Source organism: Gemmobacter aquaticus (genome assembly GCF_007859075.1).
Lineage (GTDB): Bacteria > Pseudomonadota > Alphaproteobacteria > Rhodobacterales > Rhodobacteraceae > Gemmobacter > Gemmobacter aquaticus.
The window spans coordinates 57,672-114,974 of the sequence record NZ_VOAK01000026.1; the positions used below are offsets into that span (position 1 = coordinate 57,672).

The window sequence follows — 57,303 nt, forward strand, 5'->3', positions numbered from 1 at the left end:
TATCAGCCGATCTCAAGCGGGACGGCCGCAATCGGCATTGGCTGGAATGCGCGCGCGCAAGTCTATGCTGACAAGTCTGACGGCAAGCTGGGGGTAGTCCTGCCTGCAGAGGGCAGCGGGTTCCAGATCAATGTCATCGGCCTTGTTCAGGATGCACCTGCCGGTGACGCCGCCAAGACATTCATCGATTATGCCCTGAGCCCCGAAGTGCAAGCACGCTTCACTGAAACCATGTTCTATGCGCCGACGAACCAGAAGGCAGCCCCGCTGATTTCGGATGCAGCAATTTCCCGCACGGCCGCAGGGGCGATGGACAAGATGGTCCCGATTAACTGGCTGGAAGTCGCAACGATCCGCGATGGCATCACCGAGCAATGGCGTCGTCGCATCATTCCGCTGAGCCGTTGATATGATGCTGGAGCGCAACATGACTGCCTCGCCGAGCCGCACTGCCAAGGTTGCTGAGGATCATCTGGTCCTCAGCGAGGTGGGCATGACTTTTGGAACGGCGGATGTTATCCCCTCGCTGTCGCTTGCAGTGCGCCGGGGTGAGATGGTCGCCTTCCTTGGGCCGTCCGGCTGCGGAAAAACGACGACACTCCGCATGATCGCGGGGCTGATTGCGCCGTCGCGCGGTCGGATATCGGTTGGATGGCGCGACATTACGCGTCTTCCAGTTCATGAGCGGGACATGGGGCTGGTGTTCCAGAGCTACGCGCTGTTTCCACACATGACCGTGTCGCAAAATGTTGCCTTCGGGCTTGAGATGCGTGGGATCGCCAAGCGAGAAATCCGGGTGCGGGTCGAAACTGCGCTGGAGATGGTGCAGCTCGGGCACCTGTCAGACCGCAAGCCCCGTGCCCTATCGGGCGGCCAGCAGCAAAGGGTCGCGTTGGCGCGGGCGCTGGTCGTCGAGCCTTCGATCCTCTTGCTCGACGAACCGTTGTCGAACCTCGATGCCAAGCTGCGTGACGAAATGCGGGTCCAGATCCGCAGCCTGCAGCAGCAAAGTGGCATCACCGCCGTATTCGTAACGCATGACCAGGTCGAGGCGCTGAGCATGTGCGACCGGATCGTGGTGATGCGCGGTGGGCACATCGAACAGTTCGGCACCCCCGGCGAGATCTATGAACATCCGGCAACGCCCTTTGTGGCGTCATTCGTTGGGCGCACCAATCGTCTGTCAGGCGTTGTCGAACCTTCGGGTCGGTTGGCCGCTGCGGGGCAGGGGCTTCTGGCAGAGGGCGCTTTGCCGGTCGGGCAGGTGCAGATCATGATGCGACCGCATCGTGTGGCGCTGCTCGCCGCGCATGAGCATGTACCACCCGGGCACAACGCACTTCGCGGTCGGCTAACGGGGATCACCTTCGTCGGCGATCTCATCCAGGCCAACGTTCGCGTTGGCGAAGACGAAATTACCGTAGAGCAGCCGACCCGTCGCAGTACGGCCTTGCCATTGATGGGTGCCGAGGTGACGGTCAGCTGGGAAGCAGGTGACACGATGGTCTTCGCCGGAGGAGCAACATGACCACCGCGATCGCCCTAACCCGATCTCGGCGGAGGTTCAGTGACCATCAGGTTGCTATTGCACTGCTTCTGCCAATCGCACTGATCAATGTGGTGGGCTTCATGTTGCCCATCTTCAACCTCGCTCGTTTCTCGTTCAACCGTGCCACGACAGGCGGTGGTATCGAAAACGTACTGACGCTGGAGAACTGGACGGGACTTCTGCGTGACCCCTTCTATCTGGAGTTGATCCTGAATTCGATCTGGATCAGTCTTGGGGTTACACTCTGCGCGCTGGTGCTTTCTTACCCGATTGCACTTTACCTGCATCGGTCGTCTGGGACATGGCGGACGTTCCTGACCGTTCTCGTGATTTCACCTTTGCTGACATCGGCAGTCGTGCGGACTTACGGCTGGATCGCCATTTTGTCTGACGAGGGCCCGGTTGTCGGAGCGATCAAGTCGGTCGGGCTCACCCCGCCGCCACTAATGTTCAACATCAATGGAGTATTCATCGGCCTGACAGAAATCCTGATGCCCTACATGATCCTCGCGCTGATGGCTGGGTTTGGTCGGCTGGATCCGAAAGTCGAAGAAGCTGCGCGGACGCTTGGTGCAACACCGTGGCAGTGCTTTCGCCGGGTTATCCTGCCGTTGACGGCGCCCGGAATAGCACTTGGGTGTCTGCTCTGCTTTGTGCTGGCGGTGTCATCGTTCATCACGCCCAAGCTGATGGGTGGCGGGCGCGTGTTCCTGCTTGCCACGGAAATCTATGATCAGGCGATTGTCACGTTGAACTGGCCGCTGGCCTCGACGCTGTCGATCCTTGTTCTGATTATCTTCGGCGCTGCCCTCGTGGCGTACTCGGCCGTGCTGAAGCGGCTGGACTAAGGAGAGTTTGATGGAAATCCACAAGACTTCCTGGCTGATGGGCCTTCTGGTGACGGTGCTGTTTATTTATCTCCTCGCCCCAGTCATCCTTGTATTCCCGATCTCCTTTTCAGGTGATGAGGTTTTGCGCTTCCCGCCGACGTCATGGTCCTTGCGATGGTATGAGGCCCTATTTGACAATCGAGACATGTTGCGGGCCTTCTGGACGAGCCTGACCCTGGCCTTCGTCGTCACCATACTTTCGCTGGTGATCGGCATCCCCGCCGCCTGGGTTATCGTGCGGATGGAGTTCAAAGGCCGGGATCTGCTGTTCAACGTCTTCACCGCTCCGCTGTTGCTGCCAACCATCGTGCTCGGCCTCGCAATCCTGATTGTGTTTGCCTCATTCGGGTTGTTGGCCACGATGCGCGGTCTGGTTCTGGCCCATCTGGTAGTAAGTTTGCCCTATGCGCTGCGGATCCTTGCAGTATCGCTGGCAACACAGGACCGTTCTTGCGAGGAAGCCGCACTGACCCTTGGGGCAAAGCCGCTAAGTGTGTTTTTCCGGGTGACACTTCCAATGCTTTCCTCCGGCATCGTGGCTGCTGCGGCGTTGTGTTTCCTCGTGTCATTTGATGAGGTGGTGATCACGCTTTTCTTGACCGGCCCGCGGATCAGCACGTTGCCGGTGGAGTTGTACGACTATGTCTACAACACAGCCGATCCGATGGTAGCGGCGGCCTCGGTCCTGTTGATCCTGCTGACCCTTGGTGTGATCCTCGTCGTGGAGCGTGCCATGGGGCTAGGCCGTGCTTTCGTGAAGTGAGTTACAGTGATCCTCGGCGCTGAGCGGACCATCACGCGATTCCGCTCGGCTCGCGCTGATCAGGTTTGCGGGGCCGCGAAGTGACGCTGATCGATGCCTGGCGTTGCCCAATTGCCATCAAGTCTGATGCCGCGGGCTGCCCTGCCGAGTGGATTGATCAGCAGGCCAAGGAAAGGGCGGGTTCTATCAGAAGAACTTTGCTTGAGGCGAGGAATGCTGCCCGGTAGCGTCCGGCCATGACGCGTCGCAGCCTCTTTCGTTACTTCAAGACTAGCCCCGAGGTCATCCGCCTGGCCGTGATGCTCTACGTCCGTTACCCGTTGCCGCTTCGGAACGTCGAGGATCTCTTGCACGAGCGTGGTATCGAGGTCAGCCACGAAACGGTGCGGTTCTGGTGGAACCGGTTTGGCCCGATGTTTGCCACCGCGATCCGGCACAAGCGCGTCGATGGGATGCGCGCCATGCCGCATTGGCGCTGGCACCTGGACGAAGTTTTCGTGAAGATCAACGGCGTTACGCACTATCTCTGGCGCGCCATCGACCACGTAGGTGAGGTGCTGGCGGTGGAGTGTCCCCACTGAAGTGGTCCACCAACCGGGTTATGATGATCCCATTTTTTGGAGGCCCAGAGGATGGCTGGAAAGCGAGAGCAGCCTGGGGACATCGTCTTGAAGCTGCGGCAGGTAGAGGTGTTGCAGGGGCAGGGCAAGTCGGTGAAGGAGGCGGTTCGTCAGATTGGCGTGACGGTGCAGTCCGATTATCGATCGCGCAAGGAGTATGGCGCAATGAGCCGCGATCAGCTGAAGCGGCTGAAGGAGCTTGAGGCCGAGAACCAGCGACTGCGGCGCGCCGTGTCCGATCCGACCTTGGACAAGCTGATCCTGACTTAAGCGGTTCGGGGAAACTTCTGAGCCCTTCGCGTCGCAGGCATTGCATCGGCCATGTGCGGCAGCACCGATGGATCCTGCGCAAGGTGCCGAGCGGCTCGACCGACAAAGCGCGCCCGACCGAGGACATCATCGCCTTGGCCCGAGAGTTCGGGCGCTATGGCTAACGGATGATCACCGGGCTGCTGAACAACGCCGGCTGGCACGTGAATCACATGCGGGTCGAGCGGATCTGGCGACGCGAGGGGCTCAAAGTTCCACAACAGCAGGCGAAGAAGAGCCGGCTCTGGCTGAACGACGGATCCTGCGTCCCGAACATCCCAACCTTGTCTGATCCTGCGTCTTCGTTCAGGACCGGACTTACGACGGCAAGGTGTTCCGCACCCTCAACATCATTGATGAGTTCACGAAGGAGGCGCTCGTAATCCGCGTCAAACGCAGACTTAATTCCACCGACGTCGTCGATGCCCTGACCGACCTCTTCATTCTGCGCGGCCCGCCCAAGTTCGTAATGTCTGACAATGGCGCAGAATTCATCGCCGAGAAGGTTCGCGTCTGGATCGCAGCAGTCGGCGCAAAGACCGCCTACATCGAGCCTGGCTCACGCTGCGAGAGCTTCAACGCCCGTTTCCGCGATGACCTGCTCAACAGAGAGGTCTTCGATCCCATGCGCGAAGCCCAAATCCTGATCGAGAAATCGCGACGCCACTACAACACCGTCAGGCCACACAGCGCCTTAAGCTGCCGTTCCCCAGCGCCGGAAACCATCCCCCGATGGACCCAAGGCCACCCATGCACTAACATTCAACCCGGACCACTTGATGGGTGCAGGACAAGTCCTGCGCATTATCCACTTCGCCGTGTCGCACCAAAGTTGAATCTTGTTCCGCAAACTAGGTCGAGCCCGACGTCTTCAGCAACCTGGTGGAGATTGCGCGAGTTCGCCCCATTTCCGCCAAGCTATGCAGCAATGCTGCCGCCGATGATTGGAGCGGGGGCGGCGATGCGATTCTTCCTGATGATTCTGGCAGTGGTTGCGGCCTTATCCTCCGTCGTGCGGGCAGATGATGCGGAGTTCAGCGCCGATACGATCCGTTCTCTGCTGGATGCGGGCGATCACGCCGCGCTTGAGGCGCAATTCGTCGCCGCGCATCAGGCAGCGTTGAAGGCGCGCGATTTCACGCCCATGCGCACAGTCTACAGCACGTTGTTCGCCACCGCAAACCACGCGCGACTTCAACAGGTGGAGGGCTGGCAGAAGGCCGCCCCGGATTCGGCCTATGCCGCCACAGCGCGGGCATGGTCGCACATCCACCGGGCCTTTCTGCTGCGCGGCACCAATCTTGTGCGGGAGACCTCGGGCGAGGCACTTGCAGCATTCCAGGGAGAGATGATGCTCGCCGCCGCTGCGGTGGACACTGCCCTCGGCTCCGCGCCCGACTTCGCGCCGGCGCTGGATGCCTCGCTAAAGCTCAAACGCGCGAAAGTCGACCAGCGTGACCCAATCCCGCAGATCGAGTCGCTGTTGCAGATCGCGCCAGATCAACATGCCCTGGAGCTCGCACTGGATACCGCAGATCCCCGCTGGGGCGGCAGCGTGGAGCAGGTGATGCAGGTCTGCGAGCGCTACGCCCCACAGGTCCCGGGCTATACCCCCGAGCTGTGCAAGGTTCAGGCCGTTCTTGGCCTCGAGATCCAAGGCCCGTTGTACGTCGAGGCTTTGGCGCAACTGGAAAAGCTGACGGAACCGCAGCTCGATCACCTGCGCTTGCGGGCCTATCTGAGGGAATGGAGCGACCGCCCAAATGCCGCAACCGAGGCGATGCGCCTGCATCGGCAAAGCCTGACAACATCAAGGCAGTCCAAATATACCACCGCGATGATTGGCTTCCTGTTCGATCAGCCGGACTTCGTGCGTGAAATGAACCTCGCACAGGACAAGCTAGCCGAAAAGCGTCTACAGGACAGCCCCGACGATTCCGATTTGCTGCGCGACCGTGTACGCTATGGGGTGGATCAGTGGATCGCGACGTGGGCGGCGATGCCGTCAGATGCGCCAGCACCCGAACTCAACGATTCCGCGTTGGAGGCGATGTGGCGGCGGTCGCTGCTGCTTGGGCAGTTCCAGGCCGATACCTGGGATCTGGGTCAGGTGCTGACAGACGCCCGCGCGGGTGACCCGGATACGGCACATATCGAGAAATTCTGGCAGAACCGTGTGCATTACAGCAATTACGCGCTTGGGGTGATGTCCGAACATACCCGCAACCTGCTGGAACGCTTTTACAAGGCCAGCGATCTGCGCGCCCGCCCAGACAAGCCCGACCAGCAGCGGGGGGCCATTGCCGAAAGCGCGCTGCGTTGCCCCCTGGTGCGGGCAGCGCGGCTGCTGGAACTTGTCTGCCAGGGGGCGCCCGAACAGCCGGAGTGCCGCGCCTCTGATCTTGCGCCACTGCGGGGGGTGCGGATGGGGATTGCCGATTGCCCATGGGAAAGCAGCGCCCCGCTCGAGGAGCTGGCTTATACACCGACGCCGATCGACTACTTTCTCACCGACTGACATTGTCGTGGCGACGAAATCGCTTACCCACCGTCTCGGCATCGCGGGCCAGAATGGATTCGATGATTTCGGCGGGGCTGCGCAGCGCCTCGGCTTCGGGAGCGTGGTCTCGATCAGCTTGCGGCGCGCGTGCGCCCAGCAATGCGCGAGCTGGATGTCCGGACCGATCCGGTCTGGTGCGATCAGGCGGTTGTATTCGGCATAGCCGGTCGTCGGGCAAACAGTCCCCCGGACTGTTTGCTGGCCCTCCTCACCCTGCAGGATCCCGCAAAAGCCCTGCAGGATCCGTTCGGCATGCTGCCCGCCCCGACCAGGGGGCATAGGTGAAGGCCACGCCCGGTGGAGATGTGCCGCCCCACGGCCGGTCATCACGCGCCAAGGCCCAGAAGTGTGTTTCTGCATGCAACTTTGCCCCCCGTTGTCGGGGGTGTCGGCGCCCAATTTTGACCCCCCTGATGTTTCGTCAGACCGTTCGCTGCGGGTCAGCGGACGGAGGGGGAGTTGAAGCGGGTGGATACGATTGTACGAGTCCGGCGGGCCTTCTATGTGCAGCGCTTCTCGTTGAAGAAGATCGTGCGCGAGTTGCACGTCTCTCGGAATACAGTCCGGAAGATTCTGCGGTCCGATGTGACGGATTTCAGCTATGAGCGGACGCATCAGCCGATGCCGCGGATCGGACCATGGCAGGATCATCTGGATCGGTTTCTGTCGGCGAACGCGGGCAATCCGTCCCGAGAGCGGCTGACCCTGATACGGATATTCGAAGAACTGCGCGCCCTCGGCTACGAGGGGGGGCTACGATGCTGTCCGGCGTTTCGCCCGGAGCTGGTCGCAGAGCCGGGGCGCGGCGACGGCCGAAGCCTATGTCCCGCTTTCCTACGAGCCGGGCGAGGCCTACCATTTCGATTGGAGCCAGGAGGTTGTGCTGATCTCGGGCGTCACGGTGACCGTGAAGGTGGCGCATGTCCGGCTTTGCCACAGCCGGATGATGTTCGCCCGTGCCTACATGCGTGAGAGCCAAGAGATGGTCTTCGACGCCCATGACCGCGCCTTCGCCTTCTTTCGCGGCACCTGCACGCGCGGCATCTACGATAATATGAAGACGGCGGTCGAAGCGGTCTTCATCGGCAAGGAACGCCCCTCCAACCGCCGCTTTCTGCAGATGTGCAGCCATTACCTGGTCCAACCGCCGTCCATTGGGCTTGAACCAATGGCGCCACAATGAACGGCCCTGCACCCCGGCGTCCGGTTGGGAGAAGGGGCAGGTCGAAAACCAGGCGGGAACGGTTCTTCACGCCGCGCCTGCGAGTGAAGAGCTTGGACGAGCTGAACGCCTGGCTGCTCGACAAATGTGTGGCCCACGCCAAGGCGCATCGCCATCCAGAGCAAGCAGACCGGACCATCTGGGCAGTATTCGAGGAAGAATGTCAGCACCTCGTGCCGTATGCCGGGCGTTTCGACGGCTTCCACAGCGTGCCCGCCTCCGTCTCAAAGACCTGCACCGTGCGGTTTGACAGCAACAAATACTCTGTTCTGGCGACTGCAGTCGGTCGTCCGGTCGAAGTGCATGCCCATGCTGATCGGATCGTCATTCTCCAGAACGGCGCCATCGTCTGCGAAAATGCGCGCGCCTTTGGACGTGGCCAGACAGTCTACAATCCATGGCACTATGTGCCTGTTCTAGAACGCAAACCCGGGGCATTGCGTAACGGAGCCCCGTTCAAGGACTGGGTGCTGCCTCCGGCGATGGCCGCGATCCGGCGCAAGCTGAAGGGCAGCGACGATGGCGATCGACAGATGGTTCAGATCTTGAGCTGCGTGCCCGATGATGGTTTGCAGGCAGTCGAGGCCGCCTGTCGCGAAGCGCTCGATCAGGGCGTCCACTCGGCGCCGATTGTGATCAATATTCTTGCCGCAGCCGCGATCCCACTCCAGCCGCCCTTCTTCTCACCCCCGCAACCCTGTGCCTGACCCACGAACCCGTGGCCGACTGCGCGCGCTACGACAGCCTCAGGAGGACAAGCCGACATGGAACGCACCCAAATCCTCGACCTGATGGGGACGCTGAAGCTCTACGGAATGCGCAGTGCCTATGACGAGGTCATGGCCAGTGGCATCAAGCGCCGGCATGAACCGCCCCGCATCGTCGGCGACCTGCTGCAGTCCGAGATCGCCGAGAAACAGGCCAGATCCATCCGCTATCAGATGACCATCGCCAAACTCCCACTGGCCAAAGATATCAAGCAATTTGGCTTCACCGGCACGCCGATCAATGAAGGTCTGGTCAAGGACCTGGCCACCGGCAACGTCGTCGCCGACCAGCGCAATGTCGTCCTCATCGGCGGCACAGGAACCGGCAAGACCCACCTCGCCATCGCGATCGCCCGCGCCCTCATCCGGGGCGGCACCCGCGGCCGCTTCTTCAACGTCGTCGACTTGTTGAACCGGCTCGAGACCGAAACCCGCGCCGGCAAGCAAGGCCGGATGGCCGACTACCTCACCCGGCTCGACTTCGTCATCCTCGACGAGCTTGGCTATCTGCCCTTCGCGCAATCCGGCGGCCAGCTCCTGTTCCACCTGATCAGCCGCCTCTACGAGCGCACCTCCGTCATCGACACAACCAACCTCGCTTTCGGCGAATGGCCCACCGTCTTCGGCGATCCCAAGATGACCACCGCGCTTCTCGATCGCCTGACCCATCACCGCGAGATCATCGAAACCGGCAACGAGTCATGGCGCTTCAAGAGCCGCGCCTGACGATCTGGGCCTGACCCGCCTACACTCTGTGATCAGTTCCGACGGCTCAGGCCCAGATATCAACGCCATAAGGGGCGGGCAACTTTGCGGGCCGATAGGGGGCCAATTTTCCGTGCCGATTGACAGGGCAATCCGCCCCAACCCACGCCAGATCGACTTGAAAGGGCGATCAGCCTGCTTACCGAATGCCATACGTTTCGGGAGGCATGAGAGCTAAGGCCTATAGGGCTCGCTCCAGAGAAGGTTCAACCGCAGTCGCGTTATCTCCGCAAATCTATCCATGTAATATATTGGTTTTATTTTGTAATTTGTAGATCTGCAAAATCACTTCCCCCAAACTTTTCCCCTCAAAGCGCTAGATGCCCCCTGAGTATGTCGGAAGTGCAAGGATGGTACCGTGGCGGCCATTGCCTTCGCGAAGGTCTTGGACGGCCTTCACGGCAGGGGCGGTGCAATCTCTCTTGCCTTCATTTCCGGACCGGGGGCCTGCACGCCGTAGTATTGCAAAGGCGTTGTTGCACAACTCTGTCTGCCGAGGAATTACATCGTGAATCCATGCGTTTAGACGGGGCGCATGAGCAAACCGACACCCGCCCGCTACCGCACGACCAACTGGCCCAACTACACTGCTTCGCTTCGCGAGCGCGGGTCTCTGTTGATTTGGCTTAACAAGGAGATGCTCTGGCTCGCGCCGCATGACGGCGGCCCGGGTCGTCCTCCGGCGTTCCCTGACGCGGCGATCCAGTTCTGCCTGTCCATCAAGGTCCTGTTCAAGCTGCCGCTCAGGCAAACGACCGGAGTGGCGGCCAGCTTGCTTAAGATGGTGGGTCTGGACTGGACCGTGCCGGATTACACGACGCTGTACCGAAGGCAACTCTCCGCCCTCGAGCGACACTCATCCCCAACCTTGACAGGTTTATGGAAGGTCATCCCCTCTACCGCGATGGTGGCCGAACGGCCCCGCGCCACCCTCGCGGCAAGATTGCCCGCCGCAAGGCCCATCTGTGCCATCAGCCAGCCATCAAATATATCGCCCGATGGGTTGGTGTCGGCGGGCATGGCGATGGTACGGATGACGGGCTATTCCGCTTGCTGATCAGAGGACATGGCCACAAGCGGATGCGGGCGTTCGGGTATCCATGTTGCGTCCCCTGTTCAGATGATCGTCGATTTCGGCGGCTGCCCCGATCATGCGACCGAAAAGGAACACAGTAAAAGCCGCGGTTTCCAGATCGCGCGAGGTCAGCGCCCCGGACTGATAATCCTTCCACAGAACAGACAGAAGCAAGGCCGCGATGATCGCATCGACATTCACGCAGAAGACATAGGGAGAGGCGCCCACCTCGAACATCTCGCGCACCAGATGACGGTAGAAATCGTGGAAGACGTTGTATTCGCCCCGTTCCTCCATGAACCGCGCGATAAAGCGTTCGCGCGGGTCAAAGTTCTCGGGCTTGCCCTTGAAGACCGGATGGTGGACGCCGGGAAGGGCGCGCACCTCTTGCCCAAGTTCTTTGGCGTGGCGCTTTTCGGCCTTATAGGCAACAGCAAAGCGTCGGGCCATCGCCCTCAGATCAAGCCCGTGGTTCGGGTTGGCTGGATCTGTCAGCCCGCTGTCGCGGAACTGGTCCAGAAGGAAAGCCATGCCCTCAAACCCGTTTCCGCCGTGGCTGTAGCCCGAATGAGTCAGAAAGCCCATCATCGCCTTGTTGATCTGCACCCGCTCGGGTGTCTGGGGGCCGTCGGCGGCCACCGCGCCCTTGGCGCCCTGTGCCGAGATTGCACCGGGGCCGTTAGAGATCAGAAGCCCGATAAGGATCTGGATGTAGAGCGCTTCGTTCGGGGCTGGCCGCTTGCCGGTCATTGCCAGACAGCAGAGATCGGCCATTGTCCAATCCTGAAACCGCTCGGCGCGGGGAATACCCCAGAGGCTGCCGGATTGGTGATGCTGGCCGGGTATCGTCGCCCCCACCATCACGCCGTAAAGCCGCAGATACCAGGGCAGCGTCTCGGCCGTCAGTCTGCTGATCCGCTTGCGCACCAGTGGGCCCCAGGCAATCGTCGTGGTAATTGCGGCAAGGATCGCGTCGCGGGAGACGCGGGCGCCCAGACCCTGCAGGAAGTTCAGAAAGACTGACCGGCCGCCACGGGCGGCAATCGCATCTAGCATAGCCTCGGGTCGTGGATCGTCAGCCTCATCAGCGGTGGCAAGGAACAACCGGCGCGTCTCGTCATCCACCTGGATCTTGGACAGGTCGAAGCCTTCGTCGCGGCCATCCCGCAAGCCGGACCTGGCGAAAGGCTCGATCAGCGCCTGCGCGCAGGCCAATGCCCGCTCCAGCCGGCGCGGACCGGTGATGCCTGCGGCGACCGCCATGATCGCATTGGGGGCATTGCCCGCCGCGCGCGCGGCATCAGTCGCGACAAGGATCGGATCCCCCACCAGATTGACTTCGGCCGCTACAGCCACGTCAAGCAGCGCTCGATCATTGGCATCGGCAATTTCGTGGACGAGCGGCAGGGCAAACATCGCCTCAAGCGGTTGCAGTGCCAGATCGAGCACGGTGTGGCCATGCACGCTGGTGACCTGAGTCTGGGCATCCATGACGCTGGCGCCTGATTTGTCCTTCATCCCCTGCCGAGCAATGACAGCGCCGATCTGTTGAGAGAGTCCGGCGATCTGCTGGTCGTACGGGGAAGGCGCGGTCACCACCGGCAGTGCGATTTCGGAGGGAAGCTGCAGCCCCTGATCGTTCGCGATCCATGGCTTCAGCTTAAGCGACCCACGCGGCGAAAAATCGGGCGAGTCCCCGTTCAGCGCCATCACAGCCGTCAGTGCCGCCGGAATGTCGGCGATGTTCGTCACCAGAGCACCCTTGACCGAAACATGCGGAGTTGCGGGGGTGAATATGCCGCTTACTCCGAACGCCTCCATGAACCAGCGCTCCTTGTCCTCGGCACTGTCCCCCGAGCCTGCCATCGCCCCGGCATGGCCTACGGCGCGTGTCAGCCGCGATTTCCAGCGGCCCACCACACAGGCAACCACGGGCTTGGACCATTCGATGCCCCGTTCGTAATATCCGCCCGGCTCGACATAGAGCACCGCCGCACGCGATCGGGGATCATTGCCGAAGGCGTGGGCAAAGTCGCGCGCGCCATACTGGATGTACACATCCTTGCCTGACGAGATCAGCGTCGTCGTGCCCCATCCAGCCGTCGCCATATATTGCGCGATGGTGGTCGTGAACCCGCCCGAGTTCGAGAACACGGCGACCGAGCCCTTGATGAGCGACTCCTCAGGATGATCTCCGCCAAGCGCGCCGCCAATGCGCACACGTGACCAGCTGTCGGCAACACCAAGGCAGTTGCCGCCGACGATATCGATGCCCGAGGTCTGCGCCATCGCCCGGATCTCGCGCGCGTCATGCACTGCGATCTTTTCGGTGATGATGACGATCTTGCGCAGATCCGGGTTCACACGGATCAACTCGGCCACGCCATCACGCACGCCCGAAGGCGGCAGATAGACGACCCCGGTGTTGAAACGGTACCCGGCCTTCAGCCCTTCAAGCACGGTGTTGAACACCGGAATGTCGCCCGTCGGTGTCTTCAGAACCTGACCTGACCGGCCGGGCGAAGTGCCGAAAACCACATTGCCACCCGAGAATGCGTGGCTGACCGGCGTGACCGTGCGGCTTTCGCCACCCAGAATGTTCAGCACGCAAACCCGGTCATCGGGCGTTGCGATCTGGTCCAGACGATCAATGCCCAGAAAATACGGAAAATCCGCGACCCCTTGACGATACATGGCAAGTCCCCCTGTCAGACGCTGATGTTCATCGCGCGGGCAATCTCGGCCCGCCCACCGCCGCGCATCCATTGGTCGACCTGCTTGGCATGGTTGACCACTTCGGAAATTGCGCTGTCAAAGCCGAAAAAGCGGTAGGGCACGCCAAGGCTGTCCAGCGTATCGGCAAGGTTACCCATGCCGCGCACCAAGTTCGGCCCGCCACGCCCAACCACGACATAGAGCGGCACGGGTCCGTGCCGGGCAAAGTGCTCTCGCAGCGCATCCCCCATGCCCCGGAAGGTTTCCAGAATGTCGGTGTTGTTCGACTTGCCACCAATGATGAAAAGGACATTGGTCTGCTTCAGGAAATGCCGGTAGCAGATCGAGGCGACGGCCTTCATCTTTTCATAGGGCGGGTTGCCCCCGAAGTCCGAGGAGATGATGGCGACATCGCCCAGAACCTCGGTCACCAGACTGTTGGCCCCGCCGCCAAAGGTTGGCGCAAGGATAGTGCCTTTTTCGTTGATGACGAAGACATCCGACTGCCCCTGATGGGTGCGCAGCTGGTTCACCTCTTGCTCGAACTCGGAAATGTCGGCAGCAAACAGATAATCCGGCAGGCCCAGCCGGCCCACACGCGGGTCGTCTCTGTCAAACCCGCATTTGAGGTCGCAGGCGATGGGCGTCAGGCGGCCATCACGCCCCGGCATCATGCGGATCGGGTTCAGCTCCAGCGTCGTCATCCCATAGTGGTGCATCAGCTCCCACAGTTTCGGCAGATGCTGCGTCAGGGGCGAGATGATCTCTCGCGGGGCACCGATCTCGGTCAGGGCATTGGCGACGACAAAGGCCTTCATCCCCGTCAATGCGTCAAACGGAACGCTCGCGATCTCGGACTTGTCGAGCTCCTCGATATCCACCCCACCGCGATGTGTCAGTGTCATCGTCGGGGCACGAAAGCGCGTATCGTCGGTGATCGCGAAATAGACCTCGTGTTCTGCTGGGACACCCGCCTCGAAGGTTACGCCATTGGCTTTGGCGACCGCATTGCCGTGGCGGTGCTCGGCAAAGTAGAGACGCTCCTTTTCGGCCAGTGCGGTGCCGAGATCGCGGGCGCGGCCAATCAGCCCGGCCTTGCCCTTTTTCCCCACGCCACCCCGAAACAGAGGCTTGATGAAGATCAGGCCGTGTCGATCAATCAGTCCCTGGATCTGATCCTCTGTCGCGTCGGGGCCAAGGATCTCCGATGTGGGAAATCCGACATGGGCCAGCAGACGCGCACCCGTGAGCATTCCGGTCACCTGCATCAGGTTCCTCCGTTGGCTATGAGATTTTTGGGGGAGAGGGGGGCGACCCGGCCGCGGGTCAGTACGCGGCCAGGTCGGAGGGACGGATCAGGCGTCCTTGAACACGTCGTCGCGCGATTTGCGGATCGACGGCAGCACCGCGACGAGCAGGGCGACGGCCCCGATGGCCAGCAGGAAGGCCGACAGCGGCGAGGTGACAAAGGTGGTCATGCTGCCGTCCGAGATGATCAACGCCTGACGCAGCTTTTCTTCCAGAAGCCGGCCCAGCACAAAGCCAAGAGCCAGCGGCGCGGCCTCGAACTGCAGCTTCCACAGCGCAAAACCCACCAAACCCATCGCACCAGCCATCATCACCTGCGCCGGCTCGTTCGAGATCGAGAAGAGACCAATGCAGCAGAAGGCGACAATCGCCGGGAAGAGCAGCCGGTAAGGCACCTGCAGCAGCTTCACCCAGAGGCCGATAAGGGGCAGGTTTATGATAACCAGCATCAGGTTACCGATCCACATGCTGGCGATAAGCCCCCAGAACAGTTCAGGATTGCGCTCGATCACCTGCGGGCCGGGAACAATACCCTGGATCATCATGGCACCCACCATCAGCGCCATCACCGCATTGGGTGGCAGGCCCAGCGTCATCAAGGGAATGAACGAGGTCTGCGCGCCGGCATTGTTCGCCGATTCCGGCCCTGCAACCGCCTGCGAAACGCCAGTGCCAAAGTCCTGCGGGCGCTTCGATAGCCGCTTTTCCATCGCATAGCTGGCGAATGGACCGAGGATCGCGCCATTGCCTGGAAGCACACCCAGCACCGCACCGATACCCGTACCGCGCAGGATAGCGCCCATGTTTTCGCGCAGGTCGCGCAGGCTGGGCCAGAGCCGCCCGATCGAACCCTTCACCAGATCACGCTTTTCTGGGTCGGCCAAATTCTTGAAGATCTCGCCAAAGCCGAAGACGCCCATCGCCAGCACCACGAACTCAATCCCGTCGGTCAGCATATGCAGGCCAAAGGTCATCCGTTCGCGCCCGGTTTCCATGTCCGCCCCGACGCAGGACAGAAGCACGCCCACGAGGATCATCGCCACTGCCTTGGTCAGCGACCCATGCGCCAGCACCACTGCGAACACGAGGCCCATGACCATCAGCGAGAAATACTCTGCCGGACCAAAGAGCAGGCCAAGCTTGGTCATCGGAACCCCAAGCGCCGCAATGACGATGGTGGCAAAAGTCCCGGCGATGAACGATCCGATGGCGGCAAGCCCGAGTGCCAGTCCGGCCTGCCCGCGCTTGGCCATCTCGTGCCCGTCAATCGCGGTCACAACGGCCGTAGCCTCGCCGGGGATGTTCACCAGAATGGCCGTGGTCGAGCCGCCATATTGCGCCCCGTAGTAAATCCCGGCCAGCATGATCAAGGCACCGGTCGGGTCCAGCGCCAGCGTGACAGGCAGCAAGATCGAGATGGTCGCCACCGGGCCAACACCGGGAAGCACACCCACAAGCGTACCGATCAGGCAGCCGACAAAGCAGAAAAACACGTTCTTGAGGGTGAGCGCGACGGCAAAGCCCAGCCCCAGATTGTACAGCATGTCCATCATGTCAGTATCCGATCAGCCAGGGCGCAACAGGCAGCGAAAGCCCGAGCGCGAAACGGAACAAGGCAATGCAGAGCGCAGACAGCACGACCGTGAAGATCAGAAGCTCCACCAGACGCGCATCCTTTGCCGCCATGCCCGAGCAGAAGATCGCCAGCGGCGTCGCAACCGCCATTCCCAGCACCGGGATCTTGAACGACCCAAAGTCAAAGCCGCGGATCGTCAGGGCAAAGAGGAAGATCCCGACCAGCACCGGAACCATGTCGCGGATCGGCCAGCTGCCCGTTGATTCCGGAGGCTCGCGCCAGCAGATCGCCAACTGCACAATTCCCAGAAGAATGATCAGTACCGACAGGGCGCGCGGCAGCAGGCCTGACCCGACCCCCCCTTCGGTGAAGAAGGGAAGATCGGCGCTGGCATAGAGGGCAAAGAGCCCGAAAGCCACGAGGCAGAGCCCGGCCAGCCGTTCGCGGCCGATCAAAGGTCGTGGCGGAGGCGGGTTGGTGACCTCGTGGCTCATCTACGTCACTCCACCTTGATGTCGGCGGCCTTGACGACCTCACCCCAGCGGGCACGTTCCGAGGCCATGAAGTCCGCGAAGGCCTGCCCCGAGAGGGTCGAGGGCACGCCACCATCGTTCTTCAGCTTGGCGATGAATTCGGGATCCGCGAGCGTCTCGGCCGTGGCGCTGGCCAGCTTGTCGCGTACGCCCTGCGGCAGGCCCTTGGGTCCCAGCAGGCCATACCATGCCGAGGCGGTATAGGTCGGCAGGCCGGACTCGGCGACGGTCGGAACGTCGGGCAGTTCGGCGAAGCGCTCGGAGCCGGTCACCGCCAGCGCGGTCAGCGTGCCGTCACCGACGAGGCCGATGACCGACGGAATGGTCGTGACCATGAAGTCGATATGGCCACCGACCAGATCATTCACCGCCGGACCCGCGCCCTTGTAGGGAACGTGCTTCAGCTCGATCCCCGCCGTCTGGCCCAGAAGCAGCGTGGCAACGTGGCTGGCCGAGGCGTTGCCGGCCGAACCATAAACCAACTCGCCCGCCTTGGCCTTTTCAAGAAGCTCGGCCAAGGACTTGACTGGCAGGCGCGGACCGACCACCACCACGAGTGAGGCATCGGCGATCATGGCGATCGGGTCCAGCGCTTCGGCTGGGTCGTGTTTCAGGTTGAAGATATGCGGGTTCACCGCCATCGGCCCCTGATTGCCCACCAGCAAGGTGTAGCCATCGGGTTCGGCGCTTGCGACCACCTCGGTCCCGATGTTCGCGGCCGCACCAGGACGGTTTTCCACGATTACGCGGCCGTTCAGCGCCTTTTCGAGCCGCGAAGCAAAGACGCGTGCAATCGCATCGGTACCACCCCCGGCCGCATAGGACACGACCAGCGTTACCGGCTTGGACGGATAGTCCTGCGCCAGCGCGGGCAGGCCCGCCGTCGACAACAGCGCCACCCCAAGCGCCAGCGCGGCACGACGATTGAATCTCAGCATGTCAGTTCCTCCCTTGAACAAAGATCTCCGGTTCCGCCGGCAGGTCCAGCCCCTCCGGCGGCTTGCCGTCAGTTTCTGCGTCGCACCAGAGCCGCGCCCTCGAAGAGACGACGGCAGGTGCGGGTGACGAAAACGACGGGTTGGCCAGTCGCTGCGTCGGTCTCCACGCGCACGGCCATGCGGCCGGACGGGTGTTCGAATGTGAGGTCGGTGGGCAGACGCAGGTCCGGCATGGCGGTACCCACGATGCTGTCCGGCAGCGTCGCGGCAACGGCGACCGAAACGGCCCCGGTCGTTGCGAGTGATGAATGGCAGCTCCAGGGTGTGAAATACCGCACGGCCAGATCGCCCCCGCGTTGCGGGGCGCCGATCAGCACCGGTTTAGGAAGCACCGATTGCGCGACGTCGCCAAAGCCCATCCGCTGCCCGGCCTTCAGGCGAACGGCCTCAAGCCGTGCCATGAACGTGGGGTTCTGGTCGAGTTCCTGTGCGCTCTCCGAACCTGTTAGTCCGAAGGTCTCGGCACGGGCGATCATGACCGGCGTCGCCCCATCGATCAAAGAGACTGGAACCCCATCAATCACTTCTTGCGGCGCGCCCGAAGGCAGCATGCGCCCGGTCTTGGCCCCGATTGCCTCTAGAAATGCCAGATAGACCGGCGCCGCCGTGCCCGGCACGCCGTCGATGCCGGTGTCGCCCTGATATCGAAGCTCGCCCCCCGGCGTGAGGATGCGTGCCTCGATGATCTTGCCGGTGTTCACGTTGTGCACGCGCACCCGCGTCTCGGACGGCCCCGCTGGCACCAGCCCCCGCTCAACCGAAAAAGCCGCGACCGCCGACAGCATGTTGCCGCAGTTGGGTGCGGTGTCGACGATCTGCTCCTCGACCTTCACCTGCGCAAAAAGGTAGTCGACATCCGCACCATCGCGACTGGCCGGACCAACGATGGCGACTTTTGAACTCAAGGGGTTGCCACCCCCAATGCCGTCGATTTCTAGCGGATGGCCAGAGCCCATGATCTCTATCAGCAGCGCATCGCGCTGCACGGGGTCTGCGGGCAGATCACTGCGCAGAAAAAAAGGCCCCTTCGACGTGCCGCCCCTCATCAGGACGCACGGTATGCGCATCAGATCATCCATTTGGGTCTTCCTCCCAGGCGGAACTTGCCGCCGCTTGGGTATGAAATGCCGGGAATCGTCTGTGTTGTGAATTGCAAAGAATTGATCTATTATTTCGATATGCGGAATAATTTTGAATTCCTCGATCTCAAGGCCTTTCTCGCGGTGCTGGAGCTTTCATCGTTCCACGCGGCGGCCAAACTGCTGAACCTGTCACCCCCAGCTCTTTCGCGCCGCATTCGCGCGCTGGAAGAGGCCGTAGGCGCCCAACTGATCGAGCGCACGACGCGGCGCGTCGGCCCTACGCAGGTCGGGCGCGAGTTGATGCCGCTGATGCGCCGGCTCGTCGATGAATTCGAGGAATCAATCCTGTCAATTTCCGATCTGGGTGGGCGCCATCGAACTCAGGTTAGGCTCGCCTCGGTGCCCACCGCCGCCTTCTACTTCCTGCCCGGCGTCGTGCGCGAATTCAACGCGCGCTACCCAGGAATACGCTTCCGTATCATGGACTTGTCAGCGAACGAGGGTCTTGATGCCGTGGCCAATGGCGAGGTCGAATTCGGCATCAACATCACCGGTGCCACGCGCGATGACCTGTTGTTCACACCATTGATGGAAGACCCGTTTGTCCTTGCCTGTCGCCGCGATCATGCATTCTCGGGGCGCAAGTCTCTGCCATGGGGCGAACTTGTTGGCCATCCGCTGATCGGGGTGTCAAAGTCATCCGGGAACCGCGCTGTTCTCGACCGGGCATTGGCAGCAACAGGTTTGCAGTTGGAACTGAACTGGTTTTATGAGGTCAACCATCTATCGACCTCTCTGGGGCTGGTCGAAGCAGGGCTCGGAATCTCCGTGCTGCCGAAACTGGCCACGCCGCAACATGAACACCCGCTGATTGCCACGGTCCAGTTGGAGAATCCCGTCGTGTCACGCACGATCGGCATCGTCGAGCGCCGCGGCGCCCCACTCTCACCTGCGGCCATGCGGTTTCGGGACCTGCTGGTCAATGAATGGCAGCATACGGCACCCCGGACAATCGATGATGCATCCCAGCCACCAGCCTCCGTGTCTCGCAAGCACTGAAGCAGAGGGGTTCGCTCCTTTGGTAATCTCCATCTTTAACGGGGTGCGTTCGTAGGGCTTACGCGGCCATTTTCAACTTCATGGCGGGTGTTATGCCGCCGATGCCCATGTTCGGGCGGTCGTTGTTTTAAGCCCATAGCCAGTGCGTGGCGGAGCCCTGGGCCTCCTCGATGATGTATTGGTCGAGCCATTCATGCCTGACGGTGCGGTTATAGCGCTTGATATAGGCGTTCTGCTGGAGCTTTCCGGGTTGGATGTTCTGGATGGCGATGCCCCGTTTTTCGTCCCAGATCAGCAGCTTGCCACTGATATATTCCGGGCCATTGTCCACCCGTATGGTGCCAAGCTTGCCGCGCCAAGCGATGAGCCGATCAAGGCTCCGGATCACACGGTTGGCGGGCAAGGAAAAGTCGACATCGATCCCCAATTCTTCATGGTTAAAGTCGTCCAGCACATTTAACAACCGAGATGCATGGCAATCCCCGCGAGGCGATTTGCCATGAAGTCCATCGACCAAGTGATGTTAGGCGGGCCCGGCACAGCGAGCACGTCAGGCTTGTCCCGCTTCAAGCGATTGCGGGGCTTGATCCGCAGGTTCAGTTGCAGCGCGCAATGGATGCGGTAGGCCCGCTTGTGGTTCCACGGATGTCCTTTCACGTTGTGAAGCTATAGAAAACACAGGGCAAAACCCCATGTCTTGCGGGCATCGGTCAGACCGACCAGCAGGTCAGCAATCTCTTCGTTCTCGGCACGCAACTTCGGGCAGTCGCGATAGCAGGTCTCGCTCACCCCGAATGCGCGACAAGCCAAAACGATGCTCGCCCCATGTCGCGCCACTGCATTCCTGGCCATCTCTCGGCGTTGAGACGGCTCACTTACTTTTCCAAGCGCTTCCTTTGGCAGGTCCGCCTACATACTAAGGTCCGCATACATCCGTTTCAGACGACGGTTCTAATCTTCCATCGCCTTCATCTGGCTGATGAGGGACGCATCCATCCCTCCAAACTTCGCCCGCCATTTGTAGAACGACGCATTGCTCATGCCATGCTCGCGGCACAGCTCGTCAACCGGCACACCACATTCGGCCTGCCGCAGGATCGCGATGATCTGAGCTGCGGTTTATCTGATTGTCTGCATTCGGAAACACCTCATGCATCGTGCCGAGAGAATTCTACTTATGCTGCCCATAACTTTTGGGGGATCGCTGGGGCGCTCGGGTCGCAAGGGTTTGCCTTGTAGGGGGTGATCAGAATGGCGATAATTAGTCTACTGACAGCACGGGGGCGCGGCTATCAGCGAGCCGGGGCGTCATGCCGATGGCGGAAATCTGTATCTGAACGCATCGAAGACTGGCGCCGGCGCGTGGTTGGTTTTCTATCGGAAAGACGGCAAGCAGAAGGAAATGGGATTGGGTGGATATCCCGCCGTCAGTCTGGCCCGAGCCCGTGAAGCCGCGACCGAAGCCCGCCGCCTGCTGGTGCAGGGTGGAGCGCCTTCTGAAGCTGGCGAACGTGGACTGTGCCGTGCCGGATTACAAGACGCTGTGCTGGCGGGAAAAGACACACGCCGTCCAGATCCCGTATCGCCGTGCCGATGGGCCCTTGAACCTCTTGTTCGACTGCACCGGGATCAGGTTTCTCGGTATTGGCGAATGGCAGGCGGGCAAGCCCGATGTTCGGGGCCGCCGCCAATGGCGCAAGGTGCGTCTGGGCATGGAGACTGCCACGTCTGACATCCGCGCCGTGGAACTCACGCCCGGCAGCGACGGTGATAGCCCCGTTCTGCCGAAACTGCTCGGCCAGATCCCCGAGGGCGAAGAAATCGGCATCGTGACTGCCGACGGCGCCTTTGACACCCGCCGTTGTCACACCGCCATCATCGACCGCCCGACCACAGAAATCCAGATCCGTATGGCACTGATGAACCGCTTCTCGGCCCTCGGAGCGGCCGAGATCCTGCGGGTGGCCTGAGTACTAAGGGAAAGGGGCTGTCAGGCCTCAGGCATGAGTGGCGCAACAACGCCGTGTCGAACCTTGGTTGGAAAGCATCTTGGTCGACGCCAGAACTTCTGGCTTCACATCTGGCTTCTGGTCTGCGTAGCCATGGCCGACAAGGACCGCCCGGTGTGACCCACGCCGGGCGGCTATGCGGTGGCCGTAGCGTAAACAGTGACCCGCTACGGCCTAGTGGCCCCGAAGTGGCGGCGCGATCCGGTGAGAGATGGCGGAATCGAGGCCTATGTCACGAGCGATATGCGGCCCCAAGCGATTTGCGAGCGCGGCACGCGCGTATTCTTCCCGGTAGAGCCGCCAGGCACGGGTGAGGGAGTTCAACATTCGGTGTCCTTTCGAGGAGTTCGTTGTTGCTGCGGCGGGTTCGACGCCCCGGCGCGACTGGAGAGAGAGAAGCAAGAGGATGCGTGTGCGAGCGAAGTTGGAACACCACAGGCACATCAGCCCACTGGCACGTCCGACGCAGTCGGCTGACCTCGGACGAGGACCAGGGCGGTCAGCGCTGCAAGTGCTGCGACGACAGCCGCTCCGAGGAAGGCCATCCGGTAGCCGGCGAGCACCGCTTCGGGTTCACCGCCCATGGACGCTGACAGTGACACCATCACCGCCAGACCAAGAGCCGAACCGACTTGGTAAGTCGTGTTAATCAGGCCCGAGGCAAGACCGGTGTCCTGAGGGGCTGCACCGCCCATGCCGATCATCGTCGCCGGGATGTAGGCCAGCGACATGCCGACTGCAGCCAGCAGAGAAACCGGCAGCACGTTCGCGAGGAGTGTTCCTTCGGCTGGCAGCGTAGAGAACAGAACCAGCGACACGGCTAGGGCAACGAGGCCCATCACCAGCACCGGCTTGACACCGAAGCGGCCAATCAATGGGCCAGTCAGTCGGACCATCATAACCATGATGACCAGCGTCATCGGCAGAAGCGCGAGGCCAGAGCCGAAAGCCGAGAGGTTCAGCACGTTCTGAAGGTAGAGGTTCATGAAGAACCACAGCGGGATCCAAGCCGCGCCGAGGAATGCCATAACCAGATTGCCAGCGGCGAGGCCGGGTGCGCGGAAGATGCGCAAGGGCAAAAGCGGTTGTTTTGACGCGGCTTGCAGCCCCAGAAACGTGACAAGTAGGACGGCCGCAAGGCCAAGCAGCCCGAGCGTCTGCGGAACAAGCCAACCAACGTGCTCACCCGTCACGATGGCATATACTGCCGCAACGATGGCACCAGTCACGAGGCCCGAGTCTATCAGGCCGATCTTGCCTTTGGTGCCTCGGATGGCGCGCAGGGCCAAAGGTCCTGCAGATAGAACGGCAAGGCCGAGCGGCAGGTTGATCAGGAAGGTCCAGGACCAGCTCATCCATTCGGTGATGACACCCCCAAGAAAAACGCCTGCGGTGCCACCTGCTGCGGCCGAGGCGCCCCAGAACCCGAATGCCTTCCTCAGTTCCGCAGGTTGGCCGCCGAAGAGGCGCATCAGGATTGTCAGTGCCGCGGGGGCGATCAGTGCAGCGCCGACGCCCTGCAGTGCGCGTCCGCTCAGCAGCACATCCGGGCTGCCAGCAAGCCCGGCAACGGCGGATGCGGCGGTCAGGATGCCGAACCCCCAAAGAAAGATGCGCCGCGCGCCGAACACGTCAGCGAGCTTGCCGCCCAGCAGAAGGAGGCCACCGAAGGCGATGACGTAGGCGTTGAAGATCCAGCTTAGCCCTTCGTCTGTGAAGCCGAGGTCAGCCTGGATGGCGGGCAGGGCCACACCGATGATGGAAGTATCAAGGATCACGATGAACTGCGCGGCGCAGAGAAGCGCGAGCGCCTTCCAACGCTTTGGATCAGGAAGCGACATGGGAGGATGTCCTTTTGCTAAGGGTTTCCCGCAGCGATTCGTGCGGATACCTCGCATCCTCCGGGCTCCCATCATGGAAGGGACAACGCACCTCCCAGCGTGTCAGGGCGCCCATTTGACCGAATTTTTCTCAGCCTGTTCCCATATCCGATCGGAGATTGACCCTCTCACCCTTGGAGGCAGCAGAAGGCGAATCGTTGCAACTCAGCCCTCAGGAGACCACAAATGCCTCGTACCCTGTCCTCCACCAAACCAACGTCACTGCTGGGGAAGTTTCTTCAGCTTCTCCGAACCGCGACGATCGAACGGCTGGTTCTTCCCGATCTGGATGGGACGGAAATTGACGAGCTCATCCTGCTCGAGTCGCATCTGGCCCTGCCGCCGACCCCTTTCGTTGCCGGGCCGAGGCCGCCGCTCCCCTAAGGACCCTCAGCATGAGCACAAGCGGTTCTCTCGACGAAAATCCACTCTTGACCCTCCAATCATGGGAAGGTGCAGAAAGGGATCAGAACCTACCCGCGCAGACAGGAACGGAGTCTTGCCATGAACATCGGTGACGCCTCGAAAGCGACCGGCATCTCGGTGAAGATGCTGCGTTACTATGAAGAGATCGGTCTCGTCCGTCCCGCCCTGAGGGCGTACTCGGGGTATAGGGTCTACTCTGAGCAAAACATCGCCACGCTGCGCTTCGTGCGACGCGCTCGCGACCTGGGGTTTCAGGTTAAGCAGATCGCGTCGCTTCTGGACCTCTGGCAGAACGGGAGCCGTGCGAGCGCCGACGTGAAGTCGCTGGCGCTGGCGCATGTTCGCGAATTGGAGGAACGTCGCCGCCAGCTTGACGAGATGATCGCCACGCTTGAGCACCTGGCACATCACTGCCATGGCGATGATCGACCGGACTGCCCGATCCTTCAGGGGTTGAGCGCTGATGATCCGCACCCATCGCGGGCAGCGCGTCGGAAAGCGCCACGCCCAACATTTGCTGCGCCGTGACACCCTTGCTTACAGCCGTATGATGCCGTGATTGGCCGACCCAGACCCCAGGCCAGCACCTTGTCACCGGGTAGGTTTGCCATCGAGTAATCGCGCGGCGGCTCTCCCGGGGTTTCAAGCGTCGCATAATGGCTGGAGGCAAAACGCAAAGCCGGGCCCTTGGCTCTCAGTCAAAGCTGAAGAATGTCGTGCGTCAGCGGCTTGCATTAGACAACTTCGCCCCGGAGTGTATCAAACGGACGCGTTGTTGCGTCACCCTCCAGCCAGACAATGCTTGCGTTCCCTGTCGGAACGGCGCGGCATGCGAGGATCAGACCCGCTGCCCGCTCTTCGGGTGGCAGCGCAAAGCGGGAATGTTCAAACAGATCGACTGCGCCCTCGACAAGCCGGGTTTTGCATCGACCGCAGCGGCCAGACTTGCAGCCATGAGGATAATCTATACTGGCGGCCAGTGCGGCCGACAGTATGGTTTCGCCGTCCTGTACCTCTACGGTCCGGGCAATGTTCAGAAAGGTGACGTCAGGCAAGTTGGCGTAACTCCGAGCAGGGTGGGTATAGTGACGCGAAACGAACGATCGACAAAGTTCGGCTGGAGGTAACACGGGAGCGGAGCGAACCAGCCGAGCGCGCGGCGGAGATCAGGTGGGCCATGCCCCCACCTCTTTCAGATGTGCCTCGATCCGTGGTTTCTGATCCGGGTAAGTGCCGTAAGTGAACCAGTCCCCGATCTCGGTAATCGGGGCGACGCGTATGCCGAAGCGGCGCTTGGCCTCGTCCATGACGGTCAGTTCGGTAAGGTCGCGTTCATCGAACGGGACACCAGTCCGGTCGAGCCAAGCCTTTAGCGCTCGGCAATCGGGACAGGTTGGCGTGGAGTAGACGGTGACATTGATGGTCATTGCAGGTGTCCTTCATTGAGCTTGTAGGGGGGCATGCGTTTCGCAGGGAGGCCACGGGATCAGGCAGAGCGCAGCGGCTCCGCCATCGGAGCCTTGAAGCGGCGCAACCGAAGCGCATTGCCAAGGACAAAGACCGAGGACAGAGCCATCGCTCCGGCCGCGAAGACCGGCGAGAGCAGGATACCCGAGACTGGCCACAATGCGCCGGCAGCGACCGGGATCAGTGCTGCATTGTAGGCGAAGGCCCAGAACAGGTTCTGACGGATGTTCTGCATTGTTGCCCGGCTGAGCGCGATTGCATTCGGTACTCCCTTCAGGCTGCCCGACATCAGCACCACGTCCGCCGCCTCGATTGCCACGTCCGTGCCGGTGCCGATGGCAAGGCCGACGTCGGCCTCGGCCAATGCCGGGGCGTCGTTGATGCCGTCGCCGACGAAGGCCACCGGGCCAAGCGCCTTCAGCCGCTTGATCGCCGCGACCTTGCCATCGGGCAGCACCTCGGCCACCACCTCGTCAATCTTCAACCGTCTGGCAATCGCTTCAGCCGTGCGGCGGTTATCGCCTGTTATCATTGCGACCTTCAGCCCAAGAGCGTGAAGTGCGCTGATCGCTTCGGGCGTAGTCGCCTTGATAGGATCAGCGACGGCGATGATCGCGGCGAGACGCCCGCCGATCGCCGCATAGAAGGGCGATTTTCCTTCGTCGGCCAGGCGCATGGCCGTTGCGGCGAAGCTCGTCACATCATGGCCCAATTCGGCCATGAAGCGGTCGGCGCCGATCTCGACGCGCAGGCCTCCTGCCTCTGCAGTGACACCGAACCCGGTGACGCTCTCGAAAGAGGAAAGGGCAGGAAGTGCCAGACCTTCAGTTGCCGCCGCTGCGACGATGGCTCGGGCGATTGGATGTTCGGACTTCTCCTCTACCGCCGCGATCCGCGACAGGACATCGGCGCGGTCGAAACCGTCGGCCACGACGAGATCGGTTAGCGTCGGCTTGCCTTCTGTCAGCGTGCCGGTCTTGTCCAGTGCGACGACCTTTGCGTCCTGCAATCCCTGCAGAGCATCTCCCTTGCGGAATAGTACGCCCAGTTCCGCGCCCCGCCCGGTGCCAACCATGATCGAAGTCGGCGTCGCCAGACCCATCGCGCATGGGCAGGCGATGATCAGCACTGCCACTGCGTTCACGAGGCCGAATGTCAGCGCCGGATCGGGACCGAATAGAAACCAGACGCCGAATGTCAGCGCAGCAAGCGTCATGACAGCGGGGACGAACCACATGGTGATCTTGTCCACTAGCCCTTGGATCGGCAGCTTGGAGCCTTGCGCCTCTTCGACCATGCGGATGATCTGAGCCAGCATCGTATCGCTTCCGACGGCCGTGGTGCGGAAGGCAAAGGCGCCGGTCTGGTTGACGGTGCCCGCAGTGACAACTGCTCCAGCGGATTTGGCCACCGGCAATGGCTCGCCGGTGATCATCGACTCGTCGATCCAGCTTTCACCCTCGACCACTTCTCCATCGACTGGGACGCGCTCGCCGGGACGCACCTCGACGATGTCGCCGGGCGCAACTTGGGATACATCGACCTCCAAAACGATCCCGCCGCGACGCACGCGGGCAGACTTGGCCTGAAGCCCGACCAGCCGCTTGATCGCCTCGGATGTCCGTCCCTTGGCCCGGGCCTCCAGGACGCGGCCCAAAAGGATCAGCGTGACGATGACGGCTGCGGCCTCGTAATAGACGTTCACCGTGCCCGCAGGCAGCAGTGCAGGAGCAAAGGTCGCGACCAGCGAATAGAGGTATGCCGCCAGCGTGCCGACCGCGACGAGGCTATTCATGTCGGGTGCGGCGCGCAGCAGCGCAGGAATACCTTTCTGGTAGAAGCGGATGCCGGGGAAGGCGAGCACCAGTGTGGTCAGCACGAACTGGATCAGCCAGCTTGCCGTCTCGCCGATGGTCGATGCGATGAGGTGGTGCATGCCAGGGATGACATGGCTCCCCATCTCCAGGATGAAGACTGGAAGCGTCAGGCCTGTCGCAATGGCCAGATCGCGGGTGAGGGCGCGATATTCTTCTTCCTTCTTGCTGTCGGCTTCGGCATTGGCTGCGGCGCTGCGATCAACTGGGTGGGCGACGTAGCCCACTTCCTCGACCGCGCGGATCAGGGTTGCCACGTCTGCGCTGCCCTTCACCGTCGCGCGTTCAGTCGCGAGGTTCACTGTCGCCTCCGAAACACCCGGAACAGCGCGCAAGGCGCGTTCGACCCGACCAACGCAAGAGGCGCAAGTCATGCCGTCGATGGAGAGCTCGATGGTCCCCGCGCTAACGCTATAACCTACGTTCTCGACCGCGCGGATCAGATCGACCCGCGCGACGGGCGTGGCGAGCCGAACATCGGCGCGCTCGGTGGCAAGGTTGACACTGGCATCTACGACTCCCGCGACGCCCTTGAGCGCGCGTTCGACGCGCCCAACGCAGGAGGCGCAGGTCATGCCCTCGATAGAGAGCGATACCGTCTCACGGATAAAGGTGGATGGCGCATTCATGGCTGATTCCCTTCGGGTTCCAGGTAATGCGCAAAGGAATGGGATCTCCCATCTTGGGAGGGTCAAGGGGAGATTTGGCCCTAAAAGAAAGATGCAAAAATTGGGCGATGGCTCTTGACCCTCCCATACTGGGAACGCCCACTTGTCGTTTCGCCAATCAAACATAGGAGGCGAATATGCAATTCCATATCAAGAACATGACTTGCTTCGGTTGCGCCCGAAGCGTGACGGCCGCGATCCAGTCGATCGACAAGACCGCTGTGGTCAGTGCCGATCCCGAAAGCCGAAAGATTGACGTCGTGACGACGGCAAGCCGAACGGAGATCGAAGCCATTCTCGCTGAAGCGGGCTATCCTGCCGCCGCTGAGCTCGCGTGACGGAGGCCAAAGATGTCGCGTCTCTCTGTGGCCTTTCTTGCATCGGCGGCAGTCGTCGTACTTCTGCTGGGCTCGATCCAGGTGCAATTGGCTAAGGCGGCCACTGTCCGGAATGGGACGGTCACCGAAGCAGCACCAGATGGGGCGACCGCCGCCGAAGTACATACGGGGCACTGAGCATCAACAGGGTGGGCCGGCGCGCTGTTCCACCCTGTTGACATATCTCGATGCCTTTGGTCCGGGCGGGCGGCACACAATGCATAGTGCTGGCAGACTCTATGGATACCCCATGGCTAAAGCCGATCCTTCGCTGATGGTTGGTCGCTTGGTCACACTTCTGGCCGTAATCGCGGTTGCCGCCGTCGCGGTGGTCGCTTCTATGCAGATGGCAGGGATGCAGCGTGGTCAGCACCATGCTTCGCCTATGGAGGCGCTGCACGATTTGTCCATCAGGGCAAGGCTTCTTTGCCCTGATGATCATGGAGGCAGCACCACGGGGGCCCGGAACTGCGATGCCGCATGTGCGGGGCTTGAGGCGCTTTCCGCGTGTTCAGCTTCCGATGGGCATGGGCGACGTCCAGGCCTTCCGGCCTGACAGACCGCCCCCCGAATTCTGTCTTTTGTGATCGTGCCGGGGCAAATGCCTGCGGTGTCTAATCGACCATGACGAAGGGGCGTGAAGTCCCGAGGAGTTTACCATGAACATGATGACCAGACGCGGCTTTCTCGCCGCCAGCGCAGCCGCTGCGGCCTTTCCTATACCGCGCACGGCAATGGCCCGGGCAGATGCACCGCTCGCGCTGATCGCCGCGACCCGTACGCTCGATATCAACGGTCGCGCTGCTACTGTCTTCGGCCTCGCTGGTCCCAGTGGCCAGGGCCTGATCCTGGACCCTGGTCAAAGGTTCCAGGTCGATCTGACCAATACTCTGGACATCGACACCATCATTCACTGGCACGGCCAGACACCACCGAATGTGCAGGACGGCGTGCCAAACATGCCTAGCCCGATGCTCGCAAGGGGAGAAACCCGGTCCTACAGTTTCGAAGCCCGTTCCGGCACGCACTGGATGCATAGTCACGTGCCTACGCAAGAAATGCAGCTCCTCGCCGCGCCGCTCATCGTGCGCCGGCCTGAGGACCTGACGGCGGATCGCCAAGAGGTCGTCATGTTCCTGCATGACTTTTCCTTCAAACCCCCAGAAGAGGTGCTGGCGGACATTGGTGGCGGGCATGGTGCCGTGTCGCATGGCCTGCATGGAAATCATGGAGCCAGCACTGCCACCCAGCCCATGCCAGACGGGGGGCACGGCGCCATGAACGGGATGGCCGGTATGGGCGGCATGTCCATGGATCTGAACGACTACGACTGGGACGCCTACCTTGCCAACGACCGCACGCTGTCGGACCCCGAGGTTGTGCAGGTCGAAAGGGGCGGTCGTATCCGTTTGCGAGTGATCAATGCCGCTGCGGCCACGGTCTTCTGGATCGACAGCGGAAAGGTCGCCGCGCGGCTTGTCGCAGTGGATGGGCATGACGTACTTCCGGTCTCCGCTGCCCGGTTTGGGTTGGCTATGGGGCAAAGGCTGGATCTCGATATCGACCTGCCGAGCGAAAGAGGTGCATGGCCGATCCTTGCGCTACGGGAGGGTGCAAGGGAGCGGACAGGCCTGATCCTTGCAACGCCGGGTGCCGAGGTTCAGCGTATCGATGCCATGGCCGAGGTCGTCGCGCCTGCCTTCGACATCGACCTTGCGCAGGAGGCGAAGCTGCTCGCTCGGACGGCCCTGCCCAAGCGGCCCGTGGACCGCAGCCATATGCTTATGCTGGGCGGATCGATGCAGCCCTATGTCTGGACGATCAACGGTGCGATCTGGGGTCAGCACAGCCCGGTGACCGCCCGAACTGGCGAACGGGTCGTCCTGTCATTTCACAATACGTCGATGATGGGCCACCCGATGCATCTGCATGGTCATGTCTTCCAGGTTGTCGCACTGAACGGGAAGGCGATGGCCGGCGCGCTGCGCGACACGGTCTATGTGCCGCCGAACTCGATGGTCGATGTGGCCCTCGATGCTGGCGAGGCCGCGCGCTGGATGCTGCATTGCCATCACATGCCGCATCTTGCGACGGGCATGATGACCGAGTTTCAGGTCATTGCTTGAGGCGTACGCGTGAAGGGCTGCCCTTGGGGCAGCCCTTTGCTCAAGCTTCGAACGTCATGGGCGCGAGGCGTACTGCCCCATCCGGATCGCGAAAAGTACTATGGCGGCTCCCAGAATCTGGAGGGCGGTAAGGTACTGGTCGAGCCAGAGCCACCCTAACACGACGGCAGAGACCGGGCTGAGCATACCCAGCATCGATACTACGCTGGGCCCAAGACGTGCGACGCCGCGCAGCCAGAACCAGTAGGTCGCCGCCGCGCCGATAAGACCAAGCCAGACCAGCCCAGCAAGATTGGTCACCGTGAGTGTTGGTAGAGGCGGCTCAAAAAACAAGGCGACGGGTGCAAGCAGTGCACCTCCAGCGGTCAGTTGCCAGGCTGTGAAGGTCAACACCGGAACCGGCGGCTGCCACTTGCGGCTCAGGACCGTTCCGGCTGCCATCGACAGGGTGCCGGCTAGCGCCGCGACGATGCCCAATGGATCATATCCCGATGTGGGCCCCAGCAGGAGGAGAGCCACGCCCACGACACCGATCAGGGACGCCATGACCGCGAGTGGTGAGATGGAAGTTCCCAGTAGCCAGCGGGAAAAACCGATAACCATCAATGCCTGGAGCGCCCCCAGGGTTGCCGCAGCTCCGCCCGGCAGGCGGTAAGCGGCGATGAACAGGAAGGCCCAGAAAATCGCGAAGTTCAGTGCGCCCAGCACCAGAATGCGGCCCAGCCAAGCTCGGGATGGCAGGACCCGCGTGATCGCCAGAAGCAGCAGCCCCGCCGGTAGAGCGCGCAGGGCGGCCACCGTCAGCGGATAGCCTTGGGGCAGCGCTTCGGTTGTGACGATGTAGGTGCTGCCCCAGACGACCGGGGCGATTGCGGTAAGGGCCAGGTCGGTCGTGCGCGCCATGTTGACTCTCCGAACTCAGAAAGGCCACCGCGTCGACGGGAAGCGGCGCATCTCTGCCTCGCCGATGCCGATGTCGCGCGCAATGTGGGGGCCAAGACAACTGGCCAGCTTGTTCATTTCATCCTGTTTGATACGGGTCCGCCAGGTGCGGATCAGGGAACGTAGCATGGGGTGCTCTTTTCTTGCTTTGCGCGGCCAGAGAGGCGGCTGAGCCGCCAGACCGCCTTGCCGCGATGTGGGCAACATGGGCGCCAAGGAAGCGGGCGCCTGAGGTGTCATCGATGATCCCCGCGCTTCTGCGAACGTCCTTGGGCACCGTGTCAGGGGTTCGCCGGATGTCGACGGCAGTTCCGGGTCTGGCGAGGCGCCTTCCGCTACGGCTTTGGCAAGCGTGCGGACATGGCCGTAGCTGGAATAGCAGAGCACGAGTATGCGGGTCATAAGATCCTCATGTGCAGGGGGCTACCCAGGAAGATCGTCTGAATGGCGCGCAGGAAACATCCGTTGCGCTGCAAGACAGTCTTTACGCAGTGGGGGGGCTGCCTGACAGCGCCTGTTCCAGATGATCGAGGAACGCAGCAATCCGCACGTCCCTTCCCAGGCTGGAGGCCGATACAGCCCAGATCTCGCGTGGCGGTAAATGATGGTCTCGCAGGATGCGGACCAAAGATCCCGATGCCTCGGGGTCGCGCGAGATGAAGTCGGGCAGGATGCCAATGCCGCAGCCGGCAATGAGGAGTTCGCGCAAGATGAGGCTGCTGCCTACCCTGACCTTGGGATTGACGCTAACCGAACACTGGCCCACAGGCCCCAGCAGGTCCCAGTTGGTCAGATGTTCGGATAGAAGATATCCCACGATATCGTGCCCAGACAGGTCTGCAGGCGTCTTTGGGGTGCCATGGGCCGCGAGATACTCTGGCGCCGCATAGATCCCAACTTGCACGCTGCCGATCTTGCGGGCACGAAGTGTGGAGTCCTTGAGGCTCGACCGGATGCGTAAGGTCAGGTCGAACCCACCCTCGACCATGTCGACAACCCGGTCGTCCAGCGTAAGGCTAACGCGTAAGTCCGGGTGGCGACGGAAAAAGGCGGGCAGGATCGGCGCCACGACCAGCTGTCCGAACGAGGACGGCGCGTTGATCCGCAGATGGCCTTTGACCGCACTTGCCTGCTCACGGATGTGATCCTCGACACGAAGCACGGCGTCCAGAATGCCCTTCGCCTCGTCATAGTACATCCTGCCCGCTTCGGTCAGTGACATGCGTCTTGTCGTACGGGTGATCAGCGTAGTGCCAAGGCTGTCTTCCAGAGACCGGATCTCGCGGCTGAGCAGGGCGGCAGATACGCCCAGATCCTCTGACGCGCGCGCAAAACTGCCACGATCGACGATGCGGCAGAAGGCTTGCATCATGGAGAGCTTGTCCATTCCTGCGGTCCGGTATTGGTTTTGTTCTATGATGAAGAGCTGCCCCCGGAGCGTAAATCGGAAAAGTAAAAGGCGCTCTTGATTTGGAAGGGGGTGCACGCTGGCGTCGGAGGCACGTTTCGCCATGTCAGCAAGGCCGCATGTCTTTTTCTTCGACCCTCCCATGGCGGAACAGACAGATTTTGATCGCGGGGCAGGGCAGTCCTCCCCGTGGCTGGGGGGATGCGTAAGTAGAGTTTTCTCAGGGCGTCAGCTGAGCAGGTAAGAACCAGAAAGAGCCGGTTTTCCGAGCCGCAGACCATGGCTATACGTCGTCAGGCCAAGAGCGGTGTGGCAGTGCCTGAACTTTGCCGCCAGTTTGAGATCAGCACAGTAAGCTTGTGAAAGTGGCGCTCGAGGTATGGACGTATGGATGCGTCGATGATCAGACCCATCGATTTCCGCCCGAAGTGGTCGTTCAACCAGTGTGGTCACACTCTCTATACTGGCCATCTGTTTTGTTCGCAGCATGGCCAGCAGTGGCGATCCGATAGACCGCCGCTGCCGATTTTTCTGTGATCCGTCGCCGCACGATCTGAAGTTGAGCGCTGCAGCTATTGCTTTGGCTTGGCTCGCAATCCCCGTCCATCTAGCCGTCCAAGCCGCGCGCTGTCATTCTCAGACCCCGTTCCGTTCAACGAGTGCTATGCCGTGGGCCTGCGGCGTCAGCCGCCAGGGGTATACCAGATCGGCGAGGTATAGGCCCGTTCGGTGATCGTCATCCGAACATCCTCGGCCGGCTTCACCCCGAAGTACTTGGCATCCCGGGCCGTCCAGCGCGGTGTCGGAATTTCGATGACACGGGCATAGTAAAAGGCCTTGAGCGCCGGGTCGAAGTCGGGGTCTGTCCAGACGGCGATCAGCTCGGGGTCTCCGATGCTGTTGGAAAAACTTGCCTCGGCTATATCGACGGTCGAGCCTACCGGGGGCAGCTTGCCATCTGCATCGGGCTTACGTGCATCAGCGTCACCCCACGCGACATCATGCACGCGCTCTTGTGGATTGCCATCCGCATCGATCCAGCCCTTGACGATCTGCACCCGGTCCAGGTTCGCCCCGATAGGGTCCTTCAATGCCGCGACGAGGAAGCTGGGCGATTTACCTTCGGGCGCATTTGTCAGATCGCCTCCCATCGGCACACCCTTTGTATAACCGGCATGTGCCGGGCGGCGGGTATTGGCATCCTCTGGCACGAAGTCCCAGCCGCCGAAGAAGCGCACGGCAATGCGGGTACCGGTGGTTGCATAGGTTTCTTTCCGCTCCATCGCATCGAAGATGGCCTCGCGCGTATTCTCGGTCGCCCAGACAACTGCAAGGCCCGAGGCGCCGACTTCCCATTCGCTGATTGTGCCGACCTTGGTCTTTACGAAGGGCTTCGCGATCCGCTCGGGTCCCGGCTCCATCGAGACGGTCTTGCCAAAGAAGTTGTCTTCTTCAAATGACGAGAACCCGAGATGGCTGTCCGTTGAGCCGACCAGACCGAACTTGTAGGGATTGGTGCCAAGCTGGGTTTCCAGCTTCATGCCGTTCAACAGTGCCGAGCGTGCATATTCGTGCTGCAACATGTCAGGTGTCTTGGCGGACGTCATGGCCAGGTTGCCCTTGTCCCAGATCTCGAAGTCCGCGAACTCGTCATTCGGCGAGAGGTTGGGATGCGTCTCACCCGTGCCCTTGGTCTGCGTCACCTCGTAAAGCCGCTCCCATTTGGCCCGTTCGGTCACATAGGCGGCATCCATTGGCTTTCCGAACTGCTCGATCGTCGGGAACATCAGCCCGTTTGACAGATTTCCATTATGGGCAATGGCAAGGACATGCCCGCCGGTCTTCTGCTCATATGCGCCCATCCATGCCCAGAGATCGACAGGGTTCTGGCTGCCATGGGGCGGCAGTGTAACCATCGGGTCCATTTGGACGGCCAGATCACCTCCGTCGCGATAGATGACGTTACGGTGGAGGTTGTCGCCGGTCCCCACCTGCGAGGTCCATTCGTACCCGATCATCGCGGTGAACTTGCCGGGTTCGTTGGCTTCTTCGGCGGCAGCGATGATGTCTTTCCAGGTGTCGCGATAGAGCTTGGTGCCGGGCTGCGACATGATATCGATGGGGAAGGTCCCATTCGAGAAGGCGGTGATGATCTGGATCGCGGCCTCGGCGCCCTTGCCGGACTGCATCAGATCATACCATCCCTTCGCCTCGGCATTGGCGAGGATATTCGGATTGCCAGCGGCAAATTCGCCGAAAAACCCCATGTTGTCCGAGTGATCGGTGACGACCGTGAAATCCAGTGGTCGCGCGATGCGGACGGGCTGGCCGGTGTTCGACACAATCTCTTCGCCCTTGGCAAAGCGATAGGCATCGCGCGGACCCAGACGCGCGCCAAAGGTGCCTGCATCGAATGACAGCGTGGTGTGAAGATGGGTTTCGCCAAACAGTGGCCGGTCAGGAAAGTTTCGTCCCGCGTTCGGGGAATAGGGCGGCGCCTTGTTCAGAACGTCTAGGTTGGACGGGTCATGGCCGTGCGGATCGGCGATGTCCTGTTGCGCAAATACCGGAATCGCGGAAGTGCTGACAGCGATCGCGGCAAGGACGAGTGTCCTCATCTGGCTCTGCTTCATCATCGTCTCCTTGCAGGTGGTGTTCGGTTTCAATTCAGGCGGTCAGAATACGTTCAATGGTCCAGAAGGCGGCAGTCGTGCCGATGGCATAGGCCGGCAGCTGGCCCGCCCATTTCCGCAGGCTCGCGGGGCTGACACGGCGCGCAAGCCAGATCACCCCAAGGATCACCGCCACAAAGGCGAGCTGCCCTGCCTCGACCCCCAGGTTGAAGGCCAGCAGCGCAAGTGGAATGTCGCCCTGTGGAAGACCGATCTCGCGCAGGGCACTGGCAAAGCCCAAGCCGTGCAGCAGGCCAAAGACAAAGGCGACAAGCCAGGGCGCTCGGGCCGTCAAGCCGGGCCGTCCCTGATTCAACATAGCCAGTTCGCGGGCAAGGAACACGATGCTGAGCGCGATCACCGCCTCGACCGGGGCCTGCGCCACCCGAACCAGACCCAGTGTTGACAGGGCAAGGGTGATGCTGTGCGCGACCGTGAAGGCGGTGATGGTCTTCACCAACCGCCAGCCGCCGCTGACGATCAGGGTCAAGCCAAGGACAAAGAGCAGGTGGTCGATACCGGCGAGGATGTGTTCAAAGCCCAAGGTCGCGTATTCCACCGCCATGGCCAGCGCACCGCGCGGGCCTTGCACGGTCATTGTGGCCGCAGACGGCCGAAGGATGCGTGTCTCTGTGCTGCCATCCTTGAATTCCACGCGGACCAAAACCTCGGCGCTCGTCTCAGGCAGGCGCGCGATGGAAAGCTCGCGTCCGATCAGCCCGTATTCGCCGCAGTCGAGCAGCATCCGCGTCAACGAGGCACCCGGCACCTGATGCACCGCCTCGGTCGTTGGCGCGCAGCCTTCCGGCCAGACGACGGCAAAGCCGATGACATAATCCCCGCGCATCGGGCGCTTCCAGATCACTTCATACTGGCCCGAACCGAGCTCGCGGATGTCCAGATAGGCCGGGCGGGATTCATGGGCAGAAACTGGGTGAGCCAGATGCAGAAAGGCCAAAAGTGCTGCCATAAACCAGCGGATCATGACCCGCTCCTCGCCGTCGCACCCGGTGCTGCCGGGGGCTCCACAACGACATCATAACGCTCGAGCAACTTGCGATAGACGGCCTCATTGGCAGCGACACGCTGCTGATAAACCCAGTCATCCTTGACCCGTTGCCGCACGTCCTCGAATGGCAGGCGCTTGCCTGGCATGCGTTCGGAGATCCAGACAAGGTGCAGGCCATAGTCTGACGAAATCGGGCCGGACCAGTGGCCAGGCTCAATGCTTTGCAGGGCCGCCGCGAACTCGGGGCCAAACATGGCTTCGATCTCTTGCACATCATGCGCAGCGAACCCAGGTGGCAGAGACGTCGGGTCTCCCAGCATCTCTGCCCCTTCGGGACCGGTTGCAAACTGCAGGTCTGCAAGCGCCTGTGCAGCATCTGCCTCGGCCTTAGGGCCACGACGGGAGGGGCTGAACAGGATGTGATGAAAGCTGATGCGCGTCGATTGTGTGTATTGATCGGCATGTGCATCATAATGGGCGCGCAGCATGGCATCGTCAGGATCGGTATTGTAGGCGAGATCCTGTGTCAGGAATTCGTATTTCTGACGCAGGTGACGGCGCACCACCACGTCGTCGCGATCGAGCCCAAGGGCAAGGGCCTCCCGATAAAGTACCTGTTCCCGAACCGCCTCGCTGATCATGCCGGCAAGTTCAGCCTCATTTGGCGGGCGCTGCCAGCGCTGCGTCCAGGCCGCCGACATTCGCTCGACCTCTGCCCCCGAGATCACGATACGGTCTCGCGCGTCGGCAGCATCGGGTGCGTCCTCCTCGGACATGACCCCAAAGATCAACGCCCCCAATAGCAGGAAATGCAGCAGCGGCTCGCGCATGATCCTCGCAAGAAAGGTCAGGGCGCCGTGCTGTTCTTTGCCCCCTCGGTTCATGCTTTTCCTTCCCGCAGGTATTTTGCTCATTGCCCGTCTTGGCTGGACTGTGCTTTTCATCCCTGTGTCGCCCTACTGGAGCTCGCAGTGCTCTAGACAGTTCCGGACCTTTTCGCCTTTGCCGTCGACATTCTGGGGCGCCAGCCGTACAGCGTCGCTTTATAGACCCAGTCATAATACTGCGCCGGGGCGATGTCTTCCATTTTGAGGCCAGCCGCCCCGCTGAAGTCCAGAAACTCCAGCAGCGGGCGATCAAAGGACGGGTCTCGCTTCGATAATGCTGGACGCGTCCGGATGGTGATGTGGCATCTATTGCCTTCGTGTCGGGGCTCTACACACCGCATCATTGCGGTACATCTGTCCGCACGCACACGATCCGGGCTATGAGCTCTTGCGAGCTTCCGGGACGCGGAAGAACCGTTCAGCAATGTTCTGCGATGGCCGTTCCAGGCGGCGTTTATGGCTGTCGCAATCGCCCCTTAACCATCGGAACGGAATAAGAGTGTTCGCTCGCAGCGCACCGTCACCCGTCACACGTCCAGTTCTTCAACGAACCGAGCGTTTTCCTGGATATACTGAAAGCGCAACTCGGGCTTCTTGCCCATCAGGCGTTCGACCAGATCGCCGGTTTCGCCGGGCTCATCCTCGTCGATGCTGACGCGGATCAAGGTGCGGCTTTTCGGGTCCATCGTGGTGTCTTTCAGGTCCTTTGCGTCCATCTCGCCAAGACCCTTGAAGCGTTGCACGTCGATCTTGCCCTTGCCGCCCAGACCCTTCTCCAGCCAAAGCTCTTTCTCGGCGTCATTGGCGACATAGAGCCGCTTTGCGCCTTGCGTCAGGCGGTAAAGCGGCGGGCAGGCCAGATAGAGGTGCCCCTTGTCGATCAGGGGGCGCATCTGGGTGAAGAAGAAGGTCATGAGCAGGCTTGCGATATGGGCGCCGTCAACGTCGGCGTCGGTCATGATTATGATCTTTTCGTATCGCAGATCATCGATCTTGAACCGCGTGCCCATGCCGACGCCAAGCGCCTCGCAGATGTCGCGGATCTCGGCGTTGTCGCCCAGTTTGTTCGAGGCCGCGCCAAGCACGTTCAGGATCTTGCCCTTCAGCGGCAAGAGCGCCTGCGTCTCGCGGTTGCGCGCGCCCTTGGCGCTGCCCCCGGCCGAGTCACCCTCGACGATGAAAAGCTCTGTCCCCTCGCGGCTTTTGGCGGAACAGTCGGTCAGCTTGCCGGGCAGGCGCAGCCGCTTGGTTGCGGATTTGCGCTGCGTCTCCTTTTCCTGTCGACGCCGCAGCCGCTCTTCCGACCGCAGCACGAGAAAGTCCAGAATGGCGCCGGCCGATTTGGTGTCATTGGCCAGCCAGTTGTCAAAGTGGTCGCGGACCGCACCTTCGACCCATTTGGCGGCCTCTTCGGTGGACAGCCGGTCCTTGGTCTGGCCTACGAATTGCGGCTCGCGGATAAAGCACGACACCAGCGCGCAGCCCCCGGCAATCAGGTCGTCGCGGGTGATCTGCTCGGCCTTGCGGTTCTTGACCAACTCGCCATAGGCGCGGATGCCCTTGAGGATCGCAGCCCAGAAGCCGCCCTCATGCGTGCCGCCTTCGGGCGTGGGCACAGTGTTGCAATAGCTTTGAATGAAGCCGTCGCGCGCGGGCGTCCAGTTGATCGCCCATTCCACGCTGCCCGGCACGCCGTATTTCTCGGTAAAGCTGACCTTTCCGGCAAACGGCTTGTCAGCATAGGTTTCCGTTTTTTGCAGGTTGTCCGACAGATAGTCGGCCAGACCGCCCGGAAAGTGAAAGGTCGCCTCGGTGGGCGTCTCGCCATCGTCGATCGCCGATTTCCAGCGGATCTCGACGCCTGAGAACAGATAGGCCTTCGACCGCACCATCTTGAGCATGCGGGCAGGTTTCAGCTGCAGATGACCAAAGATTTCCGGGTCAGGGTGAAAGAGGGTGCTTGTGCCGCGCCGGTTCGGGGCGGGGCCAACCTTCTCGACCGGGCCTTGGGGGATGCCGCGCGAAAAGCTCTGGCGGAACAATTCGCGGTTGCGCGCAACCTCGACCACCATCCGGTCCGAGAGCGCATTCACCACCGAGGCGCCGACCCCATGCAGGCCGCCCGAGGTCTGATAGGCCTTGCCGTTGAACTTGCCGCCTGCGTGCAGCGTGCAAAGGATCACCTCAAGCGCCGATTTGTTCGGAAACTTGGGGTGCGGATCGATCGGGATGCCGCGACCATTATCGCGGATCGTCACCGAATGATCGGCGTGCAACTCAACTTCGATGCGGTTGGCATGACCGGCCACGGCCTCGTCCATCGAGTTGTCCAGAACCTCGGCCACAAGGTGGTGCAGCGCGCGTTCATCGGTGCCGCCGATGTACATGCCGGGGCGCTTGCGCACGGGCTCCAGCCCCTCCAGCACCTCGATGGATGAGGCGTTGTAGTCGTCGGTCTGCGCGGCGAACATGTCGGAGGCCATGGGATGCTCGATTCCTCTCGGGGCGTCTTGAAGGCGGGATTAGACCATTCGACGGGGCAGGGCGCAAGCTGTTGAGGTCAGCCCGCGCCCAACCGCATCGTGTGGGTTGATTTATGCGGGCTCTGACAGTCGCGCCGACCACATTGCCTGAAAGGCAGGGCGGGCCTGACAGCGTGAGAGCCAATCTTTCACAGCCGGATGTGTCGCCATCAGGGGCGCGTGTCCCTGTGCGTAGCGCACACATTCGGCCACCATCAGGTCGGCCACGGTGAAGCGATCTCCCAGCCAGTCGCGCCCATGAAGATGCGCCTCAAGACGTGCCAGCGGGCGGTCAAGCTGGACGGCCGCAGCCTCGGCGGCGTCCGGGTTTGCCGCCTGCAGAATGGCAAGCGAGTGCGGCTCGATCGCGGTTGCAGCAAAAAGCGCCCAGTTCTCGAACTGCGCCTGCTCGGCGATGTCTTTCGGACCAAGCATCCCTCCGTGGGTACGGGCAAGGTGCAGGCAGATCGCAAGGCTTTCGGTCAGCACCAGATCACCATCGACCAAAGCCGGGATCTGCCCGATCGGGTTCACCGCCAGAAAGCTCGCGGTGCGGGTGTTCACCGGCGCGTCGGGGGCATCCGGATGGGGCAGACGATAGGCCTGGATCACCGGCACATGCGTAAATGGCGTGCCCGTCTCGGCCAAAAGCCAAAGCGGGCGGGACGCGCGCGAACGGTAACATCCGTAAAGGGTGATCATGGCCTCTCCTGTCATGTGAATGGTGGTGTTTGCCCATTCATGGGGCTTTGCTGACTGGCGCGCAACTGCGCGTTGCCGATACCTCGGCGCGCCCGGATTTTCACGACTTTGTGAGATCAAGCAACGCCTCGGGCGCTTCGGCGAGTTGCACTGCGTGACCGTATTCCCGGACGGAGAGCAAGGTGTTCAAACGACTGTCCCTGATGGCCATGGTGCTTGCGCTTGGCCCCACACTTGTATTTGCTGGCCCGCAATATGTTGACCAGACCGGCTTTGCGGTGTCCGGCCATGACGTCGTTGCCTATTTCGATCTGCCGCAGGCCGAGGTCGGGCAAGCGCAACCCCCCGCCGTGCCGGGGCGCAGTGATAGCACCACTGAATACAATGGCGCCCGCTTTGCCTTTGCCAGCGTCGAAAACCACGACCGTTTTCTCACCGCTCCTGCCAGATATGCCCCGCAATACGACGGGCATTGCGCCTATGGGGTGTCCAAGGGCGGCAAGGTGCCGGGCAACCCGAACCTGTGGCGGGTCGTCGATGGCAGGCTCTATGTGAACAACACCAGGACTGTGGTCTGGTTCTGAGAAGAGGATATGCCCGGCAACATCACCCTTGCAGAGACCAACTGGGCACAGGGGGTCGAGCCCAAACCCGCGTCTGAAAGCAGCATCCCCGATTTCATGTCCAACGCGCCGGTCGCTCCGTGCGGGCCACTGGCACACGACCGGCCATGTGCCTGTGCTCGTCGCCACGCCCGGACCCCGGCGTCACCAATGCGGTGAAGGTCGTGGCCAATGCGTTGCAGGGTCGCGTGCCGCTGGTTTTCCTGACCGGCTGCGTCGATCCGACAGAGGCCGAGATCTATAGCCTCGATCAACAGGCCGACACAGAAGGCGCATCTCGGTTCCAGCCTTCACCGTACCGCTGGCCAGTCACCTCGCCCGCCCGCACCGGCTCGGCGGGGGCATCGATGCCCAGCAGGTGGCCCGCCACGCCGCCCGGCCCCCGAAACTGGTCGGGCAGCAAGTCAAGGGCCGCGTTCAGCGCCTCCAGATCCGGCAGGGCTATCCGTCTTAGCCCGCCTGAAAACAGAGCCGGGTATCCGGCCCGGCTTGCGCCAGAAACTCCAGCAGGTCTGCCCGGCTGAGCGCGGCGCATCCGGCAGTCGGGCTGTAGTCGGGCCGGGCGATATGCAAAAATACCGCGCTGCCCGCGCCCGGAACCACCGGATCGTCATTATGTCCCAGCACCACAACGATGTCGTATAGCCCATCCTCGCGCCACATCTCCTCGTGGCTGGCGGGGAAGGGACACTTGACCTGGCGGTTGTATTCGGGATGGGCAGGCGCATCGCACCAGCCATCCATCGGTTCGATGGTCGCGGTGGGAAAGGGCGATACAGGCGGTCCGTTCAGTCGGTCGGGGCGATAGAGCACGCGGCGGATCGGCCAGCAGCCGATGGGGCTGATGCCATCGCCCTCGGCCAGCTTTTCGGCGATGCCACCGCGCCCGACTGCTGCGCGCCAGGTCTGGTCACCGTAGCTGGCTTGCCAGCCTGTCCCCGCTTCCGTCACGATCAGATCCATCGCCCCACCTTTGCCAGTTGTTCTCGCCGCCATATCGCACCGAATGACCGCCCTCGCCAATGGCCGGCCCACTGCACCTGCGCGCTGTTGTGTTCTTTCCGGGGCAGGCCGCAAAGAAAAGAAATCGGCCCCGAGCGTTCGGAACCGATCCCTCATGTTGCTGCCTCAGGCCGCAGACGAAACGCCTGGGCCGATCGGAATAATCAGTTCTGCGCGGCCATCGCGGCTTTCAGCCTTTCCTTGTCGGCTTCGCCAAGCTTGGGTCGATCAACCGTCAGCTTCAGGCTGTCGATCGTCCCGTTGAAGGCGAAGGGGATCTTGTACGCCTTGTCGTTGACCGGCGTGCCAGTATCCGAGCCGATGTCCATGTTTTCGTCCCAGGCCAGGATAAACGGAATGGTCTGTTCCATCTTCTGGCTCAGAACGGTGGTTCCGTTCACTTTCAGCTCTCCTGTTCCGCCCTTGCCGATGCCGCTGAAATCGTTGAAGGCCAGCGTTCCGGCGCCGATGCCGTCGTAGGTGAAGGCAAACTCAAGGCTATGCTTGCCCGCAGGCAGGACGTCGGGTGCCTCCCATGACAGTATCTTTAACCCGAGCAGGTTCCATGTGAAGGTCGGCTTGCCCTTGTTGATGTAGAAGCCATAGCCGGTGAAGCGCCCCCCTTGGGTGATGATCATGCCATCGCCGCCGCCTTCGGGCACGGTAACTTCGGCCGTGAAGGTGTAAGAGGCATTCAGGATCGACGGCGCCACGCCGTTGGAAATGCCTGTCATGCGGCCGGGGAAGCTGAATTCCGTCCGTCCTGCGGTGGCTGACGGGCGCGGCGTCACCAGACGGCTGACCACCGAGGCGTCAAGCGGCAGCACATTGTTCCGTTCGGCCTCTTGCCACCAGATCGCCTCAAGTTCTTTCACCTTTTCAGGGTTTTCCGCTGCGACGTCGTGGTTCTGCGTCCAGTCTTTTGCCACGTGGTAAAGTTCCCAGTCGGGCTTTGATGGAGTCGGGTCCTGCGGCCCGGCCGTCACCCACGACGGGCGAGTGACCTTGTCAACCAGCATCCAGCCTTCGTGATAGATGGCGTAGTTGCCGAACATCTCGAAGTACTGCGTAAGGCGGCGCGACGGCTCGTCCGCGTTGGCCGCATCAAAGGTGTAGACAAGGCTTGTGCCGTCCATCGGGCTTTGGGCGATCCCATTCACCACGGAAGGTTCCGACACATTGGCGGCCTCCAGAATGGTCGGCACGATATCGATGACATGGGCAAACTGGTTGCGGATGCCGCCCTTGTCGGTGATTACCTTGGGCCATGCGATGGCCATGCCCTGCCGCGTGCCGCCGAAATGCGACGAGATCTGCTTCGTCCACTTGAAGGGCGTATTGAAGGCCCAGGTCCACGGAACCGCCATGTGGTTGTAGGTGTATTCCGATCCCCACAGGTCGTAGAAGTTCTTGAGCTGCGCCTCGACCGGCACTTCGACCCCGTTGAACATCGCAACCTCGTTCGGGGTCCCGACAAGCGTGCCTTCCGCCGAGGATCCGTTGTCGCCCGAAATGTAGATGATCAGGGTGTTGTCGAGCTCGCCGATGTCCTCGACGGCCTGGATCACGCGGCCGATCTCGTGGTCGGTATAGGCGAGGTAGGCCGCATAGACATTGGCCTGCCTGATGAACATTTTCTGTTCATCGGGTGTATGCTCGTCCCAGTTCTTCAAAAGGTCGGATGGCCAAGGTGTCAGTTCGGCGTCTTGCGGGATCACGCCCAGCTTTTTCTGGTTCTCGAAGATCGTGTCGCGCAGCTTGTTCCAGCCCTCATCAAAGAGCTTCATGTCCTCGATCTTCTTGATCCATTCCGGCGTCGGGTGGTGCGGCGCATGGGTGCCGCCGGGGGCATAATAGACCAGGAAGGGCTGTTCGGGCGCGATGGTGTCAAGCTGCACCATGTAGTCAATCGCCTCGTCCGCCATCGCGGTGATCAGGTTGAAACCTTCCTGCGTCTCGTTCGGGTAGATCTGAGTCGTGTTGCGGAACAGGTTTCCAGGGGTCCACTGGCTGGTGTCGCCACCCATGAAGCCGTAGAAATAGTCAAAGCCCATCCCGATCGGCCATTGGTCGAAGGGCCCGGCCATGCTGGTCGTGTAGCCCGGCGTGTTGTGGTTCTTTCCAAACCACGACGTGCTGTAGCCGTTCTGCTGCAGGATCGTGCCGATGGTTGCCTTGTCTTTGGTGATCACGCTGTCATAGCCCGGAAAGCCGGTTGCCTGTTCCGAGATCACGCCGAAGCCGGCCGAATGATGGTTGCGCCCCGTGATCAGCGCCGCCCGCGTCGGAGAGCAGAGCGCCGTCGAATGCATGTTGGTGTAGCTGAGGCCCATTTCCGCCACGCGGTCCAGCGCTGGCGTGGGGATGACCCCGCCAAAGGTTGAAGGCGCGCCGAAACCAACGTCATCGGTGATGATCAGAAGCACATTCGGGGCGCCCTCGGGCGGGGTGATGCGAGGCTGCCAGAAGGCAGTCGATTCAAGTGCGTCGCGCGCAATGGTCCCACCGAAGGGCAGATCGGGGGCGGGCAATTGCAGCCCCTCGATCGACCGTGTCGCACTGGGTGATCCGAGTGGTGGTTGGGCCTGCTGGGCCACGGCTGGCGCGGAAAGCGTGACCAGAAGGGCTGTGGCCGCAACCGAAGCGCTGATCGCGCTTGGGCAGGAGCGCCCGTTTGTACCTGTCATGGTAAACCCGTTTCTGAAGGGGATGACGTTCAGTCTTGACGGCATGGCAAACAGCAGAGCGATTTGCAGCTTGGCATCAGCCGCCAAGCAAGAGAGTCAGTTCTGGCAACCGAAATCAGCACACGACAACGGTCGCCACGCAGCGCCGTACCGTCCTGCGGGTGACCCCGGCAACGCTGACCGGTGACAGCGGGCGCCCAACAACTGCATGGGCTGGCGACCCAAAGCCGAGGCGCTGCGTGTCGACCAGGCTGGCACCGGTTTCGATAACCCCGGTAGCAGCCATCACGGCAACCAGCATCAAGCAGATCCGTTTACGCATCTCAGTTCCCTCCCGGTGCAGCATAAATGCCCGCCAAGTCATCCAGACCGGGCACGGCGGCAAGATCGGCCTTCGTTGCGCCCTGCGGCGCCACGAAGGTGAAGTCTGCCTCCGCCCCTCCGGATCCCCACGCGCTGAAATCGAGTGTGTATTGTGGCCAGCCGGTCACTTTGTGGCTGGTGATGACAAACCGGCAGGGGTGCGGCACGTCCCCTTGCGCGATCCAGATCTGCCAGTCCACCTCGGGCGTGCGGAACGCCAGATGGTCGCATTCCTGCCCCCGGATCACACCGCTGCCCAGATCACGCATCTCGGTCACGTCTTCCAGCAGGACTGCGCCTGCATCCGACCCAAGCAGATCGGCTGCTGGCAGCGGGCGACCGTAGGTCTCGCGCAGCGTTTCGATCAACTGGTCAACACTGCCCGGAATCTCACCTTGACCATATACACTTTTCTCTTCGCTGAGGACCGAGAAGGTCGTGCCATCAAAGACAAGATGCACAGTGTCAAAGCCGCCATGCCGAACCACCCGCAGCTTGTCCGGGCGTTGAAGCGCGACGCTGGCCGAACTTGTGATTGCAAGTTTCTGGTCATCCGTGGTCACGATCTCGAAACTGGTGTCCACGTCGAATGACAAGGACGGCGATGCAGCCAGATAGGCTGTCATCGCGGTCAGGATTGCTTTGGCCTGGCCTTCATCGCTTTGCGCTTCTGCCATCCCAAGGGGTAGCAGGCAGGTCACTGACAGAAGTCCGGCCGCGAGTCTCGGCATGAAAGGACTGATACCGGCTGACAACATCGCGCTCTCCGTGTTTTGGGAAATTCTGTTATAAATCATGTGTCTTGCGGGGGGTGCTGGGCGGGGCTGCCAGAACCGGTGCAGGGGCAATCAAGGTCCGATGGCTTATGTTGGCCTCCACTCACGCGCAAATGGGGCGGTGATGCCCGTTTGTCACAGTTCGGTGCTTCAACGTGTTCGTCTTTTCCTTAATGCAGGTATCTCACATGGATTTGGGCGCAACTTGACCTGACACGACAGGCAGTCAGAATTTGGTGCGACGATGAATACGACGATCCCGCTGATCCGGGCAGGTTCTCTGGCGCCACTCGTCAAATGGCTGGAACGGCGTGGGCGACCAGTCGATCGGATGTTGTCCACGGTTGGCATAAGCGGCGACCCGGTGTCAGACCCCGACCGGCTGATCCCGATGCGTGCTGTAGGAACACTGTTCAGGGATGTCGCCGCCCGCGAAAACTGCCCTGACCTGTGCTGGCGCATCATCCGGGAGATGAGTGTCGCCGATCTTGGGCGATACGGGCTTCTGATCCTGTCGGAGCGCACGACGGAAGAAGCCTTGCGCCAAGCATCGATTGTGATGCCCCATTTCTGCAGCCATGAGCGGCTCGATTTTGTCGAGGGGCCCGAATTCGGCGTCGTAAGTTCACACTTCCTGATCCCGCTCGATCCTGAAACGCTGCATCAAGCGCAGATCCACACACTTGCCCTGATCCGGTCGCTCTTGACCGCGACTGGCCGGACCGAACGCCTTTTTTCGGCCATCAGCCTTCCCCCACATCCTCTGCACGGGTTGTCGCATCTTCCGCCTGACATCACGCGCGTTGCCACGATTGCCTCCGACGGTGCGCTGACCATGACTGTCGAGCGGAGCCTGCTTCAGCGCCCCCTCAACGCCCGCCTGATGCAATCCGGGTTGCAAGATCCGTCCGAGGCCTGGGAAAGGCTTCCGGGTGCCGACGTTGGATTTGTCGAGGTGATCAGGAATCTCGTCGCGGATGCGCTGGTCGATGGCGCGCCATCCGCTGAACGCATGGCGATCAATGCGGGCGTAACGCTTCGAACACTTCAGCGCCGGCTTTCGGCGCAGGGCATATCCTTCCGTGGGCTTGTTGAAGAAACGCGCAGGTCCATAGCTCTCAAGCACATTCATCAAGGCACTGAGGCGTTGAGTGATATCTCTGTTCGGCTTGGCTACTCCAGTCCGGCCTCGCTGAGCAGGGCAGTCCGCAAATGGACTGAGAATTCGCCGCGGGCGCTTCGCAAAGGCGATCGAGACGTCGAACACTGACATTCAGCGCATGATCCTGTGCGGTTGATCCCCGACTCAGGCGAACCTCTTGGCGCCCGCGACACAGAGAACGACAAATCCTGTCACGACGATCATCGCCCAGGCCACGGGCTCGCCAAGTAGGATACCCGCAAGTGCCAATCCGAAGAAGGGTTGCAAAAGCTGCAACTGGCCCACGCCCGCGATCCCGCCAAGCGCAAGACCCCGATACCAGAATATGAACCCGACCAGCATGCTGAACACCGACACATAGCCAAGGCCAAGCCATTCCGGCAGCGTGACCGTTCCGAACCCCCCAGGCCAGGTCGCCAACATCACGACGCCCATCACTGGCAGGGAAAGCACCAGCGACCAGGAGATCACCTGCCAGCCACCAAGGTGACGGGAGAGCGTGGCGCCTTCGGCGTAGCCCAGACCGCAGACCCCGATAGCGGCGAGCATCAGCAGATCACCGGCAAGCGTGCCACCGGTTCCCTGAACCAAGGCAAAGGACGCAACCGCCAGCGCACCCGCACCGGAAAACAGCCAGAAGGCAGGCCGGGGGCGTTCTCCGCCGCGCAGGACGCCAAAGATCGCGGTGGAAAGCGGCAGCAACCCGATGAAAACGATCGAATGGGCTGAGGTGATATGGAGCAGTGCCAGGGCCGTCAGAAGCGGAAATCCGACCACGACCCCGGCGGCGGTTATGCCAAGCGAGGGGAGATCGCGACGATCCGGCCACGCCTGACGCAGCAGTAGCAGCAGGCCCGCCCCGAGAAGGGCCGCGATCACTGCCCGGGCCGAGGTCAGAAACAGCGGCGTGAACCCTCCGACCGCAACTCTGGTCGCCGGAAGTGATCCGCTGAATATAATGACGCCCAGAAGCCCGCTGCTCCAACCTGTGCCAAATCGTTTCATCATCTGCCTCGCCAGTTTTTTCTCGGGATAAAGGCTTGGCTATGGCCTGGACAGAGACGGGACGATACAATCCCTCCAAACTGTATGGCTATCTCTGGGGATACAATTTGCGTCCATGACACAGGCATCCCGCACGATCGGAGTGATGGAGGCGATCCGGCGCCAGCTTGCGACACGCGCGCTTATGCCTGGTGAGCGTCTGCCTTCCATCCGGCGCTTTGCAACAGTGATGGGTGTTTCGCCGTCAACCGTTGTCGAGGCCTATGACCGGTTGGCGGCGGAAGGCGTGATCCGGTCCCGGCCGGGGTCGGGGTTCTATGTTCTGGGGGCGGCGCCCTCGCTGGATCTGCGTGCGCCTGCGCCGCCCCAAGAGCAAGAGGTGGATCCGTTCTGGGTGTCCCGCCAATCGCTTGATGCGGATGCAGATGTGTTGAAACCCGGCTGCGGATGGCTGCCGCCGGACTGGATGCCGCAGGCGGCCATGCGTCGCGCCTTGCGCCAGCTTGCACGGGGTCCGGATGCCGTGCTGACCGACTATGGCAGCAGCCTCGGCCCGCTGAACCTGCGTCGGATCCTGGGCCGCCAGTTCGCGGATGAGGGCCTGGACATCAGCCCCGAGTCGATCCTGCTGACGACCTCGGGTTCGCAATCCATTGACCTGATCTGCCGCTATCACTTGCGGCCCGGCGACACGGTTCTGGTCGATGATCCCTGCTATTTCAATTTTCAGGCGCTGCTGCGGATCTACAAGGCCCGGATCATTTCGGTGCGCTTTACACCCGCAGGGCCGGACCTTCAGGCCTTTGCAGATATGCTGGGTCAGCATCGTCCGCGCCTCTACATCACCAATTCCGCGCTCCATAATCCGACAGGCGGTACGATCACGCCGCAAACCGCGCATCGGCTGCTGAAGCTCGCGGCAGAGCATGATCTGACAATCATCGAGGATGACACATTTGCGGTGCTGGAGCCGGATCTCTCTCCCCGTCTGGCCACACTTGACGGGCTTGAGCGGGTCATCCGCATCGGCAGCTTTTCCAAGACGTTGTCGGCCTCGGTTCGCTGCGGATACATTGCGGGGCAACCAGATCTGATCGCCGCGCTGACTGATCTGCAGGTGGCGACGAATTTCGGCGGGCCGAGCCCGGTCGCCACCGAGATCGTGACCTCAACGCTGAGCGATGGCAGCTATCGCAAGCATGTCGAGGGTATCCGGCGTCGGCTGGCAGGCGCCCGCAAGACCACAGTTGCCCGGTTGGCCCATATGGGGATCGAGCCATGGCTGATGCCGCGCGGTGGGTTCTACCTTTGGTGCACGCTGCCCGAAGGGATCGAGGCCGCCGAAATCGCACGGGCAGCCAGACGACGGAACGTCGTGCTCGCGCCGGGCAACATCTTCAGCCCCGCTCAGACCGCCGCAAGCTTCATGCGCTTCAATGTCAGCCAGATGCACGAGCGCGCGTGGGGCGTATTGGCCGAGGTGATGGCCGCGCCACAGGTCAGGAACGATTGAAGTCGGGCAGAACACGGTCTGCGGCCCAAGAGGGATGGGGCGGGGAACGGAAACAAACGACCCACAGCGTGAAGTTCGATGTACGCGCCAACCAAAGGTGTCGAAGGGCAAGTCGGTAATACGTATGTTCCACGGGCGTCACCCAGTGAAGCTCCGTTCGCGTGTGCGTCCGCGCTGCAGGCACAGCAGGTTCGCCGATTGGTGCGGGCAAAAAACGGTGAAAGCGTCCAATTCCACCAACGGCTATAGCGAACCCGCGGTTCTTGCCAAAGGTACTGCTCCGGTTTCGACGCCGCCGGATTCGGCCCTCGTATAGGGCAAGAACCAGATCTGGGCCGGGCTCGACGCCTGTCATCGCCCGACCCGGCGCAGTAAGGGAGCGCGCACGTTGCGCTGCGGCGGGGTGTCAATACCCGGTCAGGCCCTCAACCGGCGGCAGCGGTTCCGGCTGGGTTACCAAGGCTGGATCGCGCCGCTCATAGAACGCATTTCCGCCGGCGGTCACGACGTAATGCATGTTGTTGTAGGACGCGCGATAGCTTGCCGCGTGGAAGAACTTGGCATCACCGACCAATGGATGACGCTCTCCCTGCAGCACAGACTCGGCTGCTTCGCGCAGTTGCGGGGCCGTTTTGGTATTCATCTTGCGCGACATGATCCGTGGCGCGAACTGATTGCGTTGGCCGACCACCCCACACACGCTGGTTGGATACTCGCCCGACTCGACACGGTTCATGACCACGGTGCCCACCGCGACCATACCATCCCGGCTTGATCGGTTGGATTCGAAGTACATGGCGCGCTGCATGCAATCGAGTTCGCTATGCCGCCCGCAGTTTGCCAGTAGCGCCAGCGCGAGACCCGCGCCCGTCAGGCGCAAGGCAGTTCTGGTTCGGATCATCTTTGTTCGTCCTGCTCGACGTGGTGTTTTCTTACAACCTAGCGCAGATCGATCCGGATTGCAGCGGTTTCGTCAAGATGTGCGCGGAATTCCGACGCAGGGTGTTTGGCGCGGCGGGATGGGTGGCGCTCATCGGGGACGCTCCCCCTATCGGTCAAGGGCACCCTTTCCGGCGAGAATTTTCCCGCGGAACTTTTCGATGCGTGCAAAGCGGGTCGCTGGTTGCTTGGCCTGTGCAATGTTGAAGAAGTAGCTTCTCTGCCGCCCCGGTGTCAGCGCGTGAAATGCCTCGGCCAGTTCCGGGTCGGCATCGAGCGCCTCTGCCAACTCACCTGGCATCTCGACCTCGGCACGGGATGTCGGGGGCCGTGTGCCTGCTTCGGCATGATCCATCAGTTGTTGCAGGTAGTCACGGATCACCGGCTCCAATTCGCCAACCTGTGCCACATTGGTAAAGCGGATCATCCCCGGTACCTGACTGTTTGGCCCCTGTGGCACCAGCACCTTTGCGCTGTCGTTCAGCAGCGCCGCATTCATGAAACTCAGCCGAAAGTCATTTCGGAGTGCCCCGAAGAGCGCGATGTTCGGGCCGGCATGCATATAGGTGGGATGGGCCCATTTGACGGTCTCGTCGAGCCCCATCCCGGTGCAGATCCGTCTGAGGTGGTTGAGGCCATTAATCCACGGCCGGGTCGAGCAATCCGGCGTGGCAAACCGTGCGCATCGACCGCAGCCCTTTGTGAAGAAATCGTCGGGTTCGGTGATCATGGCCATCGGCAGGTTTCCTCTGGTCGCGTTTTGCCTGTGGGAGTCTAGCAAAAAGACGGGGGCCCGGAACACGGGCAAGATCGGAGCGGGGTGGCTACATGCGACCAAGTTCGCGCTGCAGGAAGTCGTGCAGTGCCGCCGTCATGCGCTGCGGCTCTCCAAGACCCGCAACAAGGCTCAGGTCGAACATCGGCAGGGCAGGCAGGCCTTCGATATTGCCAAGCGTAAGCAGACCCGGCGGCACACTCGATTCCGTCAGGCCGACCACGGCCAGGCCGGCCTGTGCTACCGCGATCAGCCCATGCAGGCTGCGGCTTGAGCACACCACGCGATAGGGCCGATCCGCCCGCTGCAGCGCCTCGACCGCATAGCGCCGTGCGATGTCGCCAGCCTCGAACAGCGCAACCGGCAGGGGGTCGCGCAGCCAGGCCTGATGTTCCGGTGTAGCCGCCCATACGAATTGCTCACGCCGCAGCACGGCAAAGGGCTGATGCGGGTAACGTGTGATCATCGCCAGATCCAGACGCCCGGCTTGCAGCTTTTCCACCAGCGCCGCCGAAGGCTCGCAAGTCAGCTCGATCTCGGCGCGCGGATGGTCTTGGGCAAAGCGTGAAAGCGCGGGTAGCAGCAGATAGGCGGCATAGTCCTCGGGCACGCCGAGCCGCACAAGGCCCGCATCCTCCGGGCTACGCAGGCTGGCCATCGCCTCTTCCGAAAGGCGCAGCAGTCGCCGCGCATGCAAGAGCAACTCCTCTCCTGCCGGGTTGGGGCGGAGCGTTCGCCCGTCACGGCGGAACAAGGGGCGGCCGATCTCTTGCTCAAGCCGCTGGATCTGCATCGACACCGCCGATTGGCTGCGACCGACCCGAGCGGCAGCGTTCAGCACGCTGCCGCATTCGATCACCGCAACAAAGCTGCGCAGAAGCGAAAGATCGAGTGGGTCGGGCATCTATCGATTTTCCTGAATCTTATTCTCAATTCTATTCGTTTGATTGAATGGAAGCGCAAGCCGTAGAATTGCTGTCACGGTTGATGAAGGGCAAGGCGATGCAATACCGGACAGGCGTGGCAATGGTGCTGACGGCAGGCGTGCTCTGGTCGTTTCAGGCGCTGATCATCCGCCAGATCGACGAGGCCGGGGCGTGGACCGTCCTCTTCTGGCGGTCGCTTGCGATGTTTCCGGTTCTGATGCTCTTCATGGCCTGGCGATCCGGCTGGGCGCCGCTTCAGGCGATGCGCAAGGCCGGGGTGGCAGGTGTTCTGGGCGGTTTGGGGCTGGTGGTTGCCATGTCAGGCGCGATCATCGCATTCAAGACGACCAGCGTGGCCAATGCCGCGTTTCTGTTCGCCGCATCCCCCTTCCTTGCCGCGATCCTTGGCCGCGCAATTCTGGGCGAGGCGGTTGCGTCTCGCACCTGGATTGCGATCGCCATCGCCATGGTGGGGATCTTTATCATGGTGCGCGAGGGGCTTGATGCCGGAGCATGGATCGGCAACCTCGCTGCGCTGTCCTCGGCCATCGGTTTTGCAGCCTTCTCGGTCGCGCTGCGCTGGCGACGGATCGATGACAGCCTGCCGACCTCTGTGCTGGGCGGGATGATGGCTGTGGTCGTCGCGGGGCTGGTTGCGGTACAGACGGGGCAGCCGCTGGTCGTGGCGACGTCGGACATCCTGTGGTGCCTGTTGATGGGGCTCTTCACCATGTCGGGCGGGATGATCCTCTATACCCTTGGCAGCAAGGTCGTTCCTTCGGCGGAGCTGACGCTGTTGTCGAACACCGAAGTGATGCTCGCGCCGTTCTGGGTCTGGCTGATCATCGGCGAGACCGCCAGCGCAGGCACCTTTGTGGGCGGCGCGATCCTGATGGTGGCGATCCTGTTCAATGCCTGGACCGGCGCGCGCAGGACTGTGGCGGCCTGACACCCGCAGCGCGCGAAGAGGCGGCTGCGGGGATGGTTAACCCCTTTGACCGTGCGCAGCGGTGGCATGGGTCAGAACGGCGCCGGCCTCATACCATGCGGCCCGCAACTGGGGCAGGGTTTCGCCATGTCGCGACACCGGATCAACCGGCAGGGGGCTTGTCGATCCATTGAGCAGGGCGCGCGCGGCCTGCGTGCCAAACACCGTCCCCGGCCCGATCCCGCGACCCGAGTAGCCGAAACAGGCATAGGCGTCGGGGCCGAAGGCGATGATTTTCGGGATGTGGTCACCTGTCATGGCGATGCGTCCGCTCCAGCCATGGGTCAGGGCGATCCCGCGCAGGGCAGGGAAGAGCGCGGCAATCTTGCGTCGAGCCCATGCGGCATGGACCCGCGCGCCGGCGCCATCGCCATTGCCGATGCCGCCGATGATCAGGCGCCCCGCCTGATCCATGCGGACCGATGACATGACAAGTGCTGTGTCCCAGCACCCTTCGCCCCCCGGTAGGATCGCCTGCCTGACCGTGTCGGGCAGCGGGTCGGTGGCGTATTGGCAATAGTGAACCGGCACAAACGCCGGCTCGAACATCGGGCCAAGGCCAAGATGATAGGCGTTCGTGGCAATCAGCAGGCGCGCAGCCCGGACGGGGTGCCCATTGGATACGACGATCCATTGCCCGCCATCGTGGCGAACGGACTGCACCGGGCTTTGTTCGCAGATCCGCGCCCCGGCGGTCGCTGCGGCACGGGCGAGGCCGCGCACATAGCCGAGCGGCTGGATGGTGCCCGCGCGCGGGTCAAAAAGCGCTCCGTGGAATGCATCTGATCCGGTGCGGCGGGCCGTTTCGGCTGCGTCCAGAAGTTCGAGGGGCGCACCGAGCGCGCGGCCTTGGCGGTGCCGCTCTTGCAGGTCACGCAGTCCCTGCGGCGAATGGGCAAGGTGAAGCGTGCCATTTCGCGTGGCCTCACATTCGATCCCCTCGCGCGCGATCAGATCGAAGACCCGCGTCGGCGCCTCGGCAAGGGTGGACCAAAGCCGGGTGCCCGCCTCGGCGCCCATCTGTGCCATGACCGTCTCGGGCGGCAGCCAGAGACCGGCATTGACCAGACCCACGTTCCGCCCAGACCCGCCATGGCCGATGGTATTGGCCTCTAGCAGGCAGACACTTGCCCCCTCGCGTGCCGCCTCGAGCGCTGCAGCGCAGCCGGTGAAGCCGCCGCCGATGATCGCCAGATCGACGGAGTGATCGCTGGAAAGCGGCGGTGCGGTAAAGCCTTCGCGACAGCTCGCGCGCCAGAGGTTCGGCTCGACCATCATGCGGCACCGCCAAGGCATGTGCGGCCCGCGCATATCCGGTCATGTGCGGAAACCTCCAGATTCTGGGCGGATGTAGCGTGGGGGTGTTTGGCAGCGTCAGGCATGTTTCTTCCACTAGGCATATGACCTTCATGCCATTCTACCTGTTCATGCTTCAAGGAATGAGCGAGATGTTGGTCAGGATATTGGAGGAAATCTCACATGATCGCCCCGCGTCGATTTCTGCCATCGGTCAGTTCCCTGCTGGCACTTGAGGCGGTTGAGCGTCTTGGAACAGCAACCGCTGCGGCGGAAGAGTTGTCATTGACCCATTCGGCAGTCAGCCGACAGCTCAAGGCGCTGCAGGATCAGATCGGGGTTCCGCTGCTCTATCGCGATGGCAAGGGTCTGTCCCTTACTCCGGCCGGCGCCGACTACGCCGCGCAGGTTCGCGACTATCTGCAGGATCTGGCGCGGGCGAGCCTGAATATCCGCGCGGCAGGAGAGCGTAGCAGCCTAAATCTGGCCGTCTTGCCTGCTTTCGGCAGCCACTGGCTGCTGCCGCGCCTGCGTGAATTTTGTGCGCAGAACCCTGAAGTTACCGTCAATTTCGGCACGCGCCTAGCGCCCTTTGATTTTGCACAAGAGCACTTCGATGCAGCTATTCACTTTGGCCGCCCAGACTGGCCCGGCGCCGACCATCTTGAGCTTGCGCGGGAAAGCGTCATTCCGGCCTGCGCGCCCGGCGCGCTGGCGCAGGCGGTAGCTGCGGCGTCTGATCTGCTCTCTTTGCCGCTTTTGCACTTGGAGGGTCGTCCAGGTGCCTGGGAGGACTGGTTTGCCAGGCAGGGCTGTCGGGCAGGGCATCTGCGCGGGATGCTGTTTGACCAGTATGCACAGATGGCCGAGGCGGCGGCGCTAGGTTTCGGCGTGGCGCTGCTGCCGCGCTATCTGGCCGAGGCAGAGTTTCGCACGGGTCGCCTGATCGCGCCACTGGAGGGATATACCGAAGTGGAAGGTGCCTATCATCTCGTCTGGCCGCAACTTCGTAGACCAAACCCCGCGTTGCGGAAGCTGCTGGACTGGCTTGCCGCCCTTCGCGAAACGCGCAAACCTCAGTTCTGACAGGGAGAGTTCTATGATCAGGCATATCGTGGCCTTGCGATTTCGCGCGGGCACCACTGACGCAGTGAAGCAGGCACTTTATGGCGAGCTAGCGGGCCTACGGGAGCATATTGAGGGGATCGAGGATTTCCGCTGTTTTGCCAATGTCTCGGTCGAGACGCCGGTGGTGCGCGGGTTCAACGATCTGTTCTGGTTCGACTTTCGCGATGTGGCGGTGCGTGATGCCTATCTGGCGGATGCCCGGCACCAGGCCATCGGTGCCCGGATCGTCGCAGAGCTGGAGGGCGGGATCGACGGCGTCTTTGTTGCGGATGTGGCATTATGAGGGGTGAGGATCGCGACTTTCTGATCGGGCTTTTCAACGCGGCTGTCGCGGCGGCGGACCCGTTGAAGGCCCTTGCCGCGCATCTGCCTGCGCCCCCCAAGGGGCGGACGGTGGTGATTGGTGCCGGAAAAGGGGCTGCACAACTTGCCGCAGCGTTCGAGACGCTCTGGCCCGGCCCGCTGGAGGGGGTGGTCGTCACCCGCTATGGCTATGGCTGCCCGACCCGCACGATCCGTGTGATGGAGGCCGCGCACCCCGTGCCCGATGCCGCAGGGCTCGCCGCGAGTGCCGCGCTCATGCAGGCGGTTCGGGGGCTGGGCCCCGATGATCTGGTGGTCGCCCTGATCTGCGGGGGCGGCTCGGCATTGCTGCCCGCGCCGCCCGGTGATCTGGGGCTTGAGGATGAGGCCGCGCTCAATCGCGCACTTCTGGCCTCTGGCGCGCCGATCTCGGTCATGAATGCAATCCGCAAGCAGGTCTCCGGGATCAAGGGCGGGCGTCTGGCGCTGGCCTGCCATCCGGCACGGGTTGTCAGTCTGGTCGTCTCTGACGTGCCGGGGGATGATCCGGCGCAAGTCGCATCCGGGCCGACCGTGCCGGACCTGCCAGATCGCGCCACCGCGCGGGCGCTGGTGAAAAGCTGGCGGATCGATCTTCCCGACCGGGTCGCCGCGTGGCTTGCCAGCGATCAGGGTGCGGCGCCCGATCCGGGCGATCCGCGCTTTGCGGGCAACCGTGTCGAGGTCATCGCCTCGGCCCGGCTGTCGCTTGAGGCGGCAGCGATGCTGGCCGAGGCGCAGGGCATTCCTGCGGTGATCCTTTCCGACGCGATCGAGGGAGAGGCGCGCGATGTCGCGCGGGTGCATGCGGCCATCGCGCGCGAAGTCGCGGCCCGCGGTCGTCCATTCTCGCGCCCTGTCGTCATCCTCTCCGGGGGTGAGACCACCGTGACCCTGCGCGCCAAGGGGCGCGGTGGGCGAAACAGCGAGTTCCTTCTGGCGCTTGCCCTCGCGGCCGAGGGGGTGCCTTTCGCGGCGCTCGCAGCCGATACCGATGGTATTGACGGGTCGGAAGACA

General features: G+C 62.0%; 46 protein-coding genes and 9 pseudogenes (2 of these 55 running past the window's edge). 26 read left to right on the plus strand and 29 right to left on the minus strand.

Annotation, left to right across the window (positions count from 1 at the left end; genetic code table 11):
* From FQU74_RS18045 to FQU74_RS18075, 7 genes and pseudogenes are all read left to right on the plus strand, one after another.
* Positions 1 to 408: the end of an ABC transporter substrate-binding protein gene (locus FQU74_RS18045; protein ID WP_146287880.1), read on the plus strand. It extends 636 nt beyond the left edge of the window; 408 of the gene's 1,044 nt are visible here — the last part of the coding sequence; the start codon falls outside the window, past its left edge; its stop codon occupies positions 406 to 408.
* Between the two features lie 19 nt (positions 409 to 427).
* A complete protein-coding gene (locus FQU74_RS18050; protein ID WP_229704444.1) occupies positions 428 to 1,528 on the plus strand; it encodes an ABC transporter ATP-binding protein in 1,101 nt (366 codons plus the stop codon).
* The gene (locus tag FQU74_RS18055) at positions 1,525 to 2,397 is read left to right on the plus strand and encodes an ABC transporter permease (RefSeq protein WP_146287882.1); all 873 of its coding nucleotides are present in this window, start codon (positions 1,525 to 1,527) and stop codon (positions 2,395 to 2,397) included. The genes FQU74_RS18050 and FQU74_RS18055 overlap by 4 nt, the downstream gene beginning before the upstream one ends.
* Positions 2,398 to 2,407: 10 nt before the next feature.
* Positions 2,408 to 3,202, plus strand: a complete 795-nt coding sequence (locus tag FQU74_RS18060; protein WP_146287883.1) for an ABC transporter permease — start codon at positions 2,408 to 2,410, stop codon at positions 3,200 to 3,202.
* A 236-nt stretch (positions 3,203 to 3,438) separates the two neighbouring features.
* Positions 3,439 to 3,762, plus strand: a pseudogene (locus FQU74_RS18065) (IS6 family transposase); the annotation flags it as partial.
* Positions 3,763 to 3,834: 72 nt separating this feature from the next.
* A pseudogene (locus FQU74_RS18070) lies at positions 3,835 to 4,858 on the plus strand (IS3 family transposase); the annotation flags it as partial.
* 234 nt (positions 4,859 to 5,092) lie between these two features.
* A complete protein-coding gene (locus FQU74_RS18075) occupies positions 5,093 to 6,649 on the plus strand; it encodes a DUF4034 domain-containing protein (protein ID WP_229704452.1) in 1,557 nt (518 codons plus the stop codon).
* Here FQU74_RS18075 and FQU74_RS19515 read toward each other — a convergent pair.
* Positions 6,639 to 6,791 (minus strand): hypothetical protein, encoded by a 153-nt coding sequence (locus FQU74_RS19515; protein ID WP_158635633.1) that lies wholly within the window; start codon positions 6,789 to 6,791, stop codon positions 6,639 to 6,641. The genes FQU74_RS18075 and FQU74_RS19515 overlap by 11 nt on opposite strands.
* Positions 6,752 to 7,064 (minus strand): annotated as a pseudogene (locus tag FQU74_RS18080) (IS66 family transposase); the annotation flags it as partial. The gene FQU74_RS19515 and the pseudogene FQU74_RS18080, both read right to left, overlap by 40 nt.
* An 86-nt stretch (positions 7,065 to 7,150) precedes the next feature.
* Between FQU74_RS18080 and istA the strand changes: the two are divergent.
* The 3 genes and pseudogenes from istA to FQU74_RS18095 form a co-directional block, all read left to right on the plus strand.
* A pseudogene (gene istA / locus FQU74_RS18085) lies at positions 7,151 to 8,745 on the plus strand (IS21 family transposase).
* A complete protein-coding gene (gene istB / locus FQU74_RS18090; RefSeq protein ID WP_146287884.1) occupies positions 8,678 to 9,406 on the plus strand; it encodes an IS21-like element helper ATPase IstB in 729 nt (242 codons plus the stop codon). Before istA ends, istB begins: the two are co-directional and overlap by 68 nt.
* 574 nt (positions 9,407 to 9,980) lie before the next feature.
* Positions 9,981 to 10,280 (plus strand): annotated as a pseudogene (locus FQU74_RS18095) (transposase); the annotation flags it as partial.
* 222 nt (positions 10,281 to 10,502) lie between these two features.
* Here FQU74_RS18095 and FQU74_RS18105 read toward each other — a convergent pair.
* The 6 genes from FQU74_RS18105 to FQU74_RS18130 form a co-directional block, all read right to left on the minus strand.
* Positions 10,503 to 13,214, minus strand: a complete 2,712-nt coding sequence (locus FQU74_RS18105) for a CoA-binding protein (protein WP_146287885.1) — start codon at positions 13,212 to 13,214, stop codon at positions 10,503 to 10,505.
* Between the two features lie 14 nt (positions 13,215 to 13,228).
* A complete protein-coding gene (locus tag FQU74_RS18110) occupies positions 13,229 to 14,503 on the minus strand; it encodes an ATP citrate lyase citrate-binding domain-containing protein (RefSeq protein WP_146287886.1) in 1,275 nt (424 codons plus the stop codon).
* 87 nt (positions 14,504 to 14,590) lie between these two features.
* Complete coding sequence (locus FQU74_RS18115) at positions 14,591 to 16,096, minus strand: tripartite tricarboxylate transporter permease (RefSeq protein WP_146287887.1); 1,506 nt, start codon at positions 16,094 to 16,096, stop codon at positions 14,591 to 14,593.
* 1 nt (position 16,097) lies between these two features.
* Positions 16,098 to 16,613 (minus strand): tripartite tricarboxylate transporter TctB family protein, encoded by a 516-nt coding sequence (locus FQU74_RS18120; RefSeq protein WP_146287888.1) that lies wholly within the window; start codon positions 16,611 to 16,613, stop codon positions 16,098 to 16,100.
* A 5-nt stretch (positions 16,614 to 16,618) separates the two neighbouring features.
* Positions 16,619 to 17,590 carry a Bug family tripartite tricarboxylate transporter substrate binding protein gene (locus FQU74_RS18125; protein ID WP_146287889.1) on the minus strand — a complete coding sequence of 324 codons (972 nt, stop codon included), beginning with the start codon at positions 17,588 to 17,590 and terminating at the stop codon, positions 16,619 to 16,621.
* A 68-nt stretch (positions 17,591 to 17,658) separates the two neighbouring features.
* On the minus strand, positions 17,659 to 18,729 hold the full coding sequence (locus tag FQU74_RS18130; protein ID WP_146287890.1) for a 4-oxalomesaconate tautomerase: 1,071 nt from the start codon (positions 18,727 to 18,729) through the stop codon (positions 17,659 to 17,661).
* A gap of 45 nt (positions 18,730 to 18,774) precedes the next feature.
* On the opposite strand from FQU74_RS18130, the gene FQU74_RS18135 reads away from it, so the two are divergent.
* Positions 18,775 to 19,791 (plus strand): LysR family transcriptional regulator, encoded by a 1,017-nt coding sequence (locus FQU74_RS18135; RefSeq protein ID WP_229704445.1) that lies wholly within the window; start codon positions 18,775 to 18,777, stop codon positions 19,789 to 19,791.
* A 58-nt stretch (positions 19,792 to 19,849) separates the two neighbouring features.
* Here the strand turns inward: FQU74_RS18135 and FQU74_RS18140 are convergent.
* Positions 19,850 to 20,898 (minus strand): annotated as a pseudogene (locus FQU74_RS18140) (IS3 family transposase).
* 259 nt (positions 20,899 to 21,157) lie between these two features.
* On the opposite strand from FQU74_RS18140, the pseudogene FQU74_RS19810 reads away from it, so the two are divergent.
* Together FQU74_RS19810 and FQU74_RS18150 are read left to right on the plus strand one after the other, a co-directional pair.
* Positions 21,158 to 21,235 (plus strand): annotated as a pseudogene (locus tag FQU74_RS19810) (hypothetical protein); the annotation flags it as partial.
* A gap of 40 nt (positions 21,236 to 21,275) precedes the next feature.
* Positions 21,276 to 21,761 (plus strand): annotated as a pseudogene (locus FQU74_RS18150) (transposase); the annotation flags it as partial.
* Positions 21,762 to 22,243: 482 nt separating this feature from the next.
* Here FQU74_RS18150 and FQU74_RS18155 read toward each other — a convergent pair.
* On the minus strand, positions 22,244 to 23,641 hold the full coding sequence (locus FQU74_RS18155) for an MFS transporter (protein WP_146287891.1): 1,398 nt from the start codon (positions 23,639 to 23,641) through the stop codon (positions 22,244 to 22,246).
* Positions 23,642 to 23,866: 225 nt separating this feature from the next.
* Between FQU74_RS18155 and FQU74_RS18160 the strand changes: the two genes are divergently transcribed.
* Positions 23,867 to 24,064: a hypothetical protein gene (locus FQU74_RS18160; RefSeq protein ID WP_146287892.1), complete on the plus strand. Its 198-nt coding sequence runs from the start codon at positions 23,867 to 23,869 to the stop codon at positions 24,062 to 24,064.
* Positions 24,065 to 24,184: 120 nt separating this feature from the next.
* Positions 24,185 to 24,634 (plus strand): Cu(I)-responsive transcriptional regulator, encoded by a 450-nt coding sequence (gene cueR, locus FQU74_RS18165; protein ID WP_146287893.1) that lies wholly within the window; start codon positions 24,185 to 24,187, stop codon positions 24,632 to 24,634.
* A 206-nt stretch (positions 24,635 to 24,840) separates the two neighbouring features.
* Here the strand turns inward: cueR and FQU74_RS18170 are convergent, their stop codons facing one another.
* The 3 genes from FQU74_RS18170 to FQU74_RS18180 form a co-directional block, all read right to left on the minus strand.
* Positions 24,841 to 25,161 (minus strand): 2Fe-2S iron-sulfur cluster-binding protein, encoded by a 321-nt coding sequence (locus FQU74_RS18170; RefSeq protein ID WP_146287894.1) that lies wholly within the window; start codon positions 25,159 to 25,161, stop codon positions 24,841 to 24,843.
* Positions 25,162 to 25,272: 111 nt separating this feature from the next.
* The gene (locus tag FQU74_RS18175) at positions 25,273 to 25,533 is read right to left on the minus strand and encodes a glutaredoxin family protein (protein ID WP_146287895.1); all 261 of its coding nucleotides are present in this window, start codon (positions 25,531 to 25,533) and stop codon (positions 25,273 to 25,275) included.
* Between the two features lie 59 nt (positions 25,534 to 25,592).
* A complete protein-coding gene (locus FQU74_RS18180) occupies positions 25,593 to 28,076 on the minus strand; it encodes a heavy metal translocating P-type ATPase (protein ID WP_146287896.1) in 2,484 nt (827 codons plus the stop codon).
* Between the two features lie 176 nt (positions 28,077 to 28,252).
* Between FQU74_RS18180 and FQU74_RS18185 the strand changes: the two genes are divergently transcribed.
* From FQU74_RS18185 to FQU74_RS18190, 3 genes are all read left to right on the plus strand, one after another.
* The gene (locus FQU74_RS18185; RefSeq protein ID WP_146287897.1) at positions 28,253 to 28,453 is read left to right on the plus strand and encodes a heavy-metal-associated domain-containing protein; all 201 of its coding nucleotides are present in this window, start codon (positions 28,253 to 28,255) and stop codon (positions 28,451 to 28,453) included.
* 12 nt (positions 28,454 to 28,465) lie between these two features.
* Positions 28,466 to 28,630 (plus strand): hypothetical protein, encoded by a 165-nt coding sequence (locus FQU74_RS19345; protein ID WP_158635634.1) that lies wholly within the window; start codon positions 28,466 to 28,468, stop codon positions 28,628 to 28,630.
* 521 nt (positions 28,631 to 29,151) lie between these two features.
* Positions 29,152 to 30,618 (plus strand): multicopper oxidase family protein, encoded by a 1,467-nt coding sequence (locus tag FQU74_RS18190; protein ID WP_146287898.1) that lies wholly within the window; start codon positions 29,152 to 29,154, stop codon positions 30,616 to 30,618.
* A 54-nt stretch (positions 30,619 to 30,672) separates the two neighbouring features.
* Here FQU74_RS18190 and FQU74_RS18195 read toward each other — a convergent pair whose 3' ends face one another.
* From FQU74_RS18195 to FQU74_RS18230, 8 genes are all read right to left on the minus strand, one after another.
* Positions 30,673 to 31,521: an EamA family transporter gene (locus FQU74_RS18195; RefSeq protein WP_146287899.1), complete on the minus strand. Its 849-nt coding sequence runs from the start codon at positions 31,519 to 31,521 to the stop codon at positions 30,673 to 30,675.
* 15 nt (positions 31,522 to 31,536) lie between these two features.
* Positions 31,537 to 31,689, minus strand: coding sequence for a hypothetical protein (locus tag FQU74_RS19350; RefSeq protein ID WP_158635635.1), 153 nt, complete (start codon positions 31,687 to 31,689; stop codon positions 31,537 to 31,539).
* A gap of 355 nt (positions 31,690 to 32,044) precedes the next feature.
* Positions 32,045 to 32,947, minus strand: coding sequence for a LysR family transcriptional regulator (locus FQU74_RS18205; RefSeq protein ID WP_146287900.1), 903 nt, complete (start codon positions 32,945 to 32,947; stop codon positions 32,045 to 32,047).
* A gap of 704 nt (positions 32,948 to 33,651) precedes the next feature.
* Positions 33,652 to 35,601 carry a DUF3604 domain-containing protein gene (locus FQU74_RS18210; protein ID WP_146287901.1) on the minus strand — a complete coding sequence of 650 codons (1,950 nt, stop codon included), beginning with the start codon at positions 35,599 to 35,601 and terminating at the stop codon, positions 33,652 to 33,654.
* A gap of 34 nt (positions 35,602 to 35,635) precedes the next feature.
* Complete coding sequence (locus FQU74_RS18215) at positions 35,636 to 36,625, minus strand: HupE/UreJ family protein (RefSeq protein WP_146287902.1); 990 nt, start codon at positions 36,623 to 36,625, stop codon at positions 35,636 to 35,638.
* A complete protein-coding gene (locus FQU74_RS18220) occupies positions 36,622 to 37,479 on the minus strand; it encodes a peptidyl-prolyl cis-trans isomerase (protein ID WP_158635636.1) in 858 nt (285 codons plus the stop codon). Before FQU74_RS18220 ends, FQU74_RS18215 begins: the two co-directional genes overlap by 4 nt.
* A 584-nt stretch (positions 37,480 to 38,063) precedes the next feature.
* On the minus strand, positions 38,064 to 40,019 hold the full coding sequence (gene parE, locus FQU74_RS18225) for a DNA topoisomerase IV subunit B (RefSeq protein ID WP_146287904.1): 1,956 nt from the start codon (positions 40,017 to 40,019) through the stop codon (positions 38,064 to 38,066).
* Between the two features lie 111 nt (positions 40,020 to 40,130).
* Entirely contained in the window at positions 40,131 to 40,760 is a 630-nt protein-coding gene (locus FQU74_RS18230) for a glutathione S-transferase family protein (RefSeq protein WP_146287905.1), read from the minus strand.
* A gap of 203 nt (positions 40,761 to 40,963) precedes the next feature.
* On the opposite strand from FQU74_RS18230, the pseudogene FQU74_RS18235 reads away from it, so the two are divergent.
* Positions 40,964 to 41,458 (plus strand): annotated as a pseudogene (locus FQU74_RS18235) (YHS domain-containing (seleno)protein); the annotation flags it as partial.
* A 32-nt stretch (positions 41,459 to 41,490) separates the two neighbouring features.
* Positions 41,491 to 41,907 (plus strand): thiamine pyrophosphate-binding protein, encoded by a 417-nt coding sequence (locus FQU74_RS18240; protein WP_146287906.1) that lies wholly within the window; start codon positions 41,491 to 41,493, stop codon positions 41,905 to 41,907.
* Here the strand turns inward: FQU74_RS18240 and FQU74_RS18245 are convergent.
* The 3 genes from FQU74_RS18245 to FQU74_RS18260 all read right to left on the minus strand — a co-directional run bounded on the left by FQU74_RS18245 (position 41,834) and on the right by FQU74_RS18260 (position 46,112).
* A complete protein-coding gene (locus FQU74_RS18245) occupies positions 41,834 to 42,346 on the minus strand; it encodes a L,D-transpeptidase family protein (RefSeq protein WP_146287907.1) in 513 nt (170 codons plus the stop codon). The two genes, FQU74_RS18240 and FQU74_RS18245, sit on opposite strands and share 74 nt — an antisense overlap.
* Before the next feature lie 203 nt (positions 42,347 to 42,549).
* Positions 42,550 to 45,072 (minus strand): arylsulfatase, encoded by a 2,523-nt coding sequence (locus FQU74_RS18250; RefSeq protein WP_146287908.1) that lies wholly within the window; start codon positions 45,070 to 45,072, stop codon positions 42,550 to 42,552.
* Positions 45,073 to 45,395: 323 nt separating this feature from the next.
* Complete coding sequence (locus FQU74_RS18260) at positions 45,396 to 46,112, minus strand: DUF2092 domain-containing protein (protein ID WP_206665059.1); 717 nt, start codon at positions 46,110 to 46,112, stop codon at positions 45,396 to 45,398.
* 343 nt (positions 46,113 to 46,455) lie between these two features.
* Between FQU74_RS18260 and FQU74_RS18265 the strand changes: the two genes are divergently transcribed.
* A complete protein-coding gene (locus FQU74_RS18265) occupies positions 46,456 to 47,481 on the plus strand; it encodes an AraC family transcriptional regulator (RefSeq protein WP_146287910.1) in 1,026 nt (341 codons plus the stop codon).
* Positions 47,482 to 47,517: 36 nt separating this feature from the next.
* Here FQU74_RS18265 and FQU74_RS18270 read toward each other — a convergent pair whose 3' ends face one another.
* On the minus strand, positions 47,518 to 48,381 hold the full coding sequence (locus tag FQU74_RS18270) for a DMT family transporter (protein ID WP_229704446.1): 864 nt from the start codon (positions 48,379 to 48,381) through the stop codon (positions 47,518 to 47,520).
* 112 nt (positions 48,382 to 48,493) lie between these two features.
* Here FQU74_RS18270 and FQU74_RS18275 point away from each other — a divergent pair, with 112 nt between their 5' ends.
* Positions 48,494 to 49,891: an aminotransferase-like domain-containing protein gene (locus FQU74_RS18275; protein WP_170246266.1), complete on the plus strand. Its 1,398-nt coding sequence runs from the start codon at positions 48,494 to 48,496 to the stop codon at positions 49,889 to 49,891.
* 406 nt (positions 49,892 to 50,297) lie between these two features.
* On the opposite strand, the gene FQU74_RS18280 is transcribed toward FQU74_RS18275, so the two are convergent.
* The 3 genes from FQU74_RS18280 to FQU74_RS18290 all read right to left on the minus strand — a co-directional run bounded on the left by FQU74_RS18280 (position 50,298) and on the right by FQU74_RS18290 (position 52,509).
* Positions 50,298 to 50,792 (minus strand): cell wall hydrolase, encoded by a 495-nt coding sequence (locus FQU74_RS18280; RefSeq protein WP_146287911.1) that lies wholly within the window; start codon positions 50,790 to 50,792, stop codon positions 50,298 to 50,300.
* A 147-nt stretch (positions 50,793 to 50,939) separates the two neighbouring features.
* Positions 50,940 to 51,566 (minus strand): YdeI/OmpD-associated family protein, encoded by a 627-nt coding sequence (locus FQU74_RS18285; RefSeq protein WP_146287912.1) that lies wholly within the window; start codon positions 51,564 to 51,566, stop codon positions 50,940 to 50,942.
* 88 nt (positions 51,567 to 51,654) lie between these two features.
* The gene (locus FQU74_RS18290; protein WP_146287913.1) at positions 51,655 to 52,509 is read right to left on the minus strand and encodes a LysR family transcriptional regulator; all 855 of its coding nucleotides are present in this window, start codon (positions 52,507 to 52,509) and stop codon (positions 51,655 to 51,657) included.
* A gap of 47 nt (positions 52,510 to 52,556) precedes the next feature.
* Between FQU74_RS18290 and FQU74_RS18295 the strand changes: the two genes are divergently transcribed.
* A complete protein-coding gene (locus FQU74_RS18295) occupies positions 52,557 to 53,480 on the plus strand; it encodes a DMT family transporter (protein ID WP_229704447.1) in 924 nt (307 codons plus the stop codon).
* Between the two features lie 36 nt (positions 53,481 to 53,516).
* Here FQU74_RS18295 and FQU74_RS18300 read toward each other — a convergent pair whose 3' ends face one another.
* Entirely contained in the window at positions 53,517 to 54,797 is a 1,281-nt protein-coding gene (locus FQU74_RS18300; protein ID WP_146287914.1) for an NAD(P)/FAD-dependent oxidoreductase, read from the minus strand.
* Positions 54,798 to 54,998: 201 nt separating this feature from the next.
* On the opposite strand from FQU74_RS18300, the gene FQU74_RS18305 reads away from it, so the two are divergent.
* The 3 genes in view from FQU74_RS18305 to FQU74_RS18315 are tightly spaced (at most 13 nt apart) and all read left to right on the plus strand, a layout consistent with a single transcriptional unit that may run on beyond the window.
* A complete protein-coding gene (locus FQU74_RS18305) occupies positions 54,999 to 55,901 on the plus strand; it encodes a LysR family transcriptional regulator (RefSeq protein ID WP_146287915.1) in 903 nt (300 codons plus the stop codon).
* 13 nt (positions 55,902 to 55,914) lie between these two features.
* The gene (locus FQU74_RS18310) at positions 55,915 to 56,226 is read left to right on the plus strand and encodes a Dabb family protein (RefSeq protein ID WP_146287916.1); all 312 of its coding nucleotides are present in this window, start codon (positions 55,915 to 55,917) and stop codon (positions 56,224 to 56,226) included.
* A protein-coding gene (locus tag FQU74_RS18315) for a glycerate kinase type-2 family protein (protein ID WP_146287917.1) crosses the window boundary here: on the plus strand, positions 56,223 to 57,303 show its 5' portion. Its footprint extends 179 nt past the window's final position; the window shows 1,081 of its 1,260 coding nt (coding positions 1-1,081); the start codon lies at positions 56,223 to 56,225; its stop codon lies off the right edge, out of view. The genes FQU74_RS18310 and FQU74_RS18315 overlap by 4 nt, the downstream gene beginning before the upstream one ends.

Coding starts and splice junctions, on each gene's coding strand:
- FQU74_RS18285 (WP_146287912.1), bottom strand. CDS start 51,566: ATGGCCATGATCACCGAACCCGACGATTTCTTCACAAAGGGCTGCGGT.
- FQU74_RS18110 (WP_146287886.1), bottom strand. CDS start 14,503: ATGCAGGTGACCGGAATGCTCACGGGTGCGCGTCTGCTGGCCCATGTC.
- FQU74_RS18270 (WP_229704446.1), bottom strand. CDS start 48,381: ATGATGAAACGATTTGGCACAGGTTGGAGCAGCGGGCTTCTGGGCGTC.
- FQU74_RS18155 (WP_146287891.1), bottom strand. CDS start 23,641: ATGTCGCTTCCTGATCCAAAGCGTTGGAAGGCGCTCGCGCTTCTCTGC.
- FQU74_RS18120 (WP_146287888.1), bottom strand. CDS start 16,613: ATGAGCCACGAGGTCACCAACCCGCCTCCGCCACGACCTTTGATCGGC.
- FQU74_RS18060 (WP_146287883.1), top strand. CDS start 2,408: ATGGAAATCCACAAGACTTCCTGGCTGATGGGCCTTCTGGTGACGGTG.
- FQU74_RS18210 (WP_146287901.1), bottom strand. CDS start 35,601: ATGAAGCAGAGCCAGATGAGGACACTCGTCCTTGCCGCGATCGCTGTC.
- FQU74_RS18240 (WP_146287906.1), top strand. CDS start 41,491: ATGTGCCTGTGCTCGTCGCCACGCCCGGACCCCGGCGTCACCAATGCG.
- parE (WP_146287904.1), bottom strand. CDS start 40,019: ATGGCCTCCGACATGTTCGCCGCGCAGACCGACGACTACAACGCCTCA.
- FQU74_RS18125 (WP_146287889.1), bottom strand. CDS start 17,590: ATGCTGAGATTCAATCGTCGTGCCGCGCTGGCGCTTGGGGTGGCGCTG.
- FQU74_RS19345 (WP_158635634.1), top strand. CDS start 28,466: ATGTCGCGTCTCTCTGTGGCCTTTCTTGCATCGGCGGCAGTCGTCGTA.
- FQU74_RS18135 (WP_229704445.1), top strand. CDS start 18,775: ATGCCGGGAATCGTCTGTGTTGTGAATTGCAAAGAATTGATCTATTAT.
- FQU74_RS18190 (WP_146287898.1), top strand. CDS start 29,152: ATGAACATGATGACCAGACGCGGCTTTCTCGCCGCCAGCGCAGCCGCT.
- FQU74_RS18195 (WP_146287899.1), bottom strand. CDS start 31,521: ATGGCGCGCACGACCGACCTGGCCCTTACCGCAATCGCCCCGGTCGTC.
- FQU74_RS18230 (WP_146287905.1), bottom strand. CDS start 40,760: ATGATCACCCTTTACGGATGTTACCGTTCGCGCGCGTCCCGCCCGCTT.
- FQU74_RS18175 (WP_146287895.1), bottom strand. CDS start 25,533: ATGACCATCAATGTCACCGTCTACTCCACGCCAACCTGTCCCGATTGC.
- FQU74_RS18180 (WP_146287896.1), bottom strand. CDS start 28,076: ATGAATGCGCCATCCACCTTTATCCGTGAGACGGTATCGCTCTCTATC.
- FQU74_RS18295 (WP_229704447.1), top strand. CDS start 52,557: ATGGAAGCGCAAGCCGTAGAATTGCTGTCACGGTTGATGAAGGGCAAG.
- FQU74_RS18055 (WP_146287882.1), top strand. CDS start 1,525: ATGACCACCGCGATCGCCCTAACCCGATCTCGGCGGAGGTTCAGTGAC.
- FQU74_RS18250 (WP_146287908.1), bottom strand. CDS start 45,072: ATGACAGGTACAAACGGGCGCTCCTGCCCAAGCGCGATCAGCGCTTCG.
- FQU74_RS18310 (WP_146287916.1), top strand. CDS start 55,915: ATGATCAGGCATATCGTGGCCTTGCGATTTCGCGCGGGCACCACTGAC.
- FQU74_RS18075 (WP_229704452.1), top strand. CDS start 5,093: ATGCGATTCTTCCTGATGATTCTGGCAGTGGTTGCGGCCTTATCCTCC.
- FQU74_RS18290 (WP_146287913.1), bottom strand. CDS start 52,509: ATGCCCGACCCACTCGATCTTTCGCTTCTGCGCAGCTTTGTTGCGGTG.
- FQU74_RS18265 (WP_146287910.1), top strand. CDS start 46,456: ATGAATACGACGATCCCGCTGATCCGGGCAGGTTCTCTGGCGCCACTC.
- istB (WP_146287884.1), top strand. CDS start 8,678: ATGGAACGCACCCAAATCCTCGACCTGATGGGGACGCTGAAGCTCTAC.
- FQU74_RS18105 (WP_146287885.1), bottom strand. CDS start 13,214: ATGTATCGTCAAGGGGTCGCGGATTTTCCGTATTTTCTGGGCATTGAT.
- FQU74_RS19350 (WP_158635635.1), bottom strand. CDS start 31,689: ATGCTACGTTCCCTGATCCGCACCTGGCGGACCCGTATCAAACAGGAT.
- FQU74_RS18220 (WP_158635636.1), bottom strand. CDS start 37,479: ATGCGCGAGCCGCTGCTGCATTTCCTGCTATTGGGGGCGTTGATCTTT.
- FQU74_RS18215 (WP_146287902.1), bottom strand. CDS start 36,625: ATGATCCGCTGGTTTATGGCAGCACTTTTGGCCTTTCTGCATCTGGCT.
- FQU74_RS18300 (WP_146287914.1), bottom strand. CDS start 54,797: ATGATGGTCGAGCCGAACCTCTGGCGCGCGAGCTGTCGCGAAGGCTTT.
- FQU74_RS18185 (WP_146287897.1), top strand. CDS start 28,253: ATGCAATTCCATATCAAGAACATGACTTGCTTCGGTTGCGCCCGAAGC.
- FQU74_RS18205 (WP_146287900.1), bottom strand. CDS start 32,947: ATGGACAAGCTCTCCATGATGCAAGCCTTCTGCCGCATCGTCGATCGT.
- FQU74_RS18260 (WP_206665059.1), bottom strand. CDS start 46,112: ATGGCAGAAGCGCAAAGCGATGAAGGCCAGGCCAAAGCAATCCTGACC.
- FQU74_RS18245 (WP_146287907.1), bottom strand. CDS start 42,346: ATGGATCTGATCGTGACGGAAGCGGGGACAGGCTGGCAAGCCAGCTAC.
- FQU74_RS18275 (WP_170246266.1), top strand. CDS start 48,494: ATGACACAGGCATCCCGCACGATCGGAGTGATGGAGGCGATCCGGCGC.
- FQU74_RS18305 (WP_146287915.1), top strand. CDS start 54,999: ATGATCGCCCCGCGTCGATTTCTGCCATCGGTCAGTTCCCTGCTGGCA.
- FQU74_RS18115 (WP_146287887.1), bottom strand. CDS start 16,096: ATGATGGACATGCTGTACAATCTGGGGCTGGGCTTTGCCGTCGCGCTC.
- FQU74_RS18280 (WP_146287911.1), bottom strand. CDS start 50,792: ATGATCCGAACCAGAACTGCCTTGCGCCTGACGGGCGCGGGTCTCGCG.
- cueR (WP_146287893.1), top strand. CDS start 24,185: ATGAACATCGGTGACGCCTCGAAAGCGACCGGCATCTCGGTGAAGATG.
- FQU74_RS18050 (WP_229704444.1), top strand. CDS start 428: ATGACTGCCTCGCCGAGCCGCACTGCCAAGGTTGCTGAGGATCATCTG.
- FQU74_RS18130 (WP_146287890.1), bottom strand. CDS start 18,729: ATGGATGATCTGATGCGCATACCGTGCGTCCTGATGAGGGGCGGCACG.
- FQU74_RS18160 (WP_146287892.1), top strand. CDS start 23,867: ATGCCTCGTACCCTGTCCTCCACCAAACCAACGTCACTGCTGGGGAAG.